The 51,707-nt window shown below is 66.4% G+C and carries 39 protein-coding genes, 8 tRNA genes and 1 other RNA gene; 32 read left to right on the forward strand and 16 right to left on the reverse strand.

Features of this window, described 5'->3' with window-relative positions; all coding sequences use genetic code 11:
• Window positions 1–128: 128 nt before the first annotated feature.
• Window positions 129–2,255, reverse strand: coding sequence for a polyphosphate kinase 1 (gene ppk1, locus AC3WL8_RS33660; protein WP_211979905.1), 2,127 nt, complete (start codon window positions 2,253–2,255; stop codon window positions 129–131).
• Window positions 2,256–2,409: 154 nt separating this feature from the next.
• On the opposite strand from ppk1, the gene ppx reads away from it, so the two are divergent.
• The gene (gene ppx, locus AC3WL8_RS33665) at window positions 2,410–3,942 is read left to right on the forward strand and encodes an exopolyphosphatase (protein ID WP_013957277.1); all 1,533 of its coding nucleotides are present in this window, start codon (window positions 2,410–2,412) and stop codon (window positions 3,940–3,942) included.
• Between the two features lie 57 nt (window positions 3,943–3,999).
• Here the strand turns inward: ppx and AC3WL8_RS33670 are convergent, their stop codons facing one another.
• From AC3WL8_RS33670 to infA, 3 genes are all read right to left on the reverse strand, one after another.
• The gene (locus AC3WL8_RS33670; protein WP_211979903.1) at window positions 4,000–4,842 is read right to left on the reverse strand and encodes a GNAT family N-acetyltransferase; all 843 of its coding nucleotides are present in this window, start codon (window positions 4,840–4,842) and stop codon (window positions 4,000–4,002) included.
• A 346-nt stretch (window positions 4,843–5,188) separates the two neighbouring features.
• Complete coding sequence (locus AC3WL8_RS33675; RefSeq protein WP_013957275.1) at window positions 5,189–5,665, reverse strand: SixA phosphatase family protein; 477 nt, start codon at window positions 5,663–5,665, stop codon at window positions 5,189–5,191.
• Between the two features lie 245 nt (window positions 5,666–5,910).
• Window positions 5,911–6,132 (reverse strand): translation initiation factor IF-1, encoded by a 222-nt coding sequence (gene infA / locus AC3WL8_RS33680; protein ID WP_008641674.1) that lies wholly within the window; start codon window positions 6,130–6,132, stop codon window positions 5,911–5,913.
• Between the two features lie 609 nt (window positions 6,133–6,741).
• Here infA and AC3WL8_RS33685 point away from each other — a divergent pair.
• The 3 genes from AC3WL8_RS33685 to AC3WL8_RS33695 all read left to right on the forward strand — a co-directional run bounded on the left by AC3WL8_RS33685 (window position 6,742) and on the right by AC3WL8_RS33695 (window position 9,262).
• Complete coding sequence (locus AC3WL8_RS33685) at window positions 6,742–7,260, forward strand: hypothetical protein (protein WP_013957274.1); 519 nt, start codon at window positions 6,742–6,744, stop codon at window positions 7,258–7,260.
• A gap of 177 nt (window positions 7,261–7,437) precedes the next feature.
• Window positions 7,438–8,181 (forward strand): DNA polymerase III subunit epsilon, encoded by a 744-nt coding sequence (locus tag AC3WL8_RS33690; RefSeq protein WP_211979902.1) that lies wholly within the window; start codon window positions 7,438–7,440, stop codon window positions 8,179–8,181.
• A gap of 241 nt (window positions 8,182–8,422) precedes the next feature.
• On the forward strand, window positions 8,423–9,262 hold the full coding sequence (locus AC3WL8_RS33695; RefSeq protein ID WP_211979901.1) for a sterol desaturase family protein: 840 nt from the start codon (window positions 8,423–8,425) through the stop codon (window positions 9,260–9,262).
• Window positions 9,263–9,481: 219 nt separating this feature from the next.
• On the opposite strand, the gene AC3WL8_RS33700 is transcribed toward AC3WL8_RS33695, so the two are convergent.
• Window positions 9,482–9,558 (reverse strand) — tRNA-Pro (locus AC3WL8_RS33700).
• A gap of 409 nt (window positions 9,559–9,967) precedes the next feature.
• On the opposite strand from AC3WL8_RS33700, the gene AC3WL8_RS33705 reads away from it, so the two are divergent.
• Both AC3WL8_RS33705 and AC3WL8_RS33710 read left to right on the forward strand, forming a co-directional pair.
• Window positions 9,968–11,227 (forward strand): GGDEF domain-containing protein, encoded by a 1,260-nt coding sequence (locus AC3WL8_RS33705; RefSeq protein WP_492379727.1) that lies wholly within the window; start codon window positions 9,968–9,970, stop codon window positions 11,225–11,227.
• Window positions 11,228–11,278: 51 nt separating this feature from the next.
• Window positions 11,279–11,355, forward strand: a tRNA-Arg gene (locus AC3WL8_RS33710).
• A 29-nt stretch (window positions 11,356–11,384) separates the two neighbouring features.
• On the opposite strand, the gene AC3WL8_RS33715 is transcribed toward AC3WL8_RS33710, so the two are convergent.
• Window positions 11,385–12,809: a patatin-like phospholipase family protein gene (locus AC3WL8_RS33715; protein ID WP_492379728.1), complete on the reverse strand. Its 1,425-nt coding sequence runs from the start codon at window positions 12,807–12,809 to the stop codon at window positions 11,385–11,387.
• A gap of 276 nt (window positions 12,810–13,085) precedes the next feature.
• Here AC3WL8_RS33715 and AC3WL8_RS33720 point away from each other — a divergent pair, with 276 nt between their 5' ends.
• The 6 genes from AC3WL8_RS33720 to AC3WL8_RS33745 all read left to right on the forward strand — a co-directional run bounded on the left by AC3WL8_RS33720 (window position 13,086) and on the right by AC3WL8_RS33745 (window position 18,970).
• Window positions 13,086–14,189, forward strand: a complete 1,104-nt coding sequence (locus AC3WL8_RS33720; protein ID WP_211979900.1) for an AI-2E family transporter — start codon at window positions 13,086–13,088, stop codon at window positions 14,187–14,189.
• Between the two features lie 17 nt (window positions 14,190–14,206).
• Window positions 14,207–15,751, forward strand: a complete 1,545-nt coding sequence (locus tag AC3WL8_RS33725; protein WP_153953647.1) for an efflux transporter outer membrane subunit — start codon at window positions 14,207–14,209, stop codon at window positions 15,749–15,751.
• A gap of 20 nt (window positions 15,752–15,771) precedes the next feature.
• A complete protein-coding gene (locus AC3WL8_RS33730; RefSeq protein WP_013957267.1) occupies window positions 15,772–16,899 on the forward strand; it encodes an HlyD family secretion protein in 1,128 nt (375 codons plus the stop codon).
• Entirely contained in the window at window positions 16,889–17,938 is a 1,050-nt protein-coding gene (locus tag AC3WL8_RS33735; protein WP_492379729.1) for a DUF2955 domain-containing protein, read from the forward strand. The genes AC3WL8_RS33730 and AC3WL8_RS33735 overlap by 11 nt, the downstream gene beginning before the upstream one ends.
• A gap of 11 nt (window positions 17,939–17,949) precedes the next feature.
• Complete coding sequence (locus tag AC3WL8_RS33740; RefSeq protein WP_211979898.1) at window positions 17,950–18,399, forward strand: potassium channel family protein; 450 nt, start codon at window positions 17,950–17,952, stop codon at window positions 18,397–18,399.
• 244 nt (window positions 18,400–18,643) lie between these two features.
• Complete coding sequence (locus AC3WL8_RS33745) at window positions 18,644–18,970, forward strand: EF-hand domain-containing protein (RefSeq protein WP_211979897.1); 327 nt, start codon at window positions 18,644–18,646, stop codon at window positions 18,968–18,970.
• 87 nt (window positions 18,971–19,057) lie between these two features.
• Here the strand turns inward: AC3WL8_RS33745 and AC3WL8_RS33750 are convergent, their stop codons facing one another.
• Window positions 19,058–19,309, reverse strand: a complete 252-nt coding sequence (locus AC3WL8_RS33750) for a DUF1488 family protein (RefSeq protein WP_013957263.1) — start codon at window positions 19,307–19,309, stop codon at window positions 19,058–19,060.
• A 227-nt stretch (window positions 19,310–19,536) separates the two neighbouring features.
• On the opposite strand from AC3WL8_RS33750, the gene AC3WL8_RS33755 reads away from it, so the two are divergent.
• From AC3WL8_RS33755 to AC3WL8_RS33765, 3 genes are all read left to right on the forward strand, one after another.
• Entirely contained in the window at window positions 19,537–19,671 is a 135-nt protein-coding gene (locus AC3WL8_RS33755) for a hypothetical protein (RefSeq protein WP_013957262.1), read from the forward strand.
• On the forward strand, window positions 19,668–19,838 hold the full coding sequence (locus AC3WL8_RS33760) for a hypothetical protein (RefSeq protein ID WP_211979896.1): 171 nt from the start codon (window positions 19,668–19,670) through the stop codon (window positions 19,836–19,838). Before AC3WL8_RS33755 ends, AC3WL8_RS33760 begins: the two co-directional genes overlap by 4 nt.
• Window positions 19,839–20,004: 166 nt before the next feature.
• Window positions 20,005–21,255, forward strand: a complete 1,251-nt coding sequence (locus AC3WL8_RS33765) for an MFS transporter (protein WP_211979895.1) — start codon at window positions 20,005–20,007, stop codon at window positions 21,253–21,255.
• Window positions 21,256–21,349: 94 nt separating this feature from the next.
• Here AC3WL8_RS33765 and fabI read toward each other — a convergent pair whose 3' ends face one another.
• The gene (gene fabI, locus AC3WL8_RS33770; RefSeq protein ID WP_013957259.1) at window positions 21,350–22,138 is read right to left on the reverse strand and encodes an enoyl-ACP reductase FabI; all 789 of its coding nucleotides are present in this window, start codon (window positions 22,136–22,138) and stop codon (window positions 21,350–21,352) included.
• Window positions 22,139–22,350: 212 nt separating this feature from the next.
• On the opposite strand from fabI, the gene AC3WL8_RS33775 reads away from it, so the two are divergent.
• From AC3WL8_RS33775 to AC3WL8_RS33795, 5 genes are all read left to right on the forward strand, one after another.
• The gene (locus AC3WL8_RS33775) at window positions 22,351–24,252 is read left to right on the forward strand and encodes an extracellular solute-binding protein (RefSeq protein ID WP_211979894.1); all 1,902 of its coding nucleotides are present in this window, start codon (window positions 22,351–22,353) and stop codon (window positions 24,250–24,252) included.
• A gap of 40 nt (window positions 24,253–24,292) precedes the next feature.
• Window positions 24,293–25,342, forward strand: coding sequence for a microcin C ABC transporter permease YejB (locus AC3WL8_RS33780; RefSeq protein WP_013957257.1), 1,050 nt, complete (start codon window positions 24,293–24,295; stop codon window positions 25,340–25,342).
• Window positions 25,339–26,475 (forward strand): ABC transporter permease, encoded by a 1,137-nt coding sequence (locus AC3WL8_RS33785; RefSeq protein ID WP_013957256.1) that lies wholly within the window; start codon window positions 25,339–25,341, stop codon window positions 26,473–26,475. The genes AC3WL8_RS33780 and AC3WL8_RS33785 overlap by 4 nt, the downstream gene beginning before the upstream one ends.
• Window positions 26,472–28,133 (forward strand): ABC transporter ATP-binding protein, encoded by a 1,662-nt coding sequence (locus AC3WL8_RS33790; RefSeq protein WP_013957255.1) that lies wholly within the window; start codon window positions 26,472–26,474, stop codon window positions 28,131–28,133. The genes AC3WL8_RS33785 and AC3WL8_RS33790 overlap by 4 nt, the downstream gene beginning before the upstream one ends.
• A gap of 390 nt (window positions 28,134–28,523) precedes the next feature.
• Window positions 28,524–29,204, forward strand: coding sequence for a C40 family peptidase (locus AC3WL8_RS33795; protein WP_211979893.1), 681 nt, complete (start codon window positions 28,524–28,526; stop codon window positions 29,202–29,204).
• Between the two features lie 74 nt (window positions 29,205–29,278).
• Here AC3WL8_RS33795 and AC3WL8_RS33800 read toward each other — a convergent pair whose 3' ends face one another.
• On the reverse strand, window positions 29,279–30,199 hold the full coding sequence (locus tag AC3WL8_RS33800; protein ID WP_211979892.1) for a patatin-like phospholipase family protein: 921 nt from the start codon (window positions 30,197–30,199) through the stop codon (window positions 29,279–29,281).
• 247 nt (window positions 30,200–30,446) lie between these two features.
• Here AC3WL8_RS33800 and gltX point away from each other — a divergent pair, with 247 nt between their 5' ends.
• The 7 genes from gltX (at window position 30,447) to AC3WL8_RS33835 (ending at window position 33,087) form a co-directional block, all read left to right on the forward strand.
• Window positions 30,447–31,847, forward strand: coding sequence for a glutamate--tRNA ligase (gene gltX / locus AC3WL8_RS33805; protein ID WP_211979891.1), 1,401 nt, complete (start codon window positions 30,447–30,449; stop codon window positions 31,845–31,847).
• A gap of 275 nt (window positions 31,848–32,122) precedes the next feature.
• Window positions 32,123–32,198 (forward strand) — tRNA-Ala (locus AC3WL8_RS33810).
• A 66-nt stretch (window positions 32,199–32,264) separates the two neighbouring features.
• Window positions 32,265–32,340, forward strand: a tRNA-Glu gene (locus AC3WL8_RS33815).
• A gap of 69 nt (window positions 32,341–32,409) precedes the next feature.
• Window positions 32,410–32,486: transfer RNA gene (locus AC3WL8_RS33820), tRNA-Asp, on the forward strand.
• Between the two features lie 199 nt (window positions 32,487–32,685).
• A tRNA-Ala gene (locus AC3WL8_RS33825) sits at window positions 32,686–32,761 on the forward strand.
• A 105-nt stretch (window positions 32,762–32,866) separates the two neighbouring features.
• A tRNA-Glu gene (locus AC3WL8_RS33830) sits at window positions 32,867–32,942 on the forward strand.
• A gap of 68 nt (window positions 32,943–33,010) precedes the next feature.
• Window positions 33,011–33,087: transfer RNA gene (locus AC3WL8_RS33835), tRNA-Asp, on the forward strand.
• An 87-nt stretch (window positions 33,088–33,174) separates the two neighbouring features.
• Here AC3WL8_RS33835 and AC3WL8_RS33840 read toward each other — a convergent pair.
• From AC3WL8_RS33840 to trxA, 6 genes are all read right to left on the reverse strand, one after another.
• Window positions 33,175–34,527 (reverse strand): MATE family efflux transporter, encoded by a 1,353-nt coding sequence (locus AC3WL8_RS33840; protein WP_492379730.1) that lies wholly within the window; start codon window positions 34,525–34,527, stop codon window positions 33,175–33,177.
• 111 nt (window positions 34,528–34,638) lie between these two features.
• Window positions 34,639–36,426, reverse strand: coding sequence for an ArnT family glycosyltransferase (locus AC3WL8_RS33845; protein WP_211979889.1), 1,788 nt, complete (start codon window positions 36,424–36,426; stop codon window positions 34,639–34,641).
• A 245-nt stretch (window positions 36,427–36,671) separates the two neighbouring features.
• Entirely contained in the window at window positions 36,672–36,932 is a 261-nt protein-coding gene (locus tag AC3WL8_RS33850; RefSeq protein ID WP_010814268.1) for a type B 50S ribosomal protein L31, read from the reverse strand.
• 201 nt (window positions 36,933–37,133) lie between these two features.
• Window positions 37,134–37,985, reverse strand: coding sequence for a M90 family metallopeptidase (locus tag AC3WL8_RS33855; protein ID WP_211979888.1), 852 nt, complete (start codon window positions 37,983–37,985; stop codon window positions 37,134–37,136).
• 112 nt (window positions 37,986–38,097) lie between these two features.
• Window positions 38,098–39,360, reverse strand: coding sequence for a transcription termination factor Rho (gene rho / locus AC3WL8_RS33860; protein WP_010814266.1), 1,263 nt, complete (start codon window positions 39,358–39,360; stop codon window positions 38,098–38,100).
• Window positions 39,361–39,539: 179 nt separating this feature from the next.
• Window positions 39,540–39,866: a thioredoxin TrxA gene (trxA, locus tag AC3WL8_RS33865; RefSeq protein ID WP_010814265.1), complete on the reverse strand. Its 327-nt coding sequence runs from the start codon at window positions 39,864–39,866 to the stop codon at window positions 39,540–39,542.
• A gap of 442 nt (window positions 39,867–40,308) precedes the next feature.
• Here trxA and AC3WL8_RS33870 point away from each other — a divergent pair, with 442 nt between their 5' ends.
• The 3 genes from AC3WL8_RS33870 to AC3WL8_RS33880 all read left to right on the forward strand — a co-directional run bounded on the left by AC3WL8_RS33870 (window position 40,309) and on the right by AC3WL8_RS33880 (window position 47,204).
• Complete coding sequence (locus tag AC3WL8_RS33870) at window positions 40,309–40,581, forward strand: hypothetical protein (protein ID WP_013957248.1); 273 nt, start codon at window positions 40,309–40,311, stop codon at window positions 40,579–40,581.
• A gap of 138 nt (window positions 40,582–40,719) precedes the next feature.
• Complete coding sequence (locus AC3WL8_RS33875; protein ID WP_492379731.1) at window positions 40,720–43,587, forward strand: PD-(D/E)XK nuclease family protein; 2,868 nt, start codon at window positions 40,720–40,722, stop codon at window positions 43,585–43,587.
• The gene (locus AC3WL8_RS33880; protein WP_211979885.1) at window positions 43,584–47,204 is read left to right on the forward strand and encodes a UvrD-helicase domain-containing protein; all 3,621 of its coding nucleotides are present in this window, start codon (window positions 43,584–43,586) and stop codon (window positions 47,202–47,204) included. The genes AC3WL8_RS33875 and AC3WL8_RS33880 overlap by 4 nt, the downstream gene beginning before the upstream one ends.
• A gap of 160 nt (window positions 47,205–47,364) precedes the next feature.
• Here the strand turns inward: AC3WL8_RS33880 and ffs are convergent.
• An RNA gene (gene ffs, locus AC3WL8_RS33885) (signal recognition particle sRNA small type) lies at window positions 47,365–47,463 on the reverse strand.
• 167 nt (window positions 47,464–47,630) lie between these two features.
• Here ffs and AC3WL8_RS33890 point away from each other — a divergent pair.
• Together AC3WL8_RS33890 and AC3WL8_RS33895 are read left to right on the forward strand one after the other, a co-directional pair.
• A complete protein-coding gene (locus AC3WL8_RS33890) occupies window positions 47,631–50,114 on the forward strand; it encodes an adenosylcobalamin-dependent ribonucleoside-diphosphate reductase (protein ID WP_153953637.1) in 2,484 nt (827 codons plus the stop codon).
• A 120-nt stretch (window positions 50,115–50,234) separates the two neighbouring features.
• Window positions 50,235–51,707: DNA polymerase III subunit gamma/tau (locus AC3WL8_RS33895; RefSeq protein WP_492379732.1), on the forward strand; the 1,473-nt coding region annotated here is incomplete at its 3' end.

A 51,707-nucleotide genomic window follows, 5' to 3' on the forward strand; every position in this document is an offset into this window, starting at 1 on the left:
GCCCCCGCGTGGTCAAAGCCCTGCCTAAGCGCTACACCGTCCGGTTCCTCAGAAAGGACCTTAACTGAACGGCATTACCGCCGCGGCGGGGTTTTGCATGCCATGCCTCAGGGAAGCATAGAGCCCGCTCAGGGTGTGCCGCCGAACATCACCAGCATATCGTTCTGGCTCACATGCGGACGCTTCGAGCGCGTCTGCGTGCGCGCATAGTTGCCGTCCGGCTGCATGATCCATGCCGAGGCGTTGTCGCGCAGGTGTACCTGCAGGCTTTCCTTGATGACGCGCGCCTTCAGCGCCTTGTCCAGCACCGGGAAGGCAACTTCGACGCGGCGGAACAGGTTGCGGTCCATCCAGTCGGCGCTGGACAGGTACAGCACCTCTTCGCCGCCGGCGTGGAAATAGTAGACCCGGTGGTGTTCCAGGAAGCGGCCGATGATCGAGCGCACCGAGATGTTCTCGGACATGCCCGGCACGCCCGGCATCAGCGCGCACACGCCGCGCACGATCAGGTCGATCCTCACTCCCGCGCGCGAGGCCTTGTACAGCTCGTCGATGATCGACGGCTCCAGCAGCGCGTTCATCTTGGCGATGATGCGCGCGGGCTTGCCGGCGCGCGCGTTGCGGGCTTCGGCGCGGATATGGTCGACCAGGTTGCTCTGCATGGTGAAGGGCGACTGCCACAGGTGGTTCAGCCGGATGGTGCCGGCGGTGCCGGTCAGCAGCTGGAACACGTGGTGCACGTCTTCGCAGATCTCCTCGTTGGCCGTCAGCAGGCCGAAGTCGGTGTAGAGGCGGGCGGTGCGCGGATGGTAGTTGCCGGTGCCGAGGTGGGCGTAGCGCCGCAGCTTGACCTGCTTGACCTTGGGGCCGGTGGGCTCGCGCCGAACGATCAGCAGCATCTTGGCGTGGCACTTGTGGCCGACCACGCCGTAGATCACGTGTGCGCCCGCGGATTCCAGGCGCTCGGCCCAGTTGATGTTGGTCTCCTCGTCAAAGCGTGCCAGCAGCTCCACCACCACCGTGACTTCCTTGCCGTTGCGCGCGGCGGTCATCAGCGCTTCCATGACCAGCGACTCATTGCCGGTGCGATAGACCGTCTGCTTGATCGCGACCACGTTGGGGTCGGCCGCTGCCAGCTGCAGCAGGTCGAGCACAGAACTGAAGCTCTCGTACGGGTGGTGCAGCAGCACGTCCTGCTGTCGCATCACGTCGAACATCGACGTGCCGGCGGAGAAGGCCTTGACCGGGGCGGGCACATACGGCGCAAACTTCAGCGCGGGCCGGTCCACCATGTCGGGGATCTGCATCAGCCGCACCAGGTTCACCGGGCCGGAAACGCGGTACAGGTCCTGCTCGGCGAGGCCCGATTCCAGCAGCAGCCGGCGCGCCAGCGGTGCCGGCGTGTCCGAAGAGACTTCCAGGCGCACCGTGTCGCCGAAATGGCGCGTGGGCAGTTCGCCCTGCAGCGCCTCGCGCAGGTCGGTGATCTCGTCTTCCGAGACGAACAGGTCGGAGTTGCGCGTGACGCGGAACTGGTAGCAACCGTGCACGGCAATGGCCGGGAACAACTCATGCACGAAGCCCTGCATGAAGGATGACAGCATCACGAAGCCGTACGGGTAGCCCGACAGCTTCTCCGGCATCTTCACCACGCGCGGCAGCGCGCGCGGCGCCTGCACGATGGCCAGGTCGGCGTCGCGGCCGAACGCGTCCTTGCCGGACAATTCCACCACGAAGTTCAGGCTCTTGTTGAGCACGCGGGGAAAGGGATGGGCGGGATCCAGCGCAATCGGGGTCAGCACCGGCCCCAGTTCGCGCTGGAAGAACTCGCGCGCCCATTCGCGCTGGGCGTCGGTCCAGGTGGTGGTCAGGTGGAAAAAGACCCCCTCTTTTTCAAGTAGTGGAAAAATGGTGTTCTGCAGCATGTCATACTGCGAAGCCACAAGCCGTTGCGTGCGCTCGGTGACAAGCTGGTAGGTCTGCTGGAATGACAGGCCGTCCGGCGTCAGGCCCGAAGCGTTGTCGCGCAGCTGTTCCTTCAGGCCCGCCATGCGGATTTCAAAGAACTCGTCCAGGTTGCTGGACACGATGCAGATGAATTTCAGCCGCTCCAGCAGCGGGACTTTCGGGTCCGCCGCCTGTGCCAGCACGCGGGCATTGAATTCCAGGATGCCCAGTTCGCGGTTGAGCAGCGTACTGGACGGAGTCGTCGACATGAGCATGACCTTCTTTTGGTAATGTGGCGACTTTTTCATAAAAACGTGTCACTTTTATGACAGTTTGATTTTGTCATGATGCAGACATGACCAGGACATATTTTTCCCGGGCGCGAACGCCGGCAGGCCAAGGCACCAGAGTGCACCTGCCGCGCCACGCAACGCCAACGCGAACCAGCCCTCCTAGCACACGATGAACAACACCCCACGCCTGCTGGCTGCCGTCGACATGGGTTCGAACAGCTTCCGCCTGATGATCGGGCGGGTGGACGAAACCCCCACCGCCAATGGCCCGGCCAGCCAGATCTTCCAGGTCGACGCGCTGCGCGAGCCGGTCCGCCTGGCCGCCGGCCTGACGCCCGACAAATACCTGGACCAGCCCGCGCGGCGCCGCGGCATCGATGCGCTGCGGCGCTTCGGCGACCGGCTGCGCGAGTTCGCGCCCAACCAGGTGCGCGCCGTCGCCACCAATACGCTGCGCGTGGCCAAGAACGCGTCCGAGTTCCTGATCGAGGCTGAAAGCGCGCTGGGCTTCCCGATCGAAGTGATCGCCGGGCGCGAAGAGGCGCGGCTGATCTACCTCGGGGCCTCGCACGACGCTCCGGCCTGCCAGGGCAACCGCCTGGTGGTCGATATCGGCGGCGGCTCGACCGAGTTCATCATCGGCAACGGCTACCAGTCCAAGCTGATGGAGAGCCTGTATATCGGCTGCGTATCGCACAGCCGCCAGTTCTTCCCCAGCGGCAACGTCGATGAATATGCGATGAAGCAGGCCGAGCTGGCCGCGCGCCGCGAGATCCAGGTGCTGGTACGCCAGTACCGCGCCGCGGGCTGGGAGCAGGCGGTCGGCTCGTCGGGCACGGCGCGCGCGCTGGCCGAGCTGATCGAACTCAATGGCATGAACGACAGCACCGCCGAGCACGGTATCACGCGCGAGGGGCTGGAGCGCCTCAAGCGCGCGCTGATCAAGGCCGAGAATACCAACCGCGTCAAGCTGACCGGCCTCAAGGCGGACCGCATCCCGGTGCTGCCGGGCGGCTTGTCGATCATGCTGGGCGTGTTTGCCGAACTCGATATCGAGCGCATGGATGTCACCGACGGCGCGCTGCGGCTGGGCGTGCTGTACGACCTGCTCGGACGCAGCCACCATGAGGACATGCGCACCGTCACGGTGGACCAGTTCATGCGCCGCTACGGCGTAGACCGGGCCCAGTCCAGCCGCGTGCGCCGCGCCGCGCAGACGCTGTTGTCACAGTTCCCGGAGCCAGCCAACGAACGGCGCGAGGACAACCTGGCGCTGCTGGGCTGGGCCGCCAGCCTGCATGAGATCGGCATGACGATCTCGCACAGCGGCTACCACAAGCATTCGGCCTATATCGCCACTCATGCCGACATGCCGGGCTTTTCCAAGACCGACCAGGCGCGGCTGGCGACGCTGTTGCTGGGCCATGCCGGCAAGCTCGGCAAGCTGTCGGGCAGCGGCAGGTTCGTCGACTGGCGCATGCTGTTCAGCCTGCGCCTGGCCTTTGTGCTGTGCCGGCGCCGCTCGGACGTGGCCTTGCCCGATATCCGTGTGAGCCAGCTGGCCGAAGCGCTGGACGAAGGCTTCACCGTGCGCCTGCCGCAGGCTTGGATCGAGGCCAATCCGCTGATCGAATACAGCCTCGCGCAGGAGGCTGACGAATGGCAACGGATCGGCAAGCGCTACAAGGTCATCTACGACTGAGCGCAGCGCGGAGGGCGGCCGCCAGGGGCGGCGGCCGCTGACAGGGCCAGGCGCCGCTCAGGCGGCGTTGTTCAGGCCGAGGAAGTGGCGGGCGTAGCGCGGGTTCATGTCGTTCACGCGCAGCAGCGTCAGGAAGTCCGCCACGTTGAAGTCCGGATCCCAGGCCGGCTGGCCGCAGATCTTTGCGCCCAGGCGCAAGTAGCCCTTGATCAGCGCGGGCGGCTCGACGTCCAGCTGCTGGTTCAGGTCCTCGACCGGCAGCGGCACGCGCGGGAAGGCATGGTATTCGATCGGTGCCAGCGAGCGTTCGCTGAACAGCCGGTGGAGGCTGGCCGCGTAGTGGCCGCCGTCGTTCATCGGCACGCTGGCGCAGCCCAGCATCGATTCGATGCCCCAGCGCTGCAGGTACTCGCCCAGGCCGCCCCACAGCGCCATGATGACGCTGCCCGAACGGTAGTCGCGGTGCACGCAGGAGCGGCCCAGTTCCAGCATCTTGGGGCGCAGGTGGGCCAGGCGCACCAGGTCGAATTCCGATTCCGCGTACAGGCAGCCCAGGCGCTTGGCCTGGTGCGGCGGCAGCACGCGGTAGGTGCCCACCACGCGCAGCGTGGCCATGTCGCGCACGATCAGGTGGTCGCAGTAGGCATCGAACATGTCGATGTCCAACTCCGGCACGGAAGACGTCAGGCGCGCGCCCATTTCCTCGGCAAAGACCTTGTAGCGCAGGCGCTGGGCTTCGACTACTTCGTCCTGGTGGCGCGCCCACGCCACGCTGAGAACAGGCGATTCATGTGCCGGTGTATCTGATTGGCGATGAAGACGGCTCCGCGCCGTCTGGCTACCAAGGCCATTGGGCAGAGAGTCAAAAAGCGGCTGGGTGGGCGTCGGCAGATCTCGCATCAGTATGTCCTTTTGGTGACGAAACTGTTGCGATGCAATGTAGTGAGGGCGGGTGACAGTGCCGTGACCCGGGGATGACCGTTCCGTGACGTCTCCTGCCAGGGCGCACGGTTGGGCAGTTTCGGGCGACGGGTCAGGGGTGTGAGTTGCGTTCCTCGCCAGCAATATGACGATTGGCCGGCCCATTCATGGGGAATCTCCGTGACACCTGCTTTCGGCACCGGAAGAGGCGCCAAGGCCACTCTGGTAACGGGAGATTCCGCCCGCCATCAGCCATTTCTGATTTTGACGGGACAGGATGGGTCAGGTGCCGTCAGGCGGTACCAGGCATGCCGGAAGGCAAGGCTCAGAGGAATTCGGGGTTGATGACGGCGCGCAGCACGGTCTGCGCCTCGCTTTCGCGGGTGCGGCCGGTCAGCCACCAGATGCCGCTCTTGCGCACGCTCCAGTTCATTTCCGAGCCGGCCAGCAGCAGGCTGGCGACGCGGCCAATCCAGGGCTGGTGCCCGACCACCACCACATGCTCGGGGCGTTCCGGCCACTCGACCGCGGCAAGCACCGCGCTGACGTCGGCGCCGGGCGCAAGGGCATCAATGATCTCCGCCTTGGCAGTCAGCGCGGCCGCCGTTTCACGGGTGCGCAGCGCGGGGCTGCACAGCACGCGGGTGTCGGCCGGCAGATGCGCGCGCAGCCATTTGGCGGATACCTCCGCCTGCTTGCGGCCGCGGCGTGTGAGCGGGCGCTGCAGGTCGGCATGGCGGCTCAGGCTGAGCGCGTCGGGGAGGTCTTCGGCTTCGGCGTGGCGCCACAGGATCAGGTTCATGTCGGGCGGGGCAATGAGCGTGCTTCGAGTATGGTGAAGCGGCCCGAGCGGCGCAAGCGCCAGCGGGCCCGCGCCGGTGGCGCAGGCCAGGCTGCACGCAGCGCGTAAACGGAAGCGGGCTGCCTGTCGGGCAGCCCGCAAGTGTGTCCGGGCGCGGTGTCAGCGGCGTGACAGCGCGTCGGCGCACAACGGCCGCGGCGCGGGCGACAGCCGCGCATGCGGTATCGCCGGGGCCGCGCAGAAACTCAGGACTTGTGGCGGAAGTTGATGCGTCCCTTGGTCAGGTCATAGGGCGACATTTCCAGGGTGACACGGTCGCCGGCCAGGATGCGGATGCGGTGCTTCTGCATCTTGCCCGAAGCGTATGCCCAGATTTCGACGCCGTTTTCCAGCGTGACACGATAGCGGTTGTCAGGCAGGGCTTCCGACACCACGCCGCCAAATTCAATGAGTTCTTCCTTAGCCAATCTGTCTTCCTTTCCGACAGCCCGTGAAGGCTGCATGGTTGCGATTTCAAAAATCCTGTTCGGTTCGCCCGTCACGGCGCGGAACCGCGGCACATTGCGCCGATTGTGGCGAAGTGCGCCTTGGGTTGTTCGGGGCAAGCTCACGCGGACTGCGGCGCGCGGCGCCTGATGCTCGGTCCTGTCAGCGGTATCGCCCAATGGGCGCGGATGGCTTGGGCGAGCCTGGCCGCTGACGGCCGGGGAGGCCGTGTGCTTTGCGGAGCAGGCGGGCAGGTTGTACCCGGTGGTTCGCCAGTTTGGTGTCGTCGCGGAAGGCCCGCGCCGGCGGCTGCTGTTCGCTCGCGAGAGCGCGCTGGTGAGAACGCCCGGTTACAGGGATGCACGGACACCCCGGGGGCTACTTGGACATTGTATCACGTACGCAGTTGCAGCATGGCCAGCACGTTGCGCCGGACGGCCGGCCACGGCGGTTGCACCGCGCCGGGCAGGTCGGCAATAGATGTGCCGTAGAGGTATCTTAATGTGGTCTGGCCGGCTTGGTATTTGCCCCATATGAGCTAGAACTAACTCGTACGGCCTTGCCGGGCCGGATCTCGCAAGGAGACTGCCATGGAACTCCATCTGGAATCGCACCGCTACGTTCGCTGCCGGCCGGACTGGCGGGCAGCCGTGGTGGCGGGGCTGATTGCCGGCGCGGTCTACATGGTGCTGGAGCTGCTGACGGCGCGCTTCCTGCTGTACCAGGGCGCCTGGGGCACCGTGAAGATGGTCGCGGCAATCATCCTCGGGCGTGAAGCGCTGTCTGCTGATGCCTTCAACTGGACCGTCGTGCTTTCGGCGGGGACGGTGCACTTCGCGCTGTCGATCATCCTGGCGGCGGTGCTGGCAATAATCCTGTCGTCATTCCGTTTCGATTCCAGCCTGTGGTTGGCCTCGGTGGTCGGGATCGTGTTTGGCGTGGTGGTCTACCTGGTCAATTTCTATCTGCTGGGCGCCTACTTCAACTGGTTCGACGAGGCCCGCGGCTGGGAAAGCCTGTTCGCCCATGCGCTCTTCGGGTTGGTGGCGGCCGACGTCTATTGCAATCTCGAGCGACGGCGTGGCGAGACGGAGCAGCAGCCTGCCTGAACCAGGAGGTGGAGATGAGGGAGGGGTGGTAGCAGCCGGCATCCTCCCGGCTGGCGCTTTCGGTTAGCCCATCTGGTTGATATGACGTCTAACGCGCTCGCACTAACCTAGAGGCAAACGATCAGAGCGGCCGCCGCCAACCATGCCTGCGGACGGCTACACCGGAGTACCGAGCCCATGCGGGTCGCAATCGTCAGTACCGAAACCACTGGGCTCACGCCAGCGGACGAGCCCGTCAGCATCGGCCTGCTGCTTGTCGAAGTGGCGCCGCGGGCTGGCACGCTATTGCGGGAGATCACTGACTATTACGGCTCGCAGGAGCCCACCGTGCCGATCAGCGAAGCTGCCACCGGCACGCACGGATTGACCGCCGAGATGCTGCGCGGGCGGCGCTTTGACGTCGATACCATCCGCGCCATCATTGACGACGCGGATGTGCTGGTCGCCCACGGCGCCGAATTCAACGCGCGGATGCTGGGAAAAGTGCTTCCCGACATCCAGCACAAGCGCTGGCGCTGCTCGGTGCGCCAGGTTCGCTGGGCCCAGTACTTCCACGCCCCCAACCACAAGCTTGATACACTGTGCGCGCACCTGCACATATTTCGGCCCCGCCCACAGGTTGCGCTGGATGATTGTCTGGCGCTGTCCAAGCTGCTGTTCCAGCACATGGGTGCTGCCGGCCAGGCCACGCCCATGGGCTTCCTGCTGGCCGAGGCCGACTTCGTGCCGCGTGTTGCGATCAGCATGCCTGCGCCACCCGTGCCGCCGCCGTCACCTGCGGTCCCGGCCGGCGCAGGCCAGTCATGGATGCCAAAGGTTGAGACCGGCCATGCGGGCCCAAGCCGGGGGCTGGTCATTGTCGCGGTGATGCTGATGCTGTTCGCGGGCGCGCTGATCTGGCCGGACTTGCTGCGGTGGTGAGAACAGATCTTGCCAGGCCGGCAGCGCTGGGAGGGGCTTTTGTATGGGCGCCCGGCGCCGCATGGCGCACTGGACTTTAATCCAGCACTAAAGCAGCAAAATCAATAGTGAATTGCCAAGTATTTGGCGTGCGACCGCAACACGGCCGAGGCGACCGTTCACGTCCGAAACATACCTCTGCCTGATATGGCTTCGTGGGTCGGAGAATTACGCTTGCAGAAATAAATAGTGGAGGGGGGATATGAGCGCGGAACTCGTGCGCTTCCTCGAAGACATCTCAATCCGCGCCCTGTTAAGCGTGGCTCCGATGTGCGTGACGCTGCTGATCATGGTCTCGCTGGAAAGGCGTGTGACGCCCGCCAGGCCGCGAGCGTCCGGGCCTGCCTGGTTCAACGTTCGCTATGGGATCGTGATGCTGGTCCTGAATTCCGCACTGCAGCCGCTGCTGCTGGAAGTCCCGCTGACGCTGACTCGCACGCTGGGCGCGGGTTGGATCTCCTTTGAGGACAGTATCGCAGGGTGGTGCTTAGCGTTGCTCGCGGTCCTGTTGACGACCGATCTGCTGGAGTACCTCATCCACCGGGCCCAGCATACGTTCCCGGTGTTATGGAAGATGCATGAGCTGCACCACAGCGCCGAGCATTTCGACGTAACGCTGACGTACCGTCATTTTTGGGTCGAGCCGCTGCTCAGGGCGGCTTGCCTGTTTCCGCTTGTCGGTGTTCTCTTTAAGGTCCCGCCGAGCGTAGGGGCGGCTGCTGCGATCATCTTTCTCATCAATAACCATGCCGCACACATGAATCTGCGCTATTCACCCAGGTTCGCTTTGCTAATCCAGCATCCGCAATATCATCGCCTGCACCACTCTCGGCACGAGCGTGACCGCAATAAGAATTTCTCCAATCTCTTCCCCCTCTGGGACATCCTCTTCGGCACGCTACGCCGGCCTGGGCGCGACGAGTTCGTTGATGTGGGGCTCGGTTCAGGCGACGCGCCTCATAGCCTCTGGCAGGCGTTGTTATGGCCATGGTGCCGTATGCGCCAGGTATCGACACCCTTGGAACGGATGCCCGGGACATGAATTTGGGAGGGGCGAGCGAGTGTGGATGCAATCGGTCAGAGTTGCTCTGCCGAAGGGGCGGCATGGGCCCGAACCACTGTGCGTTAAATCAGTGCTGTATAGGGCACGCCGACCACTGGATATTAGGGAGCGGCCAGGAATTAATTAGGAAAGCCGTTAGGGAATGAAAAAAGCGGCTTAGACGTTGCCGCCCAAGCCGCTGATTCCATTACATATTTCTGGTCGGAGCGATAGGATTCGAACCTACGACCCTCTGATCCCAAATCAGATGCGCTACCAGGCTGCGCTACGCTCCGAAGCCCGCGATTGTAGCTGGGCTCTGGGCTTGCGGTCAATCTAATGTGATGATGCCCGCTCTGGCGCACTCAACCTTGCCGGCCTGCTCCCCCTTCTGGCGGGGGCGCTTTGGCTTGACTTGGGTTTGCGCGCTGGGATAATCCGCAAACCGCACCAGTCCGACCGGCGTGCTTTTGGGAACGCCCGGTTTGCCTATTTCCTTCCGGACTGACCTGATCACCACAACAAGAACGGCGCTCCCGCCCGCGGCGGGCGCCTCGGCCTGTTTGCGTCTGCCGGCTGGCGGCGCCAGGCGTCCTGAAACCGGGTATGCGGCATTGATAACAACGGTCCGACACAGGGCCGGTAAAGAGCAGGTAACAGCGGCGCCATGCGGTGCACCGCTGGTCGCCTTGGACGGGAATGAAGATGTTTCAGTCGCACATAGTTGTGCTCATCGCAGGGTTGTTTGCCCTGCAGATGGCTGTGGTTTGCGTGGTGTTGCGCCGCTCGGCGGGCATGGATCGCAGCGGCCTGACGTCGTGGGCGCTGGGGAGTGTGCTGGCGGCAATGGCCGCGGCCCTGGCGGCGGTGCAGGAACTGCGCCCGCTTTGGCTGGTGCTGGAATCGAGCGACCTGGCGCTGTTGGCGGCGCTCTCGGTCATGGTCGTGGGCGCGCGGCACTTCGCGGCCCGGCCCGGCCGCGCCGTGCCGTTGCTGGCGCTGAACCTGGCGGCCGCAGCGGCGGTGGCCTGGCACGACCTGGCGCCGCAGTATCTTGCCGTGCCGGTGCTGGTGCCGGAGATGGCACCGCTGCTGACGATGTGCCATATCGCACTGCTGCTGGACCTGGCCCGCAGCGCCATGCCGTCGGTGCCGGCCACGCGCGGCACCGGCCGGCTGGCGGCGTTGTCGCTGGTATTGATCGTCATCGCCGCGGCAGCCATCAACGCATGGACCGTGGCGCTGCCGCTGGCGGCAGTCATGCAGGGCGGCGCCTGGCCGCGGCCGATGCCGTGGGACGGCGAGCTCGCCATGCTCAACGTCTTTGCACTGGTGGGCGTGTCGGTCAGTTTTGCGCTGATGGCGCACGACCGGCTGCGCCGCATGCTGGAGCGGCGCGCGCGCCATGACGACCTGACCGATGTGCTGCTGCGCGGCGCGTTCTGGGAGGAGCTGGAGGCAGCCTGCCTGCGCGCCGAACGGCAGCGCAAGCCCCTGACGGTGGCCTTTGTCGACCTCGATCACTTCAAGGCGATCAACGATGTCTACGGCCACCTGGCGGGCGACAGCGTGCTGCGGCATTTCGCCGGACTGCTGCGCAAGAGTTTCGGCCAGTTCGATGTGGCGGGGCGCCTGGGCGGCGAGGAATTTGCCATCCTGATGCCGGATACGGCGCTGGAGCAGGGCCGGCTTGCCTGCCTGCGGCTGGCCACGGCGGTGCGCGCCACGCCATGCCCGTCCGAGCCCGACCCGATTGCCTATACCGTCAGCATCGGCCTGGCGGCGCGGCAGCCGGGCGAAGGCGCCGATGCGCTGATGCGCCGCGCCGACCGTGCTCTATACGACGCCAAGCTGAAAGGGCGCAACTGCGTGTCCCTGCATCCGGCCGGCAGCGAGGCGGGCACCGATGGCGGCGCTGTCGATGGCCACTACATCACGCGCGCACAGCCGCGCGCCGCATCCTGACCTGCGCCGCTTGTCACTGCGCAGCGGTGCTGCGGTAGAATGCACGCCTTCGCGTCCTTAGCTCAGTTGGATAGAGCACTCGCCTTCTAAGCGAGCGGTCAGAGGTTCGAGTCCTCTAGGACGCGCCAGCCCCCAGGGGCCATCCCATCGAACCAGGTTACTGACTCGTCCCCGCCGGGCGATTCCCGGGCACCTGGCCTGTCACGATCCTGGCACCGACGTCTTTCAGCAAGTGCTGGAAATCGGGCGACTCCAGGATGATCTTTCCCGCGGCGGCGCGCAGGCGGTCGACGGCTTCGGCCGGCAGCGAGAACGACGTCGCCAGCTCATTCAGGTAATCCAGTTCCGCCTTGTCCGTCAGTCGGGCAAACGACACATCGATGGCATAGATGGTCGCGTCCGGCGTGCGCAACGCCGCAGTGACGGCGACATCCTTGTTCGTGGCAAAGGCGCGCGACTCCCGCAGCCGGCGCATGGCTTGCCACCGGGCCTGATTGTCCTTCAACAGTTCGGTCGCCTCATAGGAATAGTGGTCGATTGGCACGCCGGTGGCTTTCACCAGAATCTCCAGCGTGCCCGGCGCAGACTCTGACTTGTCCCATGTCGTCCGGGGCGTGGACAGCGAATTGACGACAAAGACAACGATCCTGCGGGTATGGTCCAGGGGTGAGGGCTGGCCGTTCAGGTGCAGGGACTCCAGGACCTCCAGGGAGTCCAGCACGCTGCGCATGCCCAGGTTGTCGGAGACGCCGCCGTCCACGACATGGATATAGGGCCGATTGACGCTGTCCCCGTATTCCGCTTCTTCCTTCAGGTGCCGGGTTGCGCGAGCGGCCGGCCGGGGTGGGTCGCTGGCATCGATAAATGGCTTGATCCAGTCGGGAGGCACATAGCCGCAATTGCCCCCGTAGTTGTTGAGCGTGATGGGCGTCAGGACCACAGGAACCGCCGACGATGCCGCGGCGGCACGGGACAGGCGCAGCGCATTGAGGTCGGAGCAGAGTACGTCGAAGGTGGTCTGCGTGAATGGCAGGCGTGCGCCCGTCGAGATGTCCGTGGCCGAGGCAATGATGAACGGACCCTTGCCCCGATGGAGGTCGCCAAAGGTTGCCCCATGGAAAAGGATTTCGTCATACAGGTCGGCGGCCAGTTCAGAGCGGCCCCATCCGCTCGACCACAACGACGGCCAATACGCCGGATTCAGCGTCCGGAACGTGATCTCGCCCTGCACGTCGCGTTTGAGGAAGCTCTGTTCGTAGAGATCAAACAGTTTGTCGCCATACAGGCCGTAGGCGAGGGCAGTGAAGCTGCCACCTGACACGCCGGTGATGACGCTGACATGGTCGAGCAGGCGTGACCGGTTGCCCTTGGGTCCGACGACTTCGGTATTGCGCAGGAACTCAAGCACGCCATACGAGAACGCTGCCGCGCGCGTACCGCCCCCTGAGAAGGCAAGGATGACCAGGTTCTCGTTGTCCGCCGAATACTGGGGCCGCGTGAAGAATCGATAGCCGGTACTCTGGTCCGCGTGCGCGATCGGCGGATTGACTGGCCGGGAGGCGCAGGCGGCAAGCAGCAGCATCGAAATGACGGCCAAGGCTGAGGTCGGCAATCTGGCCATAGGTCCTCCGCGGCGAATGCAGGACGAACCAGACCGGGGGGCGGCGCCCTGCAACTCCCCCAATACTAGACGGCCAATGTAGCGATAGGCGTACGTTTTGAGGTTGTCCCGGCCCCGTCACTCGTCTAGACTGGATTTCACCTGTCCAAGAGATCGGTACGTAACCTGGCTTGGCGAATGCGCGGCGATGAGGTTGCCGATCCGGTACTTTTGCGGTGATCTGCAGGGAGACCAGCGATGTTGCCCACGCCCACTTCAGAGAGAGCGCTGTCCCGCGGACTACTTGATGTGCTGATCCGCGCCGGGCTGATCGCGGTGCTGGCAATCTTCTGCTTCCAGATATTCCGCCCCTTCCTCGATCTCATTGTCTGGTCCGTGATCCTGGCGGTGACCATCTACCCGCTGCAGGTCAGGCTCAGGCGCAGGCTGGGCAACAAGGACGGCCGCGCCGCCACGCTGATCGTGCTGGCCGCCATCGCCATCATTGCGCTGCCAGCCTACCTGCTGGGTGCCGCCATGGTCGATTCGATGGAGAATGCGATCGCCATCGTCAAGAGCGAAGGCATTCATATTCCGCCACCGCATGAGTCGGTCGCCAGCTGGCCGCTGGTTGGCCAGCGCCTGTATGACCTCTGGCTGTATGCCGCCTCGGACCTGGCCAGCTTGGTGCAGACGCTGGCGCCTCAGATCAAGGAAATCAGCCTGGCCGTGCTGGCCGCAGCCGCCGGCATCGGCAAGGGGCTGCTGATCTTCGTCTTCGCGCTGATTATCGGGGGCATCTTCATGGCCTACGGCGAGGCCGGCAACCGTAGCGCCGTGCAGATTGCCTCGCGCATTTTCGGCCCGGAGCGGGGCCCGCGCATCGCCACGCTATGCACGGCGACCATCCGCGCGGTGGCGCAGGGGGTGGTCGGCATCGCCTTCATCCAGATGCTGCTGATCGGCATAGGCTTTGTGATCAAGGGGGTTCCTGCCGCGGGCGTGCTGGCCATGGCCGTGCTGCTGCTGGGCATCGCGCAGTTGCCGGCCACGCTGATCACCGTGCCAGTGATCATCTATGTCTTTGCCACGGAAGGTGCCAGCGTTGCCACTATTGTCTTCGCCATCTATGTCTTCGTGGCGGGACTGGCCGACAACGTGCTCAAGCCACTGCTGCTCGGGCGTGGCGTCGATGTGCCGATGCCGGTGGTGCTGATCGGTGCCCTGGGCGGCATGGTGACCGGCGGCGTGATCGGCCTGTTCATCGGCCCGGTGGTGCTCGCGGTCGGGTATCAGCTGTTCTGGCAATGGGTGGAAGACCCGCCGCCGCACGCGGATCCCGGCAACCAGCAACAGACCTGAAGTGGTCCGGGCCGCCCATGTCGCGCTGGAATCCTCCGTTGCGCGCATTGCTGGCCGGCGCCTGCTGCCTTGGCGGCTGCGCGCGCCTGGGGCCGGATTTCCAGCCGCAGCATGAACCCTGGATGCAGCAGTGGCACAGCCCGGCGCTTGAGCAGGCGACCGGGCAGCGGGCCCAGCCCGACATCCGCGAGTGGTGGCAGGTCTTTGCCGACCCGACCCTCGAACGCCTGATCGCCGAAGCCGACGCGCACAATGCCAGCCTGCGGATTGCCGGCCTGCGCGTGATGGAAGCGCGGGCCCAACTGGGCATTGCCCAGAGCGGGCGATTCCCGCAACTGCAGCAGGCCAGTGCCGATGCCCTGTACACGGATCGCCGGCAGGCCGGAGGCCTCAACCCGCAGAATAGCCGCTTCTGGCAATACAGCGCGGGCTTCGACATCGGCTGGGAACTTGATTTCTGGGGCCGCTTCAGCCGCGCCATCGAATCCGCCGATGCAGCCTATTTTGCCGCCCGCGCCAACCGCGACGATGTGCTGGTGCTGCTGCGTGCCCAGGTGGCTGACACCTACTTTGCGCTGCGCACGGCCGAGGCACGGCTGCGCATCGCCCGCGAAAACGCGGCGCTGCAAAAGCGCAGCCTTGAAATCACCGAGCGGCTGTTCAAGAGCGGCGAGACCGACGAGCTCGACCTGCAGCAAGCGAAGACGCAGTACCTGGGCACCCTGAGCAGCATCCCTGAATTTGAAAGCCAGATCATGCGCACCCGCAATGCCCTGGCGGTGCTGATAGGCCGCCCGCCGGGCCCGTTGCCGGAACTGCCGGAGCTGGCAGGCAAGGAAGGGGTGATTCCACTGATCGATCGCGCGGTACTGCAGGACGTGCCCGCCAGCCTGCTGTTGCGCCGTCCGGATATCCGCGCCGCCGAGCTGCAGATTGCCGCGCAATCGGCGCTGATCGGCGTGGCCGAAGCCGATCTCTATCCGTCGCTGACGCTGCTGGGCAGCATTGTCTGGTCCGCCAGCACGCTGGCCGGCACGCCCAACAGCCTGGCCCTGATCGGCGGCCCCAGCCTGCGCTGGAACGTGTTCGACTACGGCCGCATCAAGAACACCGTGCGCGTGCAGGACGCCCGCCTGCAGCAGCTGATCGTCGCCTACCAGGATGCCGTGCGGCAGGCCGCGCGCGAGGCCGACGATGCCGCCAGTGCGCTGATCAAGGCGCTGGAACGCGAGCAGATCCTGCGCGACACCGCGCTGGCCGCCAGGCGTTCGCTGACGCTGGCCAACGCGCTCTACCGCGAAGGCTACTCGGACTTCCAGCGCGTACTGGATTCCCAGCGTGCGCTGGCCACCCAGCAGGACACCTACCTGGTCAACCGCAGCAATGCCGTCAGCAACCTGATCGCCTTGTACAAGGCGCTTGGCGGCGGCTGGCACAGCGAGCAGCCACTGGTGGATCCGGCCACCCGTCAGCAGATGCAGCAACGCACCGACTGGGGGACGCTGCTGGATGAGCCAGGCCCACCGTCCGCCGGTGCCAGCCTCCCTGTGAAGCAGAGGTAGATCTCCCTGAACGAGAGCCGATGAGCGACGCCCCGCAACCCCCCGCAGCCCCAGCGCCCGGTGCACCGCCGCCCGCCGCCGACCCGGCAAGGAAGGGCGTGCGCTGGGTGATCCTGCTGATCGTCATCAGCCTGGTCTGGTACCTGCTGGCCGACCGCCTGACCCCGTACACGCAACAGGCGCGGGTACAGGCCTTCGTGGTGCCGGTCGCGGCGGAAGTGTCCGGGCGCGTGACCAAGGTGCATGTGCGCAACAACCAGGACGTTGCGGCAGGCACTGTCCTGTTCGAGGTGGATCCCCAGCACTACAAGATCGCCGTGGACCGCGCCCGCGCCGATCTGGAGTCGACACGCCGGCAGATCGGCGCCAGCACCGCGGGCATCGAATCGGCGCAGGCATCGCTGCGCGCAGCACGCGCCAACGAACTCAAGGCGCGCCAGGACAGCAGCCGCCTGGAGCGCCTGTACAGCGATGACCCCGGCACCATTTCCCTGCGCCGTCTGGAGGTGGCGCGGGCCAGCCTCGAGCAGGCTGTCAGCCAGGTCGCCGCCGCCAAGGCCGAGGTCCAGCGTGCGCGCGAACAGCAGGGGGGCAGCGAGGAAGAGAACGCCAAGCTGCGCAGCGCCGCCACGGCCCTGGAAAAGGCCGCACTGGATCTTGCCAATACGCAGGTGCGGGCGCGCGCCGCCGGGCTGGTCACCGACCTGCGCACCGATGCCGGCCAGTTTGCCGCGGCCGGCAACCCGGTCATGACGCTGATCGCGATCCACGATCTGTGGATCAGCGCGGAGATGACCGAGAACAACCTGGGCCGTGTCGAGCCCGGCACGCCGGTTGCCATCGTGCTGGATGCGCTGCCGGGCAGGATCTTCGAAGGTCGTGTGCGCAGTGTCGGCTATGGCGTCAACGTCGGCCCGAGCACGCCGCCGGGCAGCTTGCCGACGGTGCAGAACAGCCGGGACTGGCTGCGTCCGGCGCAACGCTTCCCGGTGGTGGTCGAGCTTGCCCATGGCGAACTCGCCTCGATGCGCGGTATTCGCGTGGGCGGGCAGGCCGAGGTCATGGCGTTTCCCACCCAGGGCAACCCGCTCAATCCGCTCGGCCGCGTATTCCTGTACCTGATGAGCTGGCTTTCCTATGTCTACTGACCGCCCGGCGCTGCCGTTGCCCGCGCGCGATCCACGCGCCCAGCGTTCGCTGCGCGTGGCGTGCGGCACCGCGCTGTGCCTGGCGGCCAGCTTCGGCCTGGGCCTGCCGGTCCCCATGCTCGCGCCGGTGCTCGGCGTGTTCCTGCTGGCCAGCGTCAACCAGCCGATGTCAGCCAAGGCCGGGCTGGGCCTGGTGCTGGTCGTGATGCTGACTACTGGCACCGGCCTGCTGCTGATCCCCTTGCTGCGCTACTACCCGGTCAGCGGCGTGCTGATGATCGGCCTGTGCCTGTTCCTCGCGTTTCGCTACGGACTGCGCGGCGGCAACAACCTGGTCTCGACCTTCCTGGTGATTGGCCTGACCATGATCTCGGCGGCGGGCACCTTCGATTTCGGTCTGGCGGTCACGGTCATCGGTGCCCTGGTCAAGGGACTGCTCGTCGCGGTCGTGGTGCTGGCACTTGGCCACTGGCTGTTTCCCGAACCGGCCGGCGCGCAGGCGCCGCCCGCGGCCAAGGCCCTTCCGGATGACCAGGCCGCCTGGATTGCGCTGCGCGCTGCGCTGGTGGTGATGCCGGCCTTCCTGCTGGCGCTGAACGACCCGGCCGCGTACATCCCGATCATCATGAAAGCGGTCACCCTTGGCCGGCAAAGCTGCACCACCACGGCACGCGGCGCCGGGCGCGAACTGCTTGGCTCGACCTTGTTCGGCGGCGTGCTGGCCATCCTGTTCTGGTGCGCGCTCAGCCTGTTCGTGCATTTGTGGATGTACTTCCTGTGGATGCTGCTGTTCGGCCTGCTGGTGACGCGCAAGCTGTATGGTCTCAGCCCGTCGCGGTACCCGCCAGGCTTCTGGGTGAACACTCTCGTGACGCTGATCATCCTGCTGGGCCAGTCGGTGCAGGACAGCGCGGCCGGGAAGGATGTCTATACCGCCTTCGCCGTGCGCATGGGCCTGTTTATCGGCGTCACGCTGTATGCCTGGCTGATGATCGAGTTGCTCGACCAGCCGCGCAGCGCACGACGGCACGCCCGCTAAAGAGGCCGGTCGTGCTGAGCAACCTGCTGATCGGCCTTCCCGTGATGCTGCTCTGCCTGCTGCTGCAGGCGGTCTTCGTCGCTATCTGCCTGCGCTACTACGTGCGCTTCAGGCATGCGCGGCAAGCCCGAGAATCGCTGTGGCAGGAGATCCTATTGTTGTCGGTCGTGATGATGCTGACGTTGCTCGGCAATTTCGTGCAGATGGCAATCTGGGCAGTCCTGTTCATGCTGCTGGGCGAGTTCAACGATTACGCCACCGCGCTGTATCACTCTGGCGTGAATTTCGCCACCCTGGGCTATGGAGATATCGTCATGTCCGAACCCCGGCGCCTGCTGGGGCCGCTCGAGGCGGCCAACGGCATCCTGATGTTCGGCGTCTCCACTTCGGTGATGACCGCGGCGGTGCTGGACGTGATCAAGCACAACCTTGCCGGGCTGCGGCAGGACGAAGGGCCATAGGAGTGGAGGTGTTGTAGGCATCAGCTCGGCCACGGGAGATGTCGCGCCGCGGCACACGTCACATTCCTGGGAGGGTTTTAATATCGGATGCTGAAATTTCTGAATTCCCTAATCCCTGAAAGCCGACGATGATCTCGGGCGGGGTTCGGGCAATCGCTGTATCCCGACCTCTGCGAAAACTGGCCCGTTGCGGACGACCATCAGGCTGGCTGCACTCGCCATCCAACTATCCAGGGAGACTCAGATGATTGCGCGACAGCTTTCGATTGCCAGCCTGGCGCTGGCGGCTTGCCTCGCCTCCGGAACCATTGGTGCGCAGCAACAGCAGCCGCCGATGAATGCCAAGGAAGCCAAGGTGAAGTTCTCGGAGAAGTTCAAGGCTGCGGACGCCAATCACGATGGCAAGCTGACCCGTGAGGAGGCGCAGGCGGGTATGCCGGAGGTGTACAAACAGTTTGACCAGATCGACGCCAAGAAGAAGGGCGAGGTAACCGAGAGGCAGATTGGCGCGTTCTGGGCGGCCAAGACGAAGCAACACAACACGGCCCAGAATCCGGGCGGGTTGAACTGATCTGGCGCAAGCATAGCGGGCAGGACAACGTAGCGCGGCGGGGAGGCAGGCACAGGCCTGGCCCCATCGCCGCGCTGCGTTTTCCAGTCAGGAAATCGTGTAGGTGGTACGTTCCCCGGGGTTGTACAGGTCCCTGGCCAATTGGAGGATCTGGTCCCGATGATGGTCGAAGGTGGCGAGAAGGGCGGATTCTTCCGCGGTACCCTGGTGGCTCAGGCGCAGAAGAATGTCGTCAGTGACCTGGAATGCCACTTCGCGCGCGTTGTCATAGCCCCAGAAACAAACGCAGTGCCGCGCCGCATCGTAGCTGCGGCTGGGATTGGGAAAGTTCAGTGCCATTGCAAACTCCTGTCCGGTCACGGTACGCCGTGCATGTTGGGCTTGCTGGCGCCAGCCGGTGCTGCCAGCCCTAGTATGCACCCGTTTCCCGTCAGCCGGGCATCTGTCTGCGCTGGCTGCTGCAGCGCATGACCCGCGTTCTTGGCGAAAGATATTTCTTTTGCCGGCGATTTAGCGCGTATGCTGGGGTTGCCATTATCTCCAGGCAAGCCATTCAGGAGCCCATCATGGCCAAGAGTCAACTACGCAGCAGCCGCGAAGCCAAGAAACCCAAGCAACCGAAGAAGCCATCGGTGCCGGCCTCACCCTTCAGCACGGTCCAGTTTCGCGGACACGATGAGGTCGCCAAGAAGAAGAAATGACTGAGACTGACAGCACAGGGATCATCTGGTCCCTTGTGTTCCTGGCCGTGTTGGTCGGGGTCTACGGCTACATCATCCGGGTGGGCATCCACCACAAGCCGGTGTTCGGCATCGCGAAGCATTCGCTTCGGTACTGGTGGCACCGGCTGGTCCACGTGACCAGGTAAGCCAACGCAACGCCGGCCAGTCAGGCCGGTGCGGGCAAGATTTGCGGTTTTGCCGCACAATACAGCCTGCGCGCCGCACAGGAGCACGCTGGATCGATCAGAGGCGAGGGCACTGACCTCACCCGTCAGCGGGCGGCATTTTGTTGAACATCCTGCAATCCTGTACATGGCCGCCCCACATGCACATTCCGCCGCGGATCCCGTCCGCGGCGCAGATACTTCCTTTTCTTCCCGCGATCACCATTCATCCGGCCGCCTGCCGCTGCTGGCGCTTGGCGTCGGCAGCTTCGGCATCGGCACCGGCGAGTTCGTCATTATGGGTTTGCTGCCCGATGCCGCCAGCGACCTCGCCATTTCCATCCCGCAAGCCGGCCACCTGATCAGCGCCTATGCGCTGGGCGTGGTCATCGGCGCGCCGCTGCTGGCGGTGCTGGGCGCGCGCTGGCCGCGGCGCAACCTGCTGATCGCGCTGATGGCGGTGTTTGCCGCCGGGAATATTGCCAGCGCGCTGGCACCTTCCTATCTGTCGATGATGGTGGCGCGCCTGCTCACGGGCTTTCCGCATGGCACCTACTTCGGCGTGGCGGCGCTGGTGGCCGCCAGCCTGGTCCCGCGCGAGCGGCGCGCACAGGCGGTGGGGCTTGTGATGCTGGGCCTGACCATTGCCACGCTGGTAGGTGTGCCGATCGCGGCCACGGTCGGCACCTGGCTGGGCTGGCGCTCGGCCTTCCTGATCGTCGGTGCCCTCGGCGCGCTGACGGCGCTGCTGGTATGGCGCTGGGTGCCGTTCGTGCCGGCCGACCGGCGTGCCAGCCCGCTGCGCGAGCTGTCGGCACTCAAGCACAAGCAGGTGTGGCTGACACTGGGCATCGGCGCGATCGGCTTTGGCGGCATGTTCTCGGTGTTCAGCTATATCAAGCCGACCATGCTGGAGCTGGCGCATATGCCGGCGGCGGGTATCCCGGTGGTGCTGGCCCTGTTCGGCATCGGCACGGTGGCGGGCAACCTTGCCGGCGCGAAGCTGGCCGACAAGGCCTTGATGCCGACCATCGGCGGCGTGCTGGTGTGGGCGGCGCTGGTGCTGGGCGCCTTCACCTTTACCGCGTCGCATCCCTGGCTGGGGGCCATCAATGTGCTGCTGGTGGGCACCACGGTGGCGCTGGGCCCCGCCTTGCAGATCCGGCTGATGGATGTCGCCGGCGACGCGCAGACGCTGGCCGCGGCCCTCAACCACTCGGCCTTCAACATGGCCAACGCGCTCGGTGCGTGGCTGGGCGGGGTGACCATCGCCGCCGGCTACGGCTGGGAGTCCACCGGCTGGGTGGGCCTGCTGCTGGCGCTGGGCGGCCTGGTGGTCTATGCGTGGTCGATGCTGAGCATGGGCCGGCAGGGCGCGCCCGCCGCGGCGCAGGCGTGATGCAGGCGGACCTGGTCCGCGCACAGGTCCGCAAGGAACAAAAAAGGGGTGCCTCATCGGGCACCCCTTTTTCATCCCCGCTGGCGGGACTGGCTTACTCTGCGTCCGCGACGCTTGCGCCGACCACGTTGAAGCCGCCGTCGACATAGGTGATCTCACCGGTCACGCCACTGGCCAGGTCGGACAGCAGGAAGGCGGCCACGTTGCCGACTTCTTCGATGGTGACGTTGCGGCGCAGCGGCGCGACGTCTTCGAAGTGGCCGAGCAGCTTGCCGAAGCCCTTGATGCCCGAGGCGGCCAGGGTCTTGATCGGGCCGGCGGAGATGCCGTTGGCGCGGATGCCGCGCGGGCCGACCGACGAGGCCAGGTAGCGCACGCTGGCTTCCAGCGAGGCCTTGGCCAGGCCCATGGTGTTGTAGTTGGGGACCACGCGCTCGGCACCCAGGTAGGTCAGCGTCAGCAACGAGGCCTTGTCCGACAGCAGCGGCAGCGCGGCCTTGGCCAGCGCCGGGAAGCTGTATGCGGAAATGTCGTGGGCGATGCGGAAACCTTCGCGCGACAGGCCTTCCAGGAAATCACCGGCGATGGCGTCGCGCGGCGCGAAGCCGATCGAGTGCACCAGCCCGTCGAACTTCTCCCAGCGCTGGCCCAGCGCGGCGAAGGTCGCGGCGATCTGCTCGTCGCTGCCGACGTCGCACTCGAATACCAGGTCAGTGCCGAATTCCTTGGCAAAGTCGCTGATCCGGTCCTTGAACCGTTCGCCGACATAGGTGAAGGCCAGTTCGGCACCTTCGCGTTTGCACGCCGATGCGATGCCATAGGCGATCGACCGGTTAGAGAGCAAGCCGGTGATCAGGATCCGCTTACCTGCCAGAAATCCCATAAATTCTCCAAGGTGGTGTATCAGGCACGCTTCGTGCGTCCGCCGTGCGGCCGTGCGCGTGCCTTTGCTGTCCTGCGGCCGTTTTTATTGCGCCGCGCAGAGGGAATGTCCGGATGGCTGGCGCCACCCCCGACGCATGTAAAATTGTCTCATACTTGGCCCGGCCGCAGAATGCCGGGCCCCCACAGGTCATAGTGGAGGAATCCAACGGGATGCCTATTCAAGCACGTTGGCCGCTTCAGGCGGCATGGCAGTGCTTCCGGCGGGATGCGGTACTGCGCGGTTGGGTCGCAAGCGGGCTGGCGATGGCGCTGGCGACGGGGGTCTCTCTCTTATCCAGTCCGGCGCTGGCGGCGCATGGCTTCGCGCTGCACGGGGACCTGAAGTACCAGGCGGATTTCCGGCAATTCGACTATGCCAACCCCGATGCACCCGCCGGCGGCACGCTGACACTCGCCAATCCCGACCGGCGCACCAGTTTCGACAAGTTCAATCCGTTCACGCTGAAGGGCACGTCAGCGCCCGGCCTGAACGCGCTGATGTTCGAGTCGCTGCTGATCAGCAGCGCCGACGAGAGCGCCAGCGCCTATGGCTTGCTCGCCGAGGACATCACGGTAGCGCCGGACGAATTGTCGGTCACGTTCACCATCCGGCCACAGGCGCGCTTCACCAATGGCGACCCGGTGCTGGCGTCGGATGTCAAATATTCTTATGACATGCTGATGAGCAAGGCCTCGAGCCCGGGCTACCGCAGCATGTGTACCGATGTGAAGGCGGTGATCGTCGCCGGCGAGCGCACGGTGCGTTTCGAATTCAAGCAGCGCAACCGCGAACTGCCGCTGATCGTCGGCTCGCTGCCGGTGTTCTCGAAGAAATGGACGGCCAAGGTCCCGTTCGAGAAGCTGACCTTCGAGCCGCCGGTCACCAGCGGCCCCTACCTGATCGAGCGCTATGACGCCGGCCGCGGCATCATCTTCCAGCGCGACCCGAAGTACTGGGGCAAGGATCTCGCGGTGCGCCGCGGCACCTTCAATTTCGCGCGCGTGGCCTACCGCCTATACAAGGACGAGACCGCCAAGCTCGAGGCCTTCAAGGCAGGGGAGTTCGACGCCATCGTCGAATACAAGGCCAAGAACTGGGCCAAGAGCTACCAGGGCACCCGTTTTCGCAACGGCGAGCTGCTGAAGACCGAGTTCCCGCACCGCAACGGTGCCGGCATGCAGGGCTTCGTGATGAATATGCGCAAGCCGGTGTTCCAGGACGTGCGCGTGCGCCAGGCCCTGATCCTTGCGCTCGACTTCGAATGGCTGAACCGGCAGTTGTTCTACGGCGCCTACAAGCGGCTGGACAGCTGGTTTTCCAACAGCGAACTGGCCGCCAGCGCCACCTTCGACGGCCGCCCCGGCCCGGGCGAGATGGCGCTGCTTGAGCCGCTGCGCGCGGAATTGCCGCCAGAGGTGTTCGGCCCGGACGTGGTCCAGCCCAGCACCGCGGCGCCGCGTTCGCTGCGCGACAACCTGCGCGAGGCACGACGCCTGCTGGCCCAGGCCGGCTGGACCTATACGGATGGCGCACTGCGCAACGCCAAGGGCGAGACGCTGGTGTTCGAGTTCCTTGACGATGGCGGCGCCATGAGCCGCGTCATCACCACCTATGTGCGCAACCTGGAGAAGCTCGGCATCCAGGTGAACCAGCGCACCACGGACTTTGCCTTGTACCAGAAGCGGCTGGAGGATTTTGACTTCGACATGGTGTCGATCCGCTTCCCGGACTCGCAAAGCCCCGGCAACGAACTGCGCGACCGCTTCTCCAGCGAGGCGGCCGGCACGCCGGGCTCGGACAACCTGTTCGGGCTGAAGTCGCCCGTGGTCGACAAGCTGGTGGACAACGTGCTGCACTCCCATACCCGGCAGGAGCTGGTCACCGCCGGGCGGGCGCTGGACCGGGTGCTGATGCATGGCTACTACATCGTGCCGAACTGGTACAGCGCATCGCACCGGGTGTCATACCGCAAGACGCTGGCCTACCCGGAGCGCCTTCCGTATTACTACACGGCCGAAGGCTGGATCCTGAGCCACTGGTGGCGCACGGACCTGCAGGCGCAGGCGCGCTGACGCGCCCCGCCGCGACCAAGACAAGGATGAGGACCGGCTGATGCTTGCCTACCTGCTCAAGCGCATTCTGCTGATGATCCCGACGCTGATCGGGGTCATCACGCTGACCTTCGTGGTGATCCAGTTCGTGCCGGGCGGCCCGGTCGAACAGATGATGATGGAACTGAAAGGGCGGGGCGGCGCCGGCGAAGCCAGCGGCGGCGGTGCCGAATACCGCGGGCGCCGCGGCGTCGACCCCGAGAAGATCAAGGAGATCCAGGCCCTATACGGCTTCGACAAGCCGCCGCTGGAGCGCTACTTCCTGATGCTCAAGCGCTTTGCCCGGTTCGACCTGGGCCAGAGCTATTTCCAGCACCGCAGCGTGTGGGAGCTGGTCAAGTCCAAGCTGCCGGTGTCGGTCAGCCTGGGTTTGTGGACCTTCTTCCTGACCTACCTGATATCGGTGCCGCTGGGCATCTCCAAGGCCATCCGCGCGGGCAGCCGCTTTGACGTCGTGACCAGCATCATCGTGCTGGTGGGTTATGCCATCCCCGGCTTCGTGCTGGGCGTGCTGTTGCTGGTGCTGTTCGGCGGCGGCACCTTCGTGCAGTGGTTCCCGCTGCGCGGTCTGACCTCCGACAACTGGGAGCAGCTCTCGCTGATGGGCAAGGTGATGGACTACCTGTGGCACCTGGTGCTGCCGATCACGGCATCGGTGGTGGGCAGCTTCGCGGTGGTCACCATGCTGACCAAAAATGCCTTCCTCGAGGAAATCCGCAAGCAATACGTGCTGACCGCACGCGCCAAGGGCCTGGGCGAGCGCCGCGTGCTGTGGAAGCATGTGTTCCGCAACGCGCTGATCCCGCTGGTGACGGGTTTCCCGGCCGCGTTCATCGGTGCCTTCTTCACCGGCTCGCTGCTGATCGAAACGCTGTTCTCGCTGGACGGGCTGGGCTTGCTGTCCTATGAGGCGGTGCTGCGGCGCGACTATCCGGTGGTGCTGGGCACGCTCTACCTGTTCACGCTGATCGGGCTGGTCACGCGCCTGATCTCCGATGTCTGCTACGTGCTGGTGGACCCGCGCATCCATTTCGAGGGCTTGCACCGATGAAACTGTTCACGCACGCGGCCCCCAACGGGCTGCCGCATTCGCCCTCGCCGCGCCAGCGCGCCTGGCAGCGCTTTCGCCGCAACAGGCGCGGCTACTGGAGCCTGGTGATCTTCGTGGTCATCTTCGTGCTGAGCCTGGGCGCCGAGCTGCTGTCCAGCAACCGGCCGCTGGTGGTGCACTACAAGGGCGAGTGGTATTTCCCCATCGTCAAGGTCTACCCGGAAACCACCTTCGACGGCGATTTCGCCACGCCCGCGGACTACCTCGATCCGTATATCCGCGACCGCATCACCACCAACGGCAACTTCGCGGTGTTCCCGCTGAATCATTATTCGTACGACTCGCTCAACTACTTTGCCAAGGAGCCCAACCCGGCGCCGCCGTCGGCAGAGAACTGGCTGGGTACCGACGACCGCGGCCGCGACATCCTGGCCCGGCTGCTGTACGGCTTCCGCGTGTCGGTGCTGTTCGGCATGGCGCTGACCGTGATCGGGGTGCTGGTGGGCACGCTGACCGGGGCGCTGATGGGCTTTTTCGGCGGGCGCTTCGACCTGTTCTCGCAGCGTGCCATCGAGATCTGGAGCTCGATGCCGGAGCTGTATCTGCTGATCATCTTTGCCTCGATCTTCGAGCCCAGCCTGGCGCTGCTGATCATCCTGCTGTCGCTGTTCGGCTGGATGGGCCTGTCCGACTACGTGCGCGCCGAGTTCTACCGCAACCGCTCGCTCGACTACGTCAAGGCGGCGCGCGCGCTGGGCCTGTCCAATGTGCAGATCATGTGGCGCCATATCCTGCCCAACAGCCTGACCCCGGTGATCACCTTCCTGCCGTTCCGCATGAGCGCCGCCATCCTGGCGCTGACCAGCCTGGATTTCCTCGGCATGGGCGTGCCGCCCACCACGCCCAGCCTGGGCGAACTGCTGGCGCAGGGCAAGGCCAACCTGGATGCGTGGTGGATTTCGCTGTCGACCTTCGCGGTGCTGGTGGTCACGCTGCTGCTGCTGACCTTCATGGGCGACGCGCTGCGCGATGCCTTCGATACCCGCCTGGGCCTGGCGGCGCTGCGCGGCCGGGTCGAACCCAAGATCCCGGCCGGCGCGCCAACCGGGGCAGCACCGGAGGCCACGCCATGACCGCGGTGTCTCCCGTGATCCAGCCGGCCGTGGCGCCGGCCGCGGCGCCGGCACCCGGTTCCACGCTGATGTGCGTCGACAAGCTTTCTGTCACCTTCGGCCACGGCGAGCACGCCACCCGTGCCGTGCGCGAAGTCAGCTTCGACCTGCGCGCGGGCGAGCGCTACGCGCTGGTGGGCGAGTCGGGCTCGGGCAAGACCGTGACCGCGCTGGCGATGCTGCGGCTGGTGGAGGACGCCTACTACGACGGCGCCATCCGCTTCGAGGGCAAGGACCTGCTGGCGGTGTCGGACCGCGAGATGCGCGGCATCCGCGGCGCCGAGATCGCGATGATCTTCCAGGAGCCGATGACGGCGCTCAACCCGCTGTACACCATCGGCAACCAGATCGTCGAGACTCTGGCGCTGCACGAGGGCCTGGACCGCCGCGCCGCGCGCGAGCGCGCCATCGCGCTGCTGGAGCGCACCGGCATCAGCGACGCCGCGCACCGCTTCGACAGCTTTCCGCACCAGCTCTCGGGCGGCCAGCGCCAGCGCGCCATGATCGCCATGGCGCTGGCCTGTCGCCCCAAGCTGCTGCTGGCCGACGAGCCGACCACGGCGCTGGACGTGACCATCCGCGCCCAGATCATGGACCTGCTGCGCGACCTGCAGGCCGAGTTCGGCATGGCGGTGATGCTGATCACCCATGACCTCAACCTGGTGCGTTCCTTTGCCCAGCGCGTGGGCGTGATGGAGAAGGGCGTGCTGGTCGAGACCGGCGAGACCGCGCAGGTGTTTGCCGCCCCCCAGCACCCCTACACCCGCAAGCTGATCGACAGCCGCCCCAGGCGCGAGGTGCTGCCGCTGGTGCCGCTGGCGCCGGTGCTGCTGGAAGCGCGCAAGCTGAGCGTCAACTACGCGCGCAAGCGCCGCGGGCTGGCCGGCTGGTTCGGCAAGGACCAGTTCGCGGCGGTCAAGGACGTGGACTTCCAGCTGCGCGAGGGCGAGACCGTCGGCATCGTCGGCGAGTCCGGTTCGGGCAAGACCACGCTGGCGCATACCGTGCTCGCGCTGCAGCGCAAGAGCGGCGGCACCATCCATTTCCTGGGCCGCAGCTTCGACACCGCCACGCGCGACGATCGCCGCCAGTTGCGCGCGCGCATGCAGGTGGTGTTTCAGGACCCGTTCGGCTCGCTGGCGCCACGCATGACCATCGAGCAGATCGTCGGCGAAGGCCTAGCGCTGCACCAGCCCGGCCTGTCGCGCGAGGGCACGCGCCAGCGCGTGATCGAAGCCCTGCGCGAGGTCGGCCTGGACCGTACCGCGCTGGGCCGCTATCCACATGAATTCTCGGGCGGGCAGCGGCAGCGCATCGCCATTGCCCGGGTGCTGATCCTCAAGCCGCAGATCCTGGTGCTGGACGAGCCCACCTCGGCCCTGGACGTGTCGATCCAGCAGCAGGTGCTGGCGCTGCTGTCCCAGCTGCAGCACAAGTACAACCTCACCTACCTGTTCATCAGCCATGACCTGGCGGTGATCCGTGCCATGGCGCATCGGGTTTTCGTGATGAAGGCGGGGGAGGTGGTCGAGGCCGGCGACACCGAAGCGGTGCTGGGCGCACCCCAGCACCCCTATACGCGCAAGCTGATGGCGGCGGCGCAGGTCGGCGCGGCCTGACCCGAAAATGTGCGGCGCATCAACGCCGCGGCCCCGCCTGGCTAGCATCCGGTTGCTCGGACTAATCCGACAAACAAGATGCGAAATCCCGCCTATATCGTTGATTCGCCAGTCAAATCCGGCGAATTTGTAACGAACTTTGACATGTGAATGACAACCCTTTACCATCCCGCGAGAACTAGTTTTGGGGGTGGTCCGTCCGACGCATTGGATCGTGCACGGCACGTTTGCGGTGCAAGACAGGCCAGGTAAGCCTGGTCCGGATGTTGCATAGGGTTCACCCCGCAGGTTCACAAGAATTCCTCGCGAAGTTCACGCGAATTTCACAGATACCCAGCCCGCCCCGGACTTGTGCCGGGGCTTGCTTTGGAACGATCAACGGGAGAACCAATGCAGCGATCGGTACTTCATTCCCTGGCGCGTGCCGCCGTCGGAATTGCCATTGCCTGCGGTGCGGCTGTGTCGAATGGAGTGCTGGCGGATACGGTATTCAAGGATGCCGACGCCCGTATCGATGCCTCGGCCCACGCTGCGGACTCGCATACGGAAGGCAAGCGCGGCTTGCTGTCGTCGGTGGTGAATTCCACCAGCAATGTTGCCAGCAAGGCTGGCGACCTGGTCATGAATGCGCTGGGCCTGATTGGCGTGCGTTACCGCTTCGGCGGCAACAGCCCCGAATCCGGCCTGGACTGCAGCGGCTTTGTCCGCTACGTATTCCAGGACACCTTCGGCTTCATGCTGCCGCGCCGCTCTGTCGAAATCAGCCGTGTCGGCACCACCGTGGCGGCCACCGACCTGCGTCCGGGCGACCTGGTGTTCTTTAACACCATGCGTCAGACCTTCTCGCACGTCGGCATCTATATCGGCGACAACAAGTTCGTGCATGCCCCGTCCACGGGCAGCAAGATCCGTGTCGACGACATGCGTGCAGCTTACTGGGTGACCCGCTACAACGGCGCCCGCCGCATCGAGGATGGCAAGGAGGGCGGTGCCGATGGCCTCGGCGACATGGTCGAGACGCTCAAGCGCTACGACCCCAAGGTCGCCCGCGCATCGCTGTACGGCGGCTGAGGCTTCGGCGCGCTTCAAGCAAAAAGGACTGCTGCGGCAGTCCTTTTTGCGTTGGCGAGGCGTGGCCTCCCGGGTTATTGCGCTGCGACCGTTCCGGCCGGCGTCAGGCGGGCCTGTTCCAGCTGCTGCCGCAGCGTTGCCATCACCGCCGTGGTGGCCTGTTCGCCGGCCAGTATGGCCCGGTTGCGGGCGTTGAAGTCGCTGCCGCCCATATCGGGCAGCTCGGGGCGGATCACCACGTCGGCGCGCGCCAGTGCCATCTTGTTGATCGACTGGCCCATGATCGCGGTGGTCTGCAGCAGCACGCCGCTCTGGCCGGCGTTCTTCTGCGCCGACGGGTCGGCCGAGATATTGACCGCGATGACAAAGTCCGCGCCCATGCTGCGCGCGGAATCCACCGGCACCGGCTCGACCAAGCCGCCGTCGACATAGTCGTGCCCCTGGATCGACACCGGCTGGAACACGCCGGGCACGCTGCTCGACGCGCGCACGGCCTGGCCCGTGTTGCCGCGGCGGAACAGGATCTTCTCGCCGCTCTTGAGGTCCGTGGCGACAATGCCCAGCGGCAGCTTCATGGCCTCGATCGTCCGGTTCTGCACCAGCCGGTTGATGTAGTTCTGCAGCGCCTCGCCCTTGAGCCAGCCGCCGAAGCGGGTGCCGAAGGGCAGGGCCCAGTCGGCGATGGCGGCTTCGTCCATGGTCAGCGCCAGCTTGTTCAGCTGGAAGCCATTCAGTCCGCTGGCGTAAAGCGCCGCCACGACTGCGCCGGCGCTGGTGCCAGTGACCAGGTCGGCATGGATGCCTTGCGCTTCGAGCGCCTTGATCACGCCGATATGGGCAAAGCCGCGTGCCGCGCCGCCGCCCAGCGCCAGGCCAATCTTGACGGGCCGTGGTGCGGGCGGGGTGGTGGCGAGCGGCGGCGCGGGATGCGGGCCGAACGAGCAGCCCGCCAGCAGGGCGGCCGCGGAGATGCCGAGGAAATGACGTCGTTGCATGAAGCGGGATCAGTAACCAGGTAGGACCGGCGGATACAGGGATGTGATGCGGGCGCTCCTCCATGGGGGCTGGCATCGCCTTGCCTGAATCACCGGCATCACCTCAGACCGGCGCAAGCATAAATGATTCCGCGCGGCGCCGGCACGCCGGGCGAGGCGAGGGATGCGCGTTGGTATAATGCAAGGCCTGCACATACACCAGCCTGCGCGCCGCTGCGCGCGGGCTTTCTTGTTTCTGCCCCTGACCATGACCCAACGCGTCCGCACCCGCTTTGCGCCGAGCCCGACCGGTTTTATCCACCTCGGCAATATCCGCTCAGCGCTCTATCCCTGGGCCTTCGCCCGCCGCATGCAGGGCGACTTCATCCTGCGCATCGAAGACACCGACGTTGAGCGTTCGTCGCAGGAAGCGGTTGACGTGATCCTGGAAAGCATGGCCTGGCTGGAGATGGATATCGACGAAGGCCCGTTCTACCAGATGAAGCGCATGGACCGCTATCGCGAGGTGGTGGCGCAGATGGTCGAGTCCGACCTGGCCTACCGCTGCTACATGAGCACCGAAGAACTGGACGCGCTGCGCGAAGCCCAGCGCGAGCGCGGCGAGAAGCCGCGCTACAACGGCTTCTGGCGTCCCGAGCCGGGCAAGGTCCTGCCCGAGCCGCCGGCGGGCGTCGATCCGGTGATCCGCTTCAAGAACCCGATCGGCGGCAGCGTAGTGTGGGACGACGCGGTCAAGGGCCGCATCGAGATCTCCAACGACGAGCTCGACGACCTGGTGATCGCGCGCCCGGACGGCACGCCTACCTATAACTTTTGCGTGGTGGTGGACGACCTCGACATGAAGATCACGCACGTGATCCGCGGCGACGACCACGTCAACAACACCCCGCGCCAGATCAACATCATCCGCGCGCTGGGCGGCACGCCGCCGGTCTACGCCCACCTGCCGACCGTGCTCAACGAGCAGGGCGAGAAGATGAGCAAGCGCCATGGCGCCATGGCCGTGACCGGCTACCGCGACGAGGGCTACCTGCCCGAAGCCGTGCTGAACTACCTGGCGCGCCTGGGCTGGGCCCACGGCGACGCCGAGATCTTCTCGCGCGAGCAGTTCGTTGAATGGTTCGACCTGGAGCACCTGGGCAAGTCGCCCGCCCAGTACAACCCCGAGAAGCTGGCCTGGCTGAACAACCACTACATCAAGGTCGGCGACAACCAGCGCCTGGCCACGCTGACGCAGCCGTTCATCGAGGCGCTCGGCGGCAAGGTGGAAGGGGCGGACTTGGCCGGCGTGGTGGCGCTGGTGAAGGACCGCGCCAATACGCTGAAGGAAGTCGCGCAGGCGGCGCTGCTGTTCTATCGCGGCGAGCCGCAGGCGGATGCCGCACTCAAGGCCGAGCACCTGACCCCGGAGATCCAGCCCGCGCTGGCAGCGCTGGCCACTCAGCTGGCCGCGCTGCCGGAATGGAAGCGCGAAGCCATCAACGCCACCTTCAAGGCGGTGCTGGCCGAGTTCGGCCTGAAGATGCCCAAGCTGGCCATGCCCGTGCGCCTGCTGGTGGCCGGCCAGCTGCAGACGCCGGGCATCGACGCGGTGCTGGAACTGTTCGGCCGTGACACGGTGCTGCGCCGCCTGGCGGCGGCTGCATAAAAAGTCGTGAAAAAGTCCGCGCCGGGGGCTTGCGCTCCGGGCCGGACTTGCGCATAATCTCTTTCTCCCTGCAGCGCGGTCCCTGACCAAGCGGGCTGGCTGATCCGCAAGGATCTTCGCAATCTCCGAACTGATTTTTGAAGTGACGGGAAAGCGAAAAAAAGCTGAAACGGGAGCTTGCAAAGATTAGTGGTTGATATATAATCTTGGCTTCGCTTGAAACGGTAGTTAAATCAGGCGAAAACGCAGCAAGTTGCAGTAAATGGCAGTACCATGGGGCTATAGCTCAGCTGGGAGAGCGCTTGCATGGCATGCAAGAGGTCAGCGGTTCGATCCCGCTTAGCTCCACCAAGATTTAGGTGTCATCCAGGTTTTTTCGGATGGCGCCAGACGGAACGTGTTGAAAGACAAGTTTCTGTCCCCTTCGTCTAGAGGCCTAGGACATCACCCTTTCACGGTGAGTACAGGGGTTCGAATCCCCTAGGGGACGCCATAACAGCAGGGCGTAATCAGACGTCCAGCATGTCGTCTCAAGCATTAGCTTGAAACGGCAGCCGACTAAGGAGTGGTAGTTCAGTCGGTTAGAATACCGGCCTGTCACGCCGGGGGTCGCGGGTTCGAGTCCCGTCCACTCCGCCAAAACTAGACCCGCATGGTTTGCACCATGCGGGTTTTTCTTTGGGTGAGGGATTATGTCGTTAATCGCTGCAAACGCAATAAAAAATGTTGCATTCGTTGCGAAATTCGCTATATAATCCTGTCTTCGCTGCAAATGCTGCGGTAAGCGGCAGACAGCGAAGGTGGTTCCAGCAGTAACCGTCCAGCAGTACCGGATTACGGGGCTATAGCTCAGCTGGGAGAGCGCTTGCATGGCATGCAAGAGGTCAGCGGTTCGATCCCGCTTAGCTCCACCAGAATTTGGGAAGCGTCTGAAAAGAAGCTTCCCAGGCGCGAAAAAGCCCGCTATAATGGTGGACTTTCCAGCGCAAGACAGAAAACGCGTTGTAAAACAAGTTTCTGTCCCCTTCGTCTAGAGGCCTAGGACATCACCCTTTCACGGTGAGTACAGGGGTTCGAATCCCCTAGGGGACGCCAAAACAGCAGGGCGTAATCAAACGCCCAGCCAGTCGTCCGGAGCCAAGGCTCCAGTCGGCACCGACTATGGAGTGGTAGTTCAGTCGGTTAGAATACCGGCCTGTCACGCCGGGGGTCGCGGGTTCGAGTCCCGTCCACTCCGCCAAATTAGAACGCCCGCGCAAGCGGGCGTTTTTCTTTTTCGGCTACTGAAATTGCGGGCCACCGCCCTTGCGAGCGGCCAGTGTCAGAGTCAGTTTTCCGGATCCTTGCTGACCCGGCTGAAATACCGCACCAGCAGCACGCCTGCAATCGCCAGGCTGATGCTGTTGGCCAGCCAGAAGCCGCTGGCGCCGCGCGTGAAGGCGGGCATGCCCTCGATCAGCCCGAAGCCCAGCACATAACCCCCGCCCAGTCCGATGCCCCACAGCGAGCCGGCGTAGATCAGCGTCGGAATCAGCGCGATCTTGTACGCGCGCAGGATAAACGCCGTCATCACCTGCACGGCGTCGAAGCCCTGGTAGAACGCCACGAACAGCACCAGCGGCAGCGCTGCCGCGACCACCGCGGGATCGCTCGCGTAGGCATGCAGCACCGGCTTGCGCAGCAGCCACAGCAGGGCACCGGTCAGCACCGCCAGCGTCACCGCTATGCGGATACCGCGCCAGGCAAGGCGGCTGGCGCCGGCCAGGTCGCGCGCGCCGAGATGCTGTGCCACCAGCGTCGAAGTGGCAATCCCCAGCGACAGCGGCAGCATGTATGCCACCGCGCCCAGGTTGGCGATGATCTGGTGCCCGGCCAGCGTCACCGTGCCCAGGCGCGTGATGAAGATCGACATCAGCGTGAACGAGGTGATCTCGATCAGGTAGGTCAGGCCCATCGGCAGGCCCAGCCGCAGCAGCGCGCGCAGCGGGCCAGCAGCCGGCCAGCTCCAGGTACTGAAGATCCGCAGCGGGTGATAGGCGCTGCCGTAGCGCAGGATCAGCAGCCCGGCGATGCACCAGGCCCAGCTGATCAGCGTCGAGGCCAGGCCGCAGCCGGGGCCGCCCAAGGCCGGCACGCCCAGGCCGCCGTGGATGAACCAGGCATTGAGCGGCACCTTCAGCGCCAGCCCGCCAATCTGCAGCACCGTCACCATGACCGGGCGTGACAGCGCATTGTTCAGCGCCGAGTAGATGCGGAAACCCAGCGCCGCCGGCAGCCCGAAGGCACCGAAATGCAGGTAGGCGGTGGCTTTCTCGACCAGTTCGGGCGGTGCCTTGGCGAAAGCGAGCAGCGGGGCCGGGAAGGCCAGCAGCAGCACGCCCGGAATCGCCAGTGCGGCGCCCAGCCATGCGGCCTGCCGGACCTCGGCGCCGATCGCCTCGATGCGGCCGGCGCCATATAGCTGCCCGGCGATGGGCGACAGCGCCTGCAATACGCCCATCAGGCTGATATAGATGGTGACGTAGATCGAGCCGCCCAGGCCCACGGCGGCCAGGTCGGTCGCCGAAGCGCGCCCGGCCATCACGGTATCGATGACGCCAAAGGCGATAACGGCAAGCTGGCCGGCCAGCACTGGGCCGGCCAGGCCGGCGATACGGCGAAGATCTTGGAACAGGGTCATTCAGGGCTCGGCAGGCTTGGTCAGGGCTGGATGGTCAGCCCCGCAGCCGCCGCGGCCGGAATGGTTCGATGGCGCGACAGGCGCTGCGGTGGTGGTGACGCCGGAAAGGGCTCAGGGCTGGCGCGGCAGGCGGCGCCGCGGCAGGTCGGGGCGCGGATGGACGGCGCGCGCGGTATCGACCAGCCGATACATGCGGAAGCGCTCGTCGCGGTCCGCGGGACGGCGGCCTTCCCAGATCAGCCGCCACTCGAAATGCGAGATACTGCCCGGCTCGCCATAGTCGACCGAGTCATGGCGCAGCAGCACGTCGCAGCCGTCGTTGGGGCCGCCAAAGCGGATATGGCCGAAATAGGCAAACGATGCCAGCTGCGCATCGCCCATGCGGATCGGCTGGACGCACTGATAGGCAGGCGGCAGCGCCATCGCCGCGGCCTGGGCCACGTCGCGGTAGGTCTTGCCGTAGTTGATCGAGGGCAGCCACAGCGTCATTGCCATGACCCACATCAGGGTGGTGCCGGCGGCGGAAATCACCACCGGGCGCCAGATCTGCTTGGGCGCGCGCGACAGCCGCCAGCGCACGATGAGCACCCACGCGACCGTGGCCGCCAGCGCGAACACCACCGCGGCGATGGTGAACTCATGCTGGTAGCCGGGCAGCTGGCGGAAGACATTGCGCGCGATGCGCGGCGGCCAGCCGGTGGTCTTGGCGATCCACATGAACCAGACCGTGCCGCCGAAGATGGTGAAGAACAGCAGCGCGAACCAGTCGATCGCGTTGATCACGCCGCGCGCCAGCGTGGGCAGCGCGAATGCGGCCAGCACGGCCATCGGCGGCAGCAGCAGGATGAACTGCACGTCGCCGGCGCTGCGCTGCAGGAACAGCAGCACCAGCACCGGCAGCAGCAGCGCCAGCGGCGTCGCCACATGGGGTGCGCGGCGCATGCCGGTCCACGCGATCCAGGCCCAGCCCGCGATCGGCCAGACCGGCCACGTGTACAGGAACAGGTTGCGCATATTGAAGCCGAAGGTCGCCATATTGGGCGAACCGTAGCTGCGGCGGTCATAGCGCGACCATTCGCGGATAAAGGTCACCGCCTCGTCGCGGTCGGCTGCGCCGAAGTAGGCGGCCGCCAGCCACGCCGACACTGTCAGCAGCGCCAGCGGAATGCCGATGGCGGCCAGGCGCCGCCACGGCAGCGGCTTGCACACCAGCGCGCAGACCGCGCTGCCGCCCAGCAGCGCCAGCGGCAGCATGGGCCCGCTGGCTAGCGCCAGCCCGCCCAGCGCGGCGCCATAGATCAGGCTGCCCTGGATTGGCTTGTCGAGGCTGCGCACCATGCCGTACAGGGCCAGAGCGATAAAGGCGACCTGGCCGACCTGCGGCGTGGTCTCGTGCCCGCGCACGGCCAGGCCCACGCAGGCCAGGAAGATCAGCAGCGCGCCGTCGGCCAGCGTGCGGCCGTAATCGCGCGCGTTGGGCTGGCCGCCGAAGGCATAGGCAAATGGCTGGACCTCGTCGCGCCGGCCCAGCAGGTAGGTGGTGTACCAGATGCAGGCGCAGGTCGCGAAGAAGAACAGTGCCGTGGCCAGCCGGGCGGCGTCGGCCGCGCTCAGCCAGTTGCCGAAGCCGCGAATCATCAGCGCGCCGATCCAGAACACCAGCGGGCCGTCCTCGCTGTACGGGCGGCCGACGATATTCGGCATCAGCCAGTCGTGCAGGTTGCCGGTGGCCAGCTGCCACATGACGCCAAAGCCGGCAGCGTCCTCGTTCTTCCACGGATCGCGGCCGAACAGGCCGACCAGGCCATAGATGATGCAGATCGCCAGCAGCAGCGCGCGCGGCAGGGCGCCGGTCGCGGCAGCGGTCAACTGGACGGGTGAGGTATTGGCTTGACGCATCGATGCTCAGGTCGGGCCGTGGCGCAATGGCGCGAAGGCCACAGTATCGCGCATGCGGCGGCCACGCGGGCCGTGGCATGGCGTGGAAGCCTCACGGGGTGTGGGGTAAATCCAATGAATGCGGCGGTACCGGTCATGGTCCGGCACAAAAGCAAAGAGGCAGCCGATGCTGCCTCTTTGCTGTTTCGCACAGGCCCCGGAGCATCTGTCCGCAGGCCTTGCGAAGCGGGGTTCGCTGAAAGCGATTACTTCGCAGCCTTGCCCAGCTTGTTGCCGAACTTTTGGCGGAACTTTTCCACGCGGCCGGCCGTGTCCATGATCTTCTGGGTGCCGGTGTAGAACGGGTGCGATTCCGACGAGACTTCGATCTTGGCCAGCGGGTATTCCTTGCCGTCCTTCACGATCTTGTCCTTGGTCTGGATGGTCGAGCGGGTGATGAAGCTGAAGTCGCTGGACATGTCCTGGAACACGACTTCGCGATAATTCGGGTGAATGCCTTCTTTCATGATGAGTCCTTTCTGGTTGGGTAGCCAGTCCGTTGCAATCCGCTGTTCTCTGCCGAGGGCGAGAGCGTGCATGGCGCGGCGACGAACGAACCACTTGCCGGTAACGGGCAAACCGGGATTATGGCAGAAAAACAAATACTTGGGGAAGAGCCTGCGCCACGTGCGGCACAGAAAGTATTGCGCAGAATTGCGGCAAAAACATCACATGGAGGCCGGGTTCTGGCGATAGAAGGCGGCCAGCGATTGGTATACAACCGGCCAGTGTCGCGCAAGCCCGGTCGGCTCGACAAAAAAAGCCTCTGACGTCACGGCAAAGAACTCGCTCGGCGCCTCGGTCCCATACGGGTCGATGATGCGCAGCGCCGGTGGCAGCCGCTCCGGATGCTCCCAGTCGGCCTCGTCGCGCGCGTCCCAGGCCTCGGCAAAACGGTCGTACTCGGTCAGGAAGGTCTCGGCCCAGGCTTCCGCGTCGATGTCCGGGTGCAGCACGCGCGAGAAGGGCGGCACGCCATCGGGTTCGCCGTCGAGCATGTCCAGCTTGTGGGCGAATTCGTGGATGACCACGTTGTAGGTATCGGCCGGCAGTTCGTGGTCGCTGTCGATGCCGGCCCCGGGGGTGTGCACGTCGGGCCATGACAGGATCACCGGCCCGTGCTCCCAGGCCTCGCCGGTGGCTTCCTCGACCACGCCGTGCACCAGGCCGATCTCGTCCTGCACGGTCCGGCGGATGATGAACTCGCCCGGGTAGAGCACGATGCCGTGCCAGCCCCGGTACCAGGGCAGCCCCAGCTTCAGGATCGGCACGCAGGCCTGCACGGCAACACTGACCACCATGTCGTCGGCCAGCGGCAGGTCGTGCGCGGTGGAGTATTCCTTGTCGGCGATGAACAGCGTGGCCAGCTCGCGCAGCGCCGCCAGGTCTTCGCTGCCGTAGCGCTGCACGAACGGCAGCGTGGCGACCGTGCGCGTCCACAGCGCGTCGGGGATGGCGTAGTGCTCCAGCTTGCGGGCCAGCGAGCGGGTGCGCAGGAATGAGGTCAGTTTGCCGAGCATGGGCGTAGCGCCGTGCGCTGTGAAATGGTCCGGCAACAAAAGGTCGGGCAACAAAAAAGGCGTGCCGGGGCACGCCTTCCTGTCCGCCTTGCGGCGATGCTGCAGCGAGGGCTCAGCCGCCTCTGCGCATCATATCGAAAAACTCGGCGTTGTTCTTGGTGGCCTTCATCTTGTCCATGATGAATTCCATCGCCTGCACTTCATCCATGTCGGAGATGAACTTGCGCAGGATCCAGATCTTCTGCAGGATTTCCGGCTTGATCAGCAGCTCTTCGCGGCGCGTGCCCGACTTGTTCAGGTTGATCGACGGGTAGACGCGCTTCTCGGCCAGGCGGCGTTCCAGGTGCACTTCCATGTTGCCGGTGCCCTTGAACTCTTCATAGATCACGTCGTCCATGCGGCTGCCGGTTTCGATCAGCGCGGTGGCGATGATGGTCAGCGAACCGCCTTCTTCCAGGTTGCGCGCGGCACCGAAGAAGCGCTTCGGGCGCTGCAGCGCGTTGGCGTCCACACCACCGGTCAGCACCTTGCCCGAGGCCGGCACCACGGTGTTGTAGGCACGCGCCAGGCGGGTGATGGAGTCCAGCAGGATCACCACGTCGCGCTTCAGTTCAACCAGGCGCTTAGCCTTCTCGATCACCATTTCGGCAACCTGGACGTGGCGGATGGCCGGTTCGTCGAAGGTCGACGCAACCACTTCGCCGCGCACCGAGCGCATCATCTCGGTCACTTCTTCCGGGCGCTCGTCGATCAGCAGCACGAACAGGTCGGCTTCCGGATGATTGTTGGCAATCGCGTGGGCGATGTGCTGCAGCATCACGGTCTTGCCGGACTTGGGCGATGCCACCAGCAGCGCGCGCTGGCCGCGGCCGATCGGCGCGATCATGTCGATGATGCGGCCGGTGATGTTTTCTTCAGCCTTGATATCGCGTTCGAGCGTGAGCGGCCGGTTCGGGTGCAGCGGCGTCAGGTTCTCGAACATGATGCGGTTCTTGACCGCTTCAGGCGGCTGCCCGTTGACCTTGTCCACCTTGACCAGTGCAAAGTAGCGTTCGCCGTCCTTGGGCGTACGCACTTCACCCTCGATCGAATCGCCGGTGTGCAGGTTGAAACGGCGGATCTGGGACGGGCTGATGTAGATGTCATCCGTGCTGGCCAGATACGAGGTTTCGGGCGAGCGCAGGAAGCCGAAGCCGTCGGGCAGCACCTCGAGCGTGCCGTCTCCAAAGATGGTTTCGCCCATCTTGGCGCGCTTCTTCAGGATCGCAAACATCAGTTCCTGTTTGCGCATCCGTTGTGCGTTGTCGATCTCGAGCGTAGCCGCCATTTCGAGAAGCGCAGACACGTGAAGCGATTTGAGTTCTGTCAGGTGCATAGACGAGGGGTACAGATGGGCCCGGACGGGCGAGACCTAAAGGGAAGGGGGGAAATGAGCGAACGCTCGGGGAGTTGTTGGTGGCATCTTAGCACAATCCGACCGGCGCGCCAGGATGTGGCGCACGCACGTCGGATCGTGGCAAAACCGGGACCGTGGGTCAGGTCCCGGCGCGCAGCTTACAGGTTGCCGTCGAGGAAGGCGGTCAGTTGCGACTTGGACAGCGCGCCGACCTTCTGGGCCGCGACCGCGCCGTTCTTGAACAGGATCAGCGTCGGGATGCCGCGGATGCCGAACTTGGCCGGCACCTGCTGGTTTTCATCGACATTGATCTTGGCGATCTGCAGCTTGTCGCCGTAGTCCTTGGCGACTTCGTCCAGGATCGGCGCGATCATCTTGCAGGGGCCGCACCATTCCGCCCAGAAATCGAGCAGGACGGGTTTGTCGGACTGGAGGACGTCAGCGTCGAAGGAGGCGTCGCTCACATACTTGATTTGTTCGCTCATGGCGGAAAACCTCTGGTTTCGCTCTGTTTATGTTGAAGGCTGGAGACTTCGGAGGGCCGAACCGTTACCTTACACGAGATTGCGCGGACCCGTCGGGCCGCCTCCGCAGCCGCAAACAGGCTGTGGGGGCCGCTGCCGCGCCCGGTGCTGCCGATATGTTACCAGTTTGCCGATTTTCAAGACCGGCCTGGCAACACTCGAAAGGGCGCCGGCACGGAAATGATTCTGCTGCAATCGGGGGATTCATTGAAATGCTTATTTTCTATGGCGCCGAGAGATTCGGGCAATCGCTCGCGGCACACGAAAGGGTGTGTCATAAAATGCACTTATGCGTGCGTCGCGGGTGCCGGATGCGAGTGGCGTGCGCGTAGAATAGAAAGCGGTTCGCGGGCGGCGCCAGCGGGCCAATCTTGCATCCTGCGCCACTGACTAGGTCATCGACATGAACACCGATCCCCGCAAGCCTTCGCAGCCCGAGCCCGGCCAGGCGCCGGACGTGGACCACCTGAGCGATGCGCTGGACCATATCAGCAGCGCCGTGGAGACCAACAGCATCGCCAGCGGTGCCGCACGCGGCTTGGTCTACAGCATCATCGAGACCCTCGGTACCCTGGTGGGCGACCCGGACCTGCCCGAGCATGCGCGCTCCGGCTATGAGGGCCTGCTCGAGACCGCGCGCGAGATCCGCGCCAGGCTGGAAAGCGGTTCGGACTGAGCCGGCTCCGCCTGTCCCGCATCGCACTTGCCGCCAGCCGCTCAGGCCGGCGGCGCCCGTATTGTTTCCGTTGCATCCTGACGCTTTCGCCGACCGACGCAGTTCGCGCAGCCATTCCGGGCTGTGCCCCACGCGCCCATGACGTCGCTACGTTTTCGCCCTGGCCCTGATTTCCTCGACCAGGCGGCCACTGCTGCCTGGTATTTCCTCGACCGCTGCGGCGCGCCGGAGGCGGGCGCGCACGTGGTCGTGCCCACCGCCGCGCAGATCCCAGGCGTGCGCCAGGCACTGGACGCCGCCGCCCGCGCGGCGGGCCGCCCGCGGCTGCTACCGCGCGTGCTGACGCTGGGCCACTGGCTGCTCGACCTGCCGCCAGAGGGCGCCCCGGTGCGCAGCCCTGCCGCACGCCTGCTGGCCGTGCAGCAGGCGGTGCGCGGGCAGGACTGGCTGCGCCGCGCCTTCGGCGCCCAGAACGAGACCGCCGCATGGGGCCTGTCGCAGACGCTGCTGTCGATCTGCGACGAGCTCAACGCGCGCTGGCTCGAAGACGCCGCCATCCGCGACGATGACGAGATCGACGGCGACGATCGCGCCGGTCTGCTGCAGGGCGCGCTGGAACGGACCTATTCGCATCTGTCTGAGCGCTTCCTCGGCGAAGAGGCGCGCATCGTGCTGGCATTCTGGCAGGCGCTGTCCGGCCCGGACGATCCGCTGCCGGCGCGGCGCCGCGCCTTGCGCGAGCTGTCGCAGCAGCTGCGCGGCCCGGTGATATGGATTGCCCCGACCCCGCCCACGCCGCTTGAGGCCGCGTTCCTGCGCGATGCCGCCGAGCTGGTGCCGGTGCTGCAGGTCGGCTATGACTGGACCGGGCAGGGCGAGAGCGATGCCGACTGGTACCAGACGCTGCTGGCGCTGTGGCCGGAAGCGAGGATCGCCGACGATGCCGAAGGCGTCGCCCCTCCGCCGGCCATGCCTGCGCTGCCGCCGCAGCGTCCGGCGATCCGCGTGGTCGGCAGCGCGCGCTTCGAGGATGAAGCCGCCGCGGCAGCCGCGCAACTGGTGCAGTGGCTCAATGAAGGCCGCCGCCAGGTGGCGCTGGTCGCGCACGACCGCGTGGTGGCGCGGCGCGCCCGCGCCTTGCTGGCGCGCGCCGGCGCACCGGTGCGCGACGAGACCGGCTGGAAGCTTTCCACCACGCGCGCCGCCGCCGCGCTGATGCGCTGGTTCGACCTGCTGGTGCGCGATGGCGACACCGCCGCGCTGCTGGACCTGCTCAAGAGCCCATTTTGCCTGCCGGACGCTGCCGGGCGCGGCGTGGCCATCGCGCTGCTTGAGCGCCAAGTGCGGCGCGAGGGCATCACCGGCGGCTGGGCGCGCCTGCGTCAGCTGTTCGGTCACGCACCGACCGACGCGCAGCAAGCTGCCGCGGAAGATGAGGATGCCGCTGAAGCGCCGCGCCGCGCCGCGCACGCGCTCATCGCCGTGCTCGCCGACGAAGCCGCGCGCTGGCCGCGCGGCCTGGCGCAGCATCCGCTGGCAACCTGGCTGGAACGGCTCGACGGCATGCTCGACGGCCTCGGCATGCGCGCGGCGCTGGCCGCGGACGATGCCGGCAGCCAGCTGCTCGATGCACTGGCGCGGCTGCAGGAGTTGCCGCTGGACGAGACCGGCGGCCATGCCACGCTGTCGCAGGGTGAATTCCGCGCGATGCTGTCGGCGCTGCTGGAATCGGTCGCCTACAAGGAGCCCTCGGCCAGCGGCCCGGCGCGCATCACCATCCTGCCGCTGAACGGCGCGCGCATGCGCCGCTTCGAGGGCGTGGTGATCGTCGGCTGCGATGACGCGCAACTGCCCTCCAGCGCCGCCGAGCTGATGTTCTTCTCCAACCAGATGCGGCGCGAGCTGGACCTGGAAGACCGCGAGGCCCGCTTTGCGCAACAGGCGCGCGACCTGGCCGAGGTGCTGCTGAACAACGACGACGTGGTGCTGACCTGGCAACGCTACGGCAGCCGCGGCGAGCCGCATCATGTGTCGGGCTGGATCGAGCGGCTGGCGGCGTGCTGCGCGCGCGCGGGCGTCAGCATCGAAGCCGTCGCCGCACCGCAGGCGCACGAGACCTTTGCCGATCCGCAGGGCATGCCGGCGCCGGCGGCAGAGCCCGCGCTGGTGCCGGTGCGCTGGAGCGCGCAGGCCTACAACATGCTGCGCCGCTGCCCCTACCAGTTCTTCGCCGGCCGCATGCTGGGCCTGGCCGGGCTGGAGACAGTCAGCGACGAGCTGGAAAAACGCGAGATCGGCGAACACCTGCACCACGTGCTGCTGCGCTACCACAAGGACCTGCAGGCGCGCCGCGAGCGCGGCGAGACGCTGGCCGAAGACCAGCGCCTGGCCCGCCTGGCCGAGATTTCCGATGACGTGTTCGGCGCGCTGATGGCCGAGGACGGCAATGCCATTGCCTACTACCGGCGCTGGCGCGAGGTGATGCCGTCGTACGTCGCCTGGCAATCCGCGCGCGAGGCCGAGGGCTGGTTCTGGCGCGGCGGCGAGCTCGACGCCGGCATCGACCTGCCGATGCCCGACGGCCAGCCGCTGCGCCTGACGGGGCGCATCGACCGGCTTGACCAGGGCCCGGGCGGGGCGCATGCCGTGCTCGACTACAAGACGCAGAGCGCCACCCGCCTCCAGCGCAAGCTGGCCGAGGTCGAGGAAGACTGCCAGCTGCCGTTCTACGGCCTGCTGCGCGCCGATGCGGCAGCAGGCAGTTGGGTATCGCTCGAAGGCGCGCGCGAGGGCGCACCGGCGGCGCAGCGCGAAGTCGGCCTGCCCGATTTCGAAGCCGCCGTCATCTGGCTGGAACGGCAGATGCGCGACGACGTCATGCGCCTGCGCCAGGGCGCCAGGCTGCCGGCCTTCGGCGATGCCTCCGCCTGCCTGTATTGCACTGCCCGCGGCCTGTGCCGCAAGGGCTTCTGGGAATCCACCGCCGTGCCGGCGCTGACATCATGACGCCTCACGATCCGCACCACGTCCAGCCTTACCAGCGCGACGGCGAGCCCGTCTCCGAGGCCGAGTTCACGCGCGCCGCCTGCGATCCGGCACGCTCCGTCGTGGTGGAAGCCTGCGCCGGGAGCGGCAAGACCTGGCTGCTGGTGGCGCGGCTGGTGCGCTTGCTGCTGGCCGGTGCCGCGCCGCACGAGATCCTGGCCATCACCTTCACGCGCAAGGCCGCCGAAGAAATGCGCGACCGCCTGCTGGAAGTGCTGGCACAGCTGTCGCGCGACAGCGACGACGACGTGATCGCCGCGCTGGTGCAGCGTGGCCTGACGCCCGACGCCGCGCGTGAGGCGCTGCCGCGTGCGCGGCGCCTTCACGCGCAGGTGCTGGCCGCGCCCGGGCGCATGGCCATCGATACCTTCCACGGCTGGTTCGGCACGCTGCTGCGTGGTGCACCGCTGGCCTCCGGCATCGTGCCGGGCGCGGCGCTGCGCGAAGATGCGCTGCGCATGAAGCGCGAAGCCTGGGCCCCGGTCTGGCGCGCGCTGGCGACGCCGCAATACACCGATTTGCGCGAAGCCTGGGAAACGCTGGTCGATACCGTGGGCGACTTCCAGGCACGCGCGCTGCTGGACGCGATGTTCCATGCCCGCAGCGAATGGTGGGCGATGCAGGAGGGCGGCGACCCGCTGCAGGCGCTGTCCGACTGCCTGGGCGAAGACGCCCAGGGGGACGTGCTGCTGCAGGCGCTGGCCGACGAAGGCTGGCGCGATGCCTGCGAGTCGCTGGCGCTGCGCCTGGGCGCGGCCGGCAAGACCGAGCAGACCCACGCCGCCCGCATCACCGATGCGCTGATGGCGATCACCGCGTGGCGCGAAGCGGGCGCGGCGCCCGGCAAGCCCGCCGAACGGGTGTTCGCGCAGTTGCGCGCCGCGTTCTTCACCACCACCGGCGGCCCGCGTTCGCTGCGGCGCACCGCGGCGCTGGTCAAGGCCGCCGGCGGCGAAGGCATGGTCGATGCGTTGCTGGACGAGCATGCATCGATCTGCGCCATGCTTGACGACATCAGCGCGCGTTGTTGCGAAGCTGCGGTGCTGGCGATCAACCGAGCGCTGTTCTGCATCGGCGATGCCTTGCTGACGCGCTACCAGCGGCACAAGGACGAGCAGCGCGCGATGGACTTCGCTGACCTGGAATGGCAGGCCGCGCGCCTGATGTCGGACGAAGAGACCGCCACCTACCTGCAGGTGCGGCTCGACGCGCGTTACCGCCATCTGCTGCTCGACGAGTTCCAGGACACCAACCCGCTGCAGTGGCGCATCCTGCAGGGCTGGCTGGCCGGCTACGCGGGCCTGGGCGAGCGGCCGACGGTGTTCCTGGTGGGCGATCCCAAGCAGTCGATCTACCGCTTCCGGCGCGCCGATGCACGGTTGTTCGGCGCGGCCGGCGAGATGCTGCGCGATGCGTTCGGCGCCACCGTGCTGCGCACCAACCGCACCCGGCGCAACCGTGCCGAAGTGCTGGACTGGGTCAACGCCGTGTTCGACAGCGCGCGCGCCGAGGGCCGCTATCCGCTGTACGCGACCCAGACCACGGCACTGGCCGGCGGCAACGGACCGGTCTGGCTGCTGCCGCTGGTGGAGCCCGAGGACAAGGCCGACGACAAGGCCGCTGAAGCCGTGGACGGCGCCGCCGAAGACGAACCGGCGCAAGCCGCCTCGGCCCATCGCGACACGCTGCTGCAACCTCGCCGGCAGGCCGGCGATTCGCTGCGCCTGGAAGAAGGCCGGCGCGTGGCCGCGTGGCTGCGCCTGGTGCGCGACACCGTGCCGGTCCATGAAGGCGGCGAGCAGCGCCCCGCACGCTGGAGCGACATGCATCTGCTGGTGCGCCGCAAGACCCATCTGGCTGACTATGAGCGCGCGCTGCGCGAGGCCGGCATCCCGTGCCTGAGCCCGCGCCGCGGCGGCCTGCTGGCCACGCTCGAGGCGCTGGACCTGTCAGCGTTGCTGGCGTTCCTGATGACGCCGGAATCGGACCTGGATCTCGCGCACGTGCTGAAGAGCCCGCTGGTGGGGGCGACTGACGACGACCTGCTGGCGCTGGCCCGGATCGAAGGCGAGGGCAGCTGGTGGGCACGCATCGAGTCAGGCGGCCTGCCCGAACACGTATCCGATGCGCTGCGCGAAGGCGTGCAGCGCTTGCGCCAGTGGCTGCGCGTCGCGCCGCACCAGCCGGTGCATGACCTGATCGACCAGATCTTCCACGGCGGCGAAGTGCGGCGCCGCTATGCCGAGGCCGCGCCGCCGGATATCCGCGAACAGGTGCTGGCCAACCTCGATGCCTTCCTGAAGCTGTCGCTGGACCTCGACGGCGGGCGCTATCCGAGCCTGCCGAAGTTTATCGACGAGCTGCAGGAAATCCGCCGCGGGGACGAGGGCGAAAGCCCCGACGAAGGCGGCATGGGCGAGAGCGCCGAAGACGTGGAGCCGGCCGAGGACGATCCGGCGTTTGCCGGCCTCGACGCAGTCCATATCCTGACCGTGCATGCAGCCAAGGGCCTGGAGGCGCCGTTCGTGGTGCTGCTCGATGCCAATCACAGCGAGCCGGCCGCGGACCGGGGCGGCATCCTGGTCGACTGGCCGCCGTCGTCGCCGGTGCCTCGGCATTTCTCCGCCTACGGCAAGCGCAGCGAGCGCGGGCTGGCGCGGGCGCCGATGTTCGAGTCGGAGGCGGCGCTGGGCGAGCGCGAGAACTGGAACCTGCTGTACGTGGCCATGACGCGCGCGCAGCAGGGCCTGCTGGTCAGCGGGGTCAAGGGCCGGGCCAACCGCAGCGGTTCGGGCGAGGGCAATGCAGAGATCGCCGGCAGCTGGTATGTGCGGCTGCAGGCTGCAGGCGTTGGCGAGATGGTGCCGGCCTATCCGGGCGAGCTGGCCGATGCGCAGGACCAGGCCCCGATGCCCGCGCGCCTGAGCGAGCCGGTGCGCTTTACCGACTTCCGGCTGCGCTATCGCGATGCAGTGGATGCGCGCCAGGAGATCGGGTTTGAAGAAGAGGGCGAGGCAGAAGCCGAAGACGAGTCCGACGGCATCGTCTTCAACGCCGCGGCCGCCCGCCACGGCGAGCTGGTGCATGCCTTGCTGGAACGCCTGACGCGCTATCCCGACGCCTTTGCCGGCGTGCCGGGGATCGACACCGTATTGCGCTGGTTCCCGCTGACGGGCGCGCACACCGGGCCGGCACGGCAGGCGTGGCGGCAACAGGTGGCAGAAGCGCTGGAGGCGGTGGCTGCGATGCTGCGCGCACCGGCGCTGGCGCCGTTGCTGGGGGCAGGGGACGTCCGCAGCGCGCGCAATGAAGTCGAACTCTATGACGCGCGCGGCCGGCTGCTGCGTATCGACCGGCTGGTGGAATTCGACGACCGCGTGGTGATCGTCGACTACAAGCTGCGGCTCCTGCCGCAGGAGCATGCCGCCTACCGCGCGCAGCTGGGCCGCTATGCGGCCGCGATTGCGCCGATGTTCCCGGGCAAGCGTATCGAGGCCGGCGTGGCCACTGCGGACGGCGAATGGATTCCCGCCGAGCGCCTGGCGCCGCCGATGCCGCAGCAGGGCTCGCTGTTCTGACGGCTGGCGTGGCACCCGGACAGGGTGCCAGAATCGGCGCAAAATGGGGTGTGCGGCGCGCGCGATCGCGGCTCGGCTGTACTAAAGTGACAGGGACTGCGCTGCAAGCGACTCGTGCGTGCGGATATAGCGGGAGGGGTACGGCAGGATGGGGTGGGAGGTGGACGAGCCTGACCCTCGGCACTGGCGGAAAACGGCTGTGGCTGCTTCGTTCCCGACCTGACCAGGTTGACCGCGCCACCATGCGAGGAGGCCCGTCCGAGCGGGATTGTACCCCAGACCGCGATACCGCGGAGAAATTGCGTTGAATGCCCTTTGCAATGGTGGGTCATTGCCCGCGGCAAATGCGTCGGCTTGATCTGGCGCAGGGAACGCGGGCCGCGGCGGCCCGACCATTCACCGACCCAGACCGTGGTGAGCCAATACATGAACGCAAACGACCAGATCATTCGCGGCGCCCTGGCGCCGCAGGAAATCTCCACCGAAGTCCTGATCGAGAAATACGCCAAGGGCGAAGAGCGCAGCATTGCCGATGTCAGGCAACGCGTGGCGCGCGCGCTGGCGCAGGCCGAACCCGAGGACCAGCGCGAGGCCTGGAGCGCGCGCTTCCTGTGGGCGCAGGAAAACGGCTTCGTGCCGGCCGGGCGCATCAATTCGGCGGCGGGCACCGGCATCCAGGCCACGCTGATCAACTGCTTCGTGCAGCCGGTGGGCGATTCGGTGTCGGAGCCGCGCGAGGGCCGCCCCAGCATCTACACGGCGGTGGCGCAGGCCGCCGAGACCATGCGCCGCGGCGGCGGCGTGGGCTATGACTTCTCCGCGATCCGCCCCGCCGGCGCGCTTGTGCGGGCCACGCATTCGCGCGCCTCGGGGCCGGTGTCGTTCATGAAGGTGTTCGACGCATCCTGCGCCACCGTGGAATCCGCCGGCGCGCGCCGCGGTGCGCAGATGGGCGTGCTGCGCTGCGACCATCCCGATATCGAGAGCTTTATCCACGCCAAGGACAAGGGCGACCTCAGCAACTTCAATATCTCCATCGGCGTCACTGACGCCTTCATGCAGGCCGTGCAGGCCGACGGCGAGGTCGAACTGGTGCATGAGGCCGAGCCGGGCGCCGACATGATCGCCGCGGGCGCCTATCGCCGCGACGACGGCCAGTGGGTGTACCGGCGTGTGCCGGCGCGCAACCTGTGGGACCAGGTCATGCAGGCCACCTACGACCATGCCGAGCCGGGCATCCTGTTCCTGTCGCAGATCAACGCCGACAACAACCTTTATTACTGCGAGCGCATCGAGGCCACCAACCCCTGCGCCGAGCAGCCGCTGCCGTCCTATGGCTGCTGCTGCCTGGGCTCGATCAACCTGACGCGCTTCGTGCGCCAGCCGTTCTCGCCGCAGGCCGAATTCGATTTCGATGCCTTTGCCGAGGTGGTGCGCGTGGCCACGCGCATGCTCGACAACGTGCTCGACGTGACCTTCTGGCCGTTGCCCGAACAGCAGGCCGAGGCCCACGCCAAGCGCCGCGTCGGGCTGGGCTTCCTGGGGCTGGGCAGCGCGCTGGTGATGCTGGGCCTGCGCTATGACGCCGAGCCGGCGCGGCAACTGGCGGCGCGGATCTCGGAACGCATGCGCGACGATGCCTACCTGGCGTCGACCGAACTGGCGGTGGAGAAGGGCGCCTTCCCCTTGTTCGATGCCAATGCCTACCTGCAGAGCGGATTTGCCGGGCGGCTGCCCGAACGCTTGCGCGATGCCATTGCGCGCAATGGGCTGCGCAATTCGCACCTGCTGTCGATCGCACCCACCGGCACGATCACGCTGGCCTTTGCCGATAATGCCTCCAACGGCATCGAGCCCGCCTTCTCGTGGACCTACAACCGCAAGAAGCGGATGCCGGACAACAGCTACCGCAGCTTCGAGGTGGCGGACCATGCCTGGCGGCTTTACCGTCACATGGGGGCCGACATGGCCCAGTTGCCGGACGCCTTCGTCACCGCGCTGCAGATGTCGGCGCTGGACCATATGCGGATGCTGGAGGCGGTGCAGCCGTATATCGACACCAGCATCAGCAAGACCGTCAACGTACCAGAGGATTATCCGTACGAAGCCTTCCGCAACCTGTACCTGGAGGCGTGGAAGGCCGGCCTGAAGGGGCTGGCGACCTATCGCCCCAATTCGGTGCTGGGGGCCGTGCTGTCAGTAGAGGCGCCGGCGGCGGCGCCCGCTGCCGTGGCCGACGACAATCCGTTGGTGCGCCCCTTCGGCAGCCGGCCGGTGGGCGACCTGGAGGGGGTGACGTCCAAGGTCGAATACCTGACCTACGAAGGCCACAAGACCGTTTACCTGACCGTCAACTTCATGCGCGTCGCCGGCGTGGCCGACGGAAAGCCGGTGGAGATCGAGCGTCCGGTGGAGTTCTTCATGCCGGCGGGGCAGCGCAGCGAGGGCCAGCAGTGGATTACCTCCACCATGCGGCTGTTGTCGATGGTGGCGCGCTCGGGCGGCTCGGTGGCCAAGGCGCTGGCGGACATGCGCAACGTGGTGTGGGACAAGGGCACGGTGCGCTACGGCACGCTGGTGCGCCAGGACGGCACCGAGGTGCCGCGCTTCCATGACTCCGAAGTGGCCGCGCTCAGCTACGCGCTGCAGCGCATCCTGATCAAGCGCGGCTTCCTGGATGCCGAGGGCGGCCAGGTGCCGGTAGCGGCGCTGGCCGCCAGGCTCGCCCAGCGCGAGGGTGGGGGGCAGGCGCTGGATGCCGGGGCCGATCTCGCCAGCCAGGCCCGGGCCCCCGGCACCCCCGGTGTCGGCACCGGCAAGCCGTGCCCGGAGTGTGGCGCGCACGCCCTGCACAAGGTCGACGGCTGCGCCAAATGCGCCAATTGCGGCTACGTGGGCGAGTGCGGCTGAGCCCCGCCGCGGGCGGGTTGCGGCCACCGGAGCCGGCCCGCGCGGCGCGTGGCGAATAAAGACCGCGAGGTCGGGGCGGCGGCGGCCGGAGGGGGGCCGCCTTTTGCTACAATCGCCGCCATGAGTTATCAAGTTCTAGCGCGCAAATGGCGCCCCAGGGATTTCACCACGCTGGTCGGCCAGGAGCACGTGGTCCGCGCGCTCACGCACGCGCTGGAACAGCAGCGGCTGCACCATGCCTACCTGTTCACCGGCACGCGCGGGGTCGGCAAGACCACGCTGTCGCGGATCCTGGCCAAGGCCCTGAACTGCATCGGCCCTGACGGCAACGGCGGCATCACCGCCCAGCCGTGTGGGCAGTGCAAGGCCTGCCAGGAGATCGACAGCGGCCGCTTCGTCGACTACATCGAGATGGACGCCGCCTCCAACCGCGGCGTCGACGAGATGGCGCAGTTGCTGGACAAGGCGGTCTACGCCCCGACCTCCGGGCGCTTCAAGGTCTACATGATCGACGAAGTGCACATGCTGACCAACCACGCCTTCAACGCCATGCTGAAGACGCTGGAGGAGCCACCCGGGCACGTCAAGTTCATCCTCGCCACCACCGATCCGCAGAAGATCCCGGTCACGGTGCTGTCGCGCTGCCTGCAGTTCAACCTCAAGCAGATGCCGCCGGGGCATATCGTCTCGCACCTGGACCATATCCTGGCGCAGGAAGGCATTGCCCACGACGGCAACGCGCTGCGGCTACTGGCCCAGGCCGCGCACGGCTCGATGCGCGACGCGCTGTCTCTGACCGACCAAGCCATCGCCTACAGCGCGGGCCAGGTGTCGGAAGACGCGGTGCGCGGCATGCTGGGCGCGATCGACCAGGGCTACCTGGTGCAGCTGCTCGATGCGCTGGCCGCCGAGGACGGCGCCGCCATGCTGGCGATTGCCGATGCCATGGCCGACCGCAGCCTGTCGTTTGCCGGCGCGCTGCAGGACCTGGGCTCGCTGCTGCACAAGGTGGCGCTGGCGCAGGCCGTGCCGGCCTCGGTGCAGGACGAATGGCCCGAAGCCGATGAGGTGCGGCGCCTGGCCGGCGTGTTCGACGCGCAGGAAGTGCAGCTGTTCTACCAGATCGCCAACCTCGGCCGCAGCGAGCTGGCGCTCGCGCCGGACGAGTACGCCGGCTTCACCATGACGCTGCTGCGCATGCTGGCGTTCCGGCCGTCGTCTGAACCCGCCACGACGCAAGGGCAGGGCGGTGGTGCCGCGCCTGCGCGTCAGCGCGGCGCTGCCGTGCTGGAGACCGCCCCGCCCGTTGATACCCGCTATGCGGCGGCTGGTGCCAACGCCGCCGCGCAGGCCAATGCCGGTACTGCGGCGGCGCCTGTCCCTGCCTCTGTGCCCGCACGGGCGGTACAGCCTGCGCCCATGGCCGAAGCTGCGGCAGCGCCTGCCACAGTTGCTGCATCCCCTGAAGCAGCGCCAGCGCGCCCGGCCGCAGCCGCCGGCAACGGGGCCATGTCGCCCGCCGCCGCCGCGCTGGCCGCTGCCCGCCAGGGTTCCGCTGCTCGTGGTGGCGGCCGCAAGGCGCCGCCGCCGGCC

Source organism: Cupriavidus sp. FW305-F7 (genome assembly GCF_058782875.1).

Excerpts from the sequence above, each read along its gene's own strand:
- ppk1 (WP_211979905.1), bottom strand. The coding sequence starts at position 2,255 with ATGAAAAAGTCGCCACATTACCAAAAGAAGGTCATGCTCATGTCGACG.
- ppx (WP_013957277.1), top strand. The coding sequence starts at position 2,410 with ATGAACAACACCCCACGCCTGCTGGCTGCCGTCGACATGGGTTCGAAC.
- AC3WL8_RS33670 (WP_211979903.1), bottom strand. The coding sequence starts at position 4,842 with ATGCGAGATCTGCCGACGCCCACCCAGCCGCTTTTTGACTCTCTGCCC.
- AC3WL8_RS33675 (WP_013957275.1), bottom strand. The coding sequence starts at position 5,665 with ATGAACCTGATCCTGTGGCGCCACGCCGAAGCCGAAGACCTCCCCGAC.
- AC3WL8_RS33685 (WP_013957274.1), top strand. The coding sequence starts at position 6,742 with ATGGAACTCCATCTGGAATCGCACCGCTACGTTCGCTGCCGGCCGGAC.
- AC3WL8_RS33690 (WP_211979902.1), top strand. The coding sequence starts at position 7,438 with ATGCGGGTCGCAATCGTCAGTACCGAAACCACTGGGCTCACGCCAGCG.
- AC3WL8_RS33695 (WP_211979901.1), top strand. The coding sequence starts at position 8,423 with ATGAGCGCGGAACTCGTGCGCTTCCTCGAAGACATCTCAATCCGCGCC.
- AC3WL8_RS33705 (WP_492379727.1), top strand. The coding sequence starts at position 9,968 with ATGTTTCAGTCGCACATAGTTGTGCTCATCGCAGGGTTGTTTGCCCTG.
- AC3WL8_RS33715 (WP_492379728.1), bottom strand. The coding sequence starts at position 12,809 with ATGCTGCTGCTTGCCGCCTGCGCCTCCCGGCCAGTCAATCCGCCGATC.
- AC3WL8_RS33720 (WP_211979900.1), top strand. The coding sequence starts at position 13,086 with ATGTTGCCCACGCCCACTTCAGAGAGAGCGCTGTCCCGCGGACTACTT.
- AC3WL8_RS33725 (WP_153953647.1), top strand. The coding sequence starts at position 14,207 with ATGTCGCGCTGGAATCCTCCGTTGCGCGCATTGCTGGCCGGCGCCTGC.
- AC3WL8_RS33730 (WP_013957267.1), top strand. The coding sequence starts at position 15,772 with ATGAGCGACGCCCCGCAACCCCCCGCAGCCCCAGCGCCCGGTGCACCG.
- AC3WL8_RS33735 (WP_492379729.1), top strand. The coding sequence starts at position 16,889 with ATGTCTACTGACCGCCCGGCGCTGCCGTTGCCCGCGCGCGATCCACGC.
- AC3WL8_RS33745 (WP_211979897.1), top strand. The coding sequence starts at position 18,644 with ATGATTGCGCGACAGCTTTCGATTGCCAGCCTGGCGCTGGCGGCTTGC.
- AC3WL8_RS33750 (WP_013957263.1), bottom strand. The coding sequence starts at position 19,309 with ATGGCACTGAACTTTCCCAATCCCAGCCGCAGCTACGATGCGGCGCGG.
- AC3WL8_RS33755 (WP_013957262.1), top strand. The coding sequence starts at position 19,537 with ATGGCCAAGAGTCAACTACGCAGCAGCCGCGAAGCCAAGAAACCCAAG.
- AC3WL8_RS33760 (WP_211979896.1), top strand. The coding sequence starts at position 19,668 with ATGACTGAGACTGACAGCACAGGGATCATCTGGTCCCTTGTGTTCCTG.
- AC3WL8_RS33765 (WP_211979895.1), top strand. The coding sequence starts at position 20,005 with ATGGCCGCCCCACATGCACATTCCGCCGCGGATCCCGTCCGCGGCGCA.
- fabI (WP_013957259.1), bottom strand. The coding sequence starts at position 22,138 with ATGGGATTTCTGGCAGGTAAGCGGATCCTGATCACCGGCTTGCTCTCT.
- AC3WL8_RS33775 (WP_211979894.1), top strand. The coding sequence starts at position 22,351 with ATGCCTATTCAAGCACGTTGGCCGCTTCAGGCGGCATGGCAGTGCTTC.
- AC3WL8_RS33780 (WP_013957257.1), top strand. The coding sequence starts at position 24,293 with ATGCTTGCCTACCTGCTCAAGCGCATTCTGCTGATGATCCCGACGCTG.
- AC3WL8_RS33785 (WP_013957256.1), top strand. The coding sequence starts at position 25,339 with ATGAAACTGTTCACGCACGCGGCCCCCAACGGGCTGCCGCATTCGCCC.
- AC3WL8_RS33790 (WP_013957255.1), top strand. The coding sequence starts at position 26,472 with ATGACCGCGGTGTCTCCCGTGATCCAGCCGGCCGTGGCGCCGGCCGCG.
- AC3WL8_RS33795 (WP_211979893.1), top strand. The coding sequence starts at position 28,524 with ATGCAGCGATCGGTACTTCATTCCCTGGCGCGTGCCGCCGTCGGAATT.
- AC3WL8_RS33800 (WP_211979892.1), bottom strand. The coding sequence starts at position 30,199 with ATGCAACGACGTCATTTCCTCGGCATCTCCGCGGCCGCCCTGCTGGCG.
- gltX (WP_211979891.1), top strand. The coding sequence starts at position 30,447 with ATGACCCAACGCGTCCGCACCCGCTTTGCGCCGAGCCCGACCGGTTTT.
- AC3WL8_RS33840 (WP_492379730.1), bottom strand. The coding sequence starts at position 34,527 with ATGACCCTGTTCCAAGATCTTCGCCGTATCGCCGGCCTGGCCGGCCCA.
- AC3WL8_RS33845 (WP_211979889.1), bottom strand. The coding sequence starts at position 36,426 with ATGCGTCAAGCCAATACCTCACCCGTCCAGTTGACCGCTGCCGCGACC.
- AC3WL8_RS33850 (WP_010814268.1), bottom strand. The coding sequence starts at position 36,932 with ATGAAAGAAGGCATTCACCCGAATTATCGCGAAGTCGTGTTCCAGGAC.
- AC3WL8_RS33855 (WP_211979888.1), bottom strand. The coding sequence starts at position 37,985 with ATGCTCGGCAAACTGACCTCATTCCTGCGCACCCGCTCGCTGGCCCGC.
- rho (WP_010814266.1), bottom strand. The coding sequence starts at position 39,360 with ATGCACCTGACAGAACTCAAATCGCTTCACGTGTCTGCGCTTCTCGAA.
- trxA (WP_010814265.1), bottom strand. The coding sequence starts at position 39,866 with ATGAGCGAACAAATCAAGTATGTGAGCGACGCCTCCTTCGACGCTGAC.
- AC3WL8_RS33870 (WP_013957248.1), top strand. The coding sequence starts at position 40,309 with ATGAACACCGATCCCCGCAAGCCTTCGCAGCCCGAGCCCGGCCAGGCG.
- AC3WL8_RS33875 (WP_492379731.1), top strand. The coding sequence starts at position 40,720 with ATGACGTCGCTACGTTTTCGCCCTGGCCCTGATTTCCTCGACCAGGCG.
- AC3WL8_RS33880 (WP_211979885.1), top strand. The coding sequence starts at position 43,584 with ATGACGCCTCACGATCCGCACCACGTCCAGCCTTACCAGCGCGACGGC.
- AC3WL8_RS33890 (WP_153953637.1), top strand. The coding sequence starts at position 47,631 with ATGAACGCAAACGACCAGATCATTCGCGGCGCCCTGGCGCCGCAGGAA.